The 57671-nt window shown below is 72.1% G+C and carries 50 protein-coding genes, 1 tRNA gene and 2 pseudogenes (2 of these 53 running past the window's edge); 7 read left to right on the top strand and 46 right to left on the bottom strand.

The features are described from left to right. Positions 1-37 carry the 3' portion of a lipopolysaccharide biosynthesis protein gene (locus R2740_RS06730; RefSeq protein WP_371301917.1) on the top strand. 1208 nt of this gene lie to the left of the window's left edge, so only the last 37 of its 1245 coding nucleotides appear in the window; its start codon lies off the left edge, out of view; its stop codon occupies positions 35-37. Here the strand turns inward: R2740_RS06730 and polA are convergent. Continuing rightward, positions 31-2748, bottom strand: coding sequence for a DNA polymerase I (gene polA / locus R2740_RS06725; RefSeq protein ID WP_371301916.1), 2718 nt, complete (start codon positions 2746-2748; stop codon positions 31-33). The genes R2740_RS06730 and polA overlap by 7 nt on opposite strands. A 64-nt stretch (positions 2749-2812) precedes the next feature. Between polA and R2740_RS06720 the strand changes: the two genes are divergently transcribed. Beyond that, positions 2813-3253, top strand: a complete 441-nt coding sequence (locus tag R2740_RS06720; RefSeq protein ID WP_371301915.1) for a hotdog fold thioesterase — start codon at positions 2813-2815, stop codon at positions 3251-3253. Between the two features lie 23 nt (positions 3254-3276). On the opposite strand, the gene R2740_RS06715 is transcribed toward R2740_RS06720, so the two are convergent. Next, entirely contained in the window at positions 3277-3849 is a 573-nt protein-coding gene (locus R2740_RS06715) for a GNAT family N-acetyltransferase (RefSeq protein ID WP_371301914.1), read from the bottom strand. A gap of 328 nt (positions 3850-4177) precedes the next feature. On the opposite strand from R2740_RS06715, the gene R2740_RS06710 reads away from it, so the two are divergent. Next, positions 4178-5542 carry an ABC transporter substrate-binding protein gene (locus tag R2740_RS06710; protein ID WP_371301913.1) on the top strand — a complete coding sequence of 455 codons (1365 nt, stop codon included), beginning with the start codon at positions 4178-4180 and terminating at the stop codon, positions 5540-5542. Positions 5543-5795: 253 nt separating this feature from the next. Here R2740_RS06710 and R2740_RS06705 read toward each other — a convergent pair whose 3' ends face one another. From R2740_RS06705 to R2740_RS06685, 5 genes are all read right to left on the bottom strand, one after another. Beyond that, positions 5796-6548 (bottom strand): ABC transporter ATP-binding protein, encoded by a 753-nt coding sequence (locus R2740_RS06705; RefSeq protein ID WP_371301912.1) that lies wholly within the window; start codon positions 6546-6548, stop codon positions 5796-5798. Further along, a complete protein-coding gene (locus tag R2740_RS06700; protein WP_371301911.1) occupies positions 6545-7483 on the bottom strand; it encodes an ABC transporter ATP-binding protein in 939 nt (312 codons plus the stop codon). The genes R2740_RS06705 and R2740_RS06700 overlap by 4 nt, the downstream gene beginning before the upstream one ends. 1 nt (position 7484) lies before the next feature. Then, complete coding sequence (locus tag R2740_RS06695; protein ID WP_371301910.1) at positions 7485-8609, bottom strand: branched-chain amino acid ABC transporter permease; 1125 nt, start codon at positions 8607-8609, stop codon at positions 7485-7487. A gap of 12 nt (positions 8610-8621) precedes the next feature. After that, positions 8622-9944: a hypothetical protein gene (locus R2740_RS06690; protein ID WP_371301909.1), complete on the bottom strand. Its 1323-nt coding sequence runs from the start codon at positions 9942-9944 to the stop codon at positions 8622-8624. A gap of 131 nt (positions 9945-10075) precedes the next feature. Beyond that, a complete protein-coding gene (locus tag R2740_RS06685; RefSeq protein ID WP_371301990.1) occupies positions 10076-10624 on the bottom strand; it encodes an ANTAR domain-containing response regulator in 549 nt (182 codons plus the stop codon). A 117-nt stretch (positions 10625-10741) separates the two neighbouring features. Between R2740_RS06685 and R2740_RS06680 the strand changes: the two genes are divergently transcribed. Then, positions 10742-10814: transfer RNA gene (locus R2740_RS06680), tRNA-Leu, on the top strand. A 38-nt stretch (positions 10815-10852) separates the two neighbouring features. Here the strand turns inward: R2740_RS06680 and pyk are convergent. The 9 genes and pseudogenes from pyk to trpC form a co-directional block, all read right to left on the bottom strand. Then, positions 10853-12301 (bottom strand): pyruvate kinase, encoded by a 1449-nt coding sequence (gene pyk / locus R2740_RS06675; protein ID WP_371301908.1) that lies wholly within the window; start codon positions 12299-12301, stop codon positions 10853-10855. A gap of 89 nt (positions 12302-12390) precedes the next feature. Continuing rightward, positions 12391-13847: pseudogene (locus R2740_RS06670) on the bottom strand (glutamate synthase subunit beta). 35 nt (positions 13848-13882) lie between these two features. After that, positions 13883-18397 (bottom strand): glutamate synthase large subunit, encoded by a 4515-nt coding sequence (gltB, locus tag R2740_RS06665; RefSeq protein WP_371301907.1) that lies wholly within the window; start codon positions 18395-18397, stop codon positions 13883-13885. Between the two features lie 187 nt (positions 18398-18584). Further along, positions 18585-19535: a metallophosphoesterase gene (locus R2740_RS06660; protein WP_371301906.1), complete on the bottom strand. Its 951-nt coding sequence runs from the start codon at positions 19533-19535 to the stop codon at positions 18585-18587. Beyond that, positions 19532-20497: a prolipoprotein diacylglyceryl transferase gene (gene lgt, locus R2740_RS06655; RefSeq protein ID WP_371301905.1), complete on the bottom strand. Its 966-nt coding sequence runs from the start codon at positions 20495-20497 to the stop codon at positions 19532-19534. Before lgt ends, R2740_RS06660 begins: the two co-directional genes overlap by 4 nt. Continuing rightward, the gene (locus R2740_RS06650) at positions 20497-21159 is read right to left on the bottom strand and encodes an SCO family protein (protein ID WP_371301904.1); all 663 of its coding nucleotides are present in this window, start codon (positions 21157-21159) and stop codon (positions 20497-20499) included. The genes lgt and R2740_RS06650 overlap by 1 nt, the downstream gene beginning before the upstream one ends. Further along, a pseudogene (trpA, locus tag R2740_RS06645) lies at positions 21152-21968 on the bottom strand (tryptophan synthase subunit alpha). Before trpA ends, R2740_RS06650 begins: the two are co-directional and overlap by 8 nt. Further along, positions 21965-23221 carry a tryptophan synthase subunit beta gene (trpB, locus tag R2740_RS06640; protein ID WP_371301903.1) on the bottom strand — a complete coding sequence of 419 codons (1257 nt, stop codon included), beginning with the start codon at positions 23219-23221 and terminating at the stop codon, positions 21965-21967. The pseudogene trpA and the gene trpB overlap by 4 nt, the downstream one beginning before the upstream one ends. A 22-nt stretch (positions 23222-23243) precedes the next feature. Then, a complete protein-coding gene (gene trpC / locus R2740_RS06635) occupies positions 23244-24053 on the bottom strand; it encodes an indole-3-glycerol phosphate synthase TrpC (RefSeq protein ID WP_371301902.1) in 810 nt (269 codons plus the stop codon). Positions 24054-24229: 176 nt separating this feature from the next. Between trpC and R2740_RS06630 the strand changes: the two genes are divergently transcribed. Beyond that, positions 24230-24682, top strand: a complete 453-nt coding sequence (locus R2740_RS06630; protein ID WP_371301901.1) for a DUF4190 domain-containing protein — start codon at positions 24230-24232, stop codon at positions 24680-24682. Between the two features lie 64 nt (positions 24683-24746). On the opposite strand, the gene R2740_RS06625 is transcribed toward R2740_RS06630, so the two are convergent. From R2740_RS06625 to hisD, 12 genes are all read right to left on the bottom strand, one after another. After that, positions 24747-25199, bottom strand: coding sequence for a DUF2752 domain-containing protein (locus R2740_RS06625; RefSeq protein ID WP_371301900.1), 453 nt, complete (start codon positions 25197-25199; stop codon positions 24747-24749). A 4-nt stretch (positions 25200-25203) separates the two neighbouring features. Continuing rightward, positions 25204-25395, bottom strand: coding sequence for an HGxxPAAW family protein (locus tag R2740_RS06620; protein WP_371301899.1), 192 nt, complete (start codon positions 25393-25395; stop codon positions 25204-25206). 64 nt (positions 25396-25459) lie between these two features. Continuing rightward, entirely contained in the window at positions 25460-26065 is a 606-nt protein-coding gene (locus R2740_RS06615) for a Trp biosynthesis-associated membrane protein (RefSeq protein ID WP_371301898.1), read from the bottom strand. Beyond that, the gene (hisI, locus tag R2740_RS06610; protein ID WP_371301897.1) at positions 26055-26435 is read right to left on the bottom strand and encodes a phosphoribosyl-AMP cyclohydrolase; all 381 of its coding nucleotides are present in this window, start codon (positions 26433-26435) and stop codon (positions 26055-26057) included. Before hisI ends, R2740_RS06615 begins: the two co-directional genes overlap by 11 nt. 8 nt (positions 26436-26443) lie before the next feature. Next, entirely contained in the window at positions 26444-28261 is a 1818-nt protein-coding gene (locus R2740_RS06605) for an ABC transporter ATP-binding protein (RefSeq protein ID WP_371301896.1), read from the bottom strand. Further along, positions 28258-30084: an ABC transporter ATP-binding protein gene (locus R2740_RS06600; protein ID WP_371301895.1), complete on the bottom strand. Its 1827-nt coding sequence runs from the start codon at positions 30082-30084 to the stop codon at positions 28258-28260. The genes R2740_RS06605 and R2740_RS06600 overlap by 4 nt, the downstream gene beginning before the upstream one ends. Positions 30085-30205: 121 nt before the next feature. Beyond that, positions 30206-30967, bottom strand: coding sequence for an imidazole glycerol phosphate synthase subunit HisF (hisF, locus tag R2740_RS06595; RefSeq protein ID WP_371301894.1), 762 nt, complete (start codon positions 30965-30967; stop codon positions 30206-30208). Next, positions 30964-31704 (bottom strand): bifunctional 1-(5-phosphoribosyl)-5-((5-phosphoribosylamino)methylideneamino)imidazole-4-carboxamide isomerase/phosphoribosylanthranilate isomerase PriA, encoded by a 741-nt coding sequence (gene priA / locus R2740_RS06590; RefSeq protein ID WP_371301893.1) that lies wholly within the window; start codon positions 31702-31704, stop codon positions 30964-30966. Before priA ends, hisF begins: the two co-directional genes overlap by 4 nt. Before the next feature lie 23 nt (positions 31705-31727). Next, positions 31728-32357 carry an imidazole glycerol phosphate synthase subunit HisH gene (hisH, locus tag R2740_RS06585; protein ID WP_371301892.1) on the bottom strand — a complete coding sequence of 210 codons (630 nt, stop codon included), beginning with the start codon at positions 32355-32357 and terminating at the stop codon, positions 31728-31730. A 19-nt stretch (positions 32358-32376) separates the two neighbouring features. After that, positions 32377-32976 carry an imidazoleglycerol-phosphate dehydratase HisB gene (hisB, locus tag R2740_RS06580; protein ID WP_371301891.1) on the bottom strand — a complete coding sequence of 200 codons (600 nt, stop codon included), beginning with the start codon at positions 32974-32976 and terminating at the stop codon, positions 32377-32379. After that, on the bottom strand, positions 32973-34139 hold the full coding sequence (locus tag R2740_RS06575; protein WP_371301890.1) for a histidinol-phosphate transaminase: 1167 nt from the start codon (positions 34137-34139) through the stop codon (positions 32973-32975). The genes hisB and R2740_RS06575 overlap by 4 nt, the downstream gene beginning before the upstream one ends. A gap of 3 nt (positions 34140-34142) precedes the next feature. After that, complete coding sequence (gene hisD / locus R2740_RS06570; RefSeq protein ID WP_371301889.1) at positions 34143-35441, bottom strand: histidinol dehydrogenase; 1299 nt, start codon at positions 35439-35441, stop codon at positions 34143-34145. 92 nt (positions 35442-35533) lie between these two features. Here hisD and R2740_RS06565 point away from each other — a divergent pair, with 92 nt between their 5' ends. Next, the gene (locus R2740_RS06565) at positions 35534-36199 is read left to right on the top strand and encodes an LON peptidase substrate-binding domain-containing protein (RefSeq protein WP_371301888.1); all 666 of its coding nucleotides are present in this window, start codon (positions 35534-35536) and stop codon (positions 36197-36199) included. A gap of 9 nt (positions 36200-36208) precedes the next feature. Further along, complete coding sequence (gene ybaK, locus R2740_RS06560; RefSeq protein WP_371301887.1) at positions 36209-36700, top strand: Cys-tRNA(Pro) deacylase; 492 nt, start codon at positions 36209-36211, stop codon at positions 36698-36700. A 157-nt stretch (positions 36701-36857) separates the two neighbouring features. On the opposite strand, the gene R2740_RS06555 is transcribed toward ybaK, so the two are convergent. From R2740_RS06555 to mraY, 18 genes are all read right to left on the bottom strand, one after another. Continuing rightward, positions 36858-38498 carry a DUF3352 domain-containing protein gene (locus R2740_RS06555; RefSeq protein WP_371301886.1) on the bottom strand — a complete coding sequence of 547 codons (1641 nt, stop codon included), beginning with the start codon at positions 38496-38498 and terminating at the stop codon, positions 36858-36860. Between the two features lie 49 nt (positions 38499-38547). Continuing rightward, positions 38548-39081: a hypothetical protein gene (locus R2740_RS06550; protein WP_371301885.1), complete on the bottom strand. Its 534-nt coding sequence runs from the start codon at positions 39079-39081 to the stop codon at positions 38548-38550. Further along, positions 39078-42626 (bottom strand): DNA polymerase III subunit alpha, encoded by a 3549-nt coding sequence (gene dnaE / locus R2740_RS06545; protein WP_371301884.1) that lies wholly within the window; start codon positions 42624-42626, stop codon positions 39078-39080. Before dnaE ends, R2740_RS06550 begins: the two co-directional genes overlap by 4 nt. A gap of 199 nt (positions 42627-42825) precedes the next feature. Further along, entirely contained in the window at positions 42826-43557 is a 732-nt protein-coding gene (locus tag R2740_RS06540) for a GNAT family N-acetyltransferase (protein WP_371301883.1), read from the bottom strand. After that, positions 43547-44404 (bottom strand): RluA family pseudouridine synthase, encoded by an 858-nt coding sequence (locus R2740_RS06535; protein WP_371301989.1) that lies wholly within the window; start codon positions 44402-44404, stop codon positions 43547-43549. Before R2740_RS06535 ends, R2740_RS06540 begins: the two co-directional genes overlap by 11 nt. 77 nt (positions 44405-44481) lie before the next feature. Beyond that, the gene (gene lspA / locus R2740_RS06530) at positions 44482-45072 is read right to left on the bottom strand and encodes a signal peptidase II (protein WP_371301882.1); all 591 of its coding nucleotides are present in this window, start codon (positions 45070-45072) and stop codon (positions 44482-44484) included. Beyond that, entirely contained in the window at positions 45045-46031 is a 987-nt protein-coding gene (locus tag R2740_RS06525; protein WP_371301881.1) for a TraR/DksA family transcriptional regulator, read from the bottom strand. The genes lspA and R2740_RS06525 overlap by 28 nt, the downstream gene beginning before the upstream one ends. 199 nt (positions 46032-46230) lie before the next feature. After that, on the bottom strand, positions 46231-47013 hold the full coding sequence (locus R2740_RS06520; RefSeq protein ID WP_371301880.1) for a DivIVA domain-containing protein: 783 nt from the start codon (positions 47011-47013) through the stop codon (positions 46231-46233). 167 nt (positions 47014-47180) lie between these two features. Beyond that, positions 47181-47702 (bottom strand): cell division protein SepF, encoded by a 522-nt coding sequence (locus R2740_RS06515; protein ID WP_371301879.1) that lies wholly within the window; start codon positions 47700-47702, stop codon positions 47181-47183. Positions 47703-47760: 58 nt separating this feature from the next. Further along, positions 47761-48462 carry a YggS family pyridoxal phosphate-dependent enzyme gene (locus R2740_RS06510; protein WP_371301878.1) on the bottom strand — a complete coding sequence of 234 codons (702 nt, stop codon included), beginning with the start codon at positions 48460-48462 and terminating at the stop codon, positions 47761-47763. Beyond that, positions 48459-49157, bottom strand: a complete 699-nt coding sequence (locus tag R2740_RS06505; protein WP_371301877.1) for a polyphenol oxidase family protein — start codon at positions 49155-49157, stop codon at positions 48459-48461. The genes R2740_RS06510 and R2740_RS06505 overlap by 4 nt, the downstream gene beginning before the upstream one ends. Before the next feature lie 41 nt (positions 49158-49198). Further along, positions 49199-50398 (bottom strand): cell division protein FtsZ, encoded by a 1200-nt coding sequence (gene ftsZ / locus R2740_RS06500; RefSeq protein WP_371301876.1) that lies wholly within the window; start codon positions 50396-50398, stop codon positions 49199-49201. 423 nt (positions 50399-50821) lie between these two features. Beyond that, entirely contained in the window at positions 50822-51568 is a 747-nt protein-coding gene (locus tag R2740_RS06495; RefSeq protein ID WP_371301875.1) for a cell division protein FtsQ/DivIB, read from the bottom strand. Then, positions 51565-52980, bottom strand: a complete 1416-nt coding sequence (gene murC / locus R2740_RS06490; RefSeq protein ID WP_371301874.1) for a UDP-N-acetylmuramate--L-alanine ligase — start codon at positions 52978-52980, stop codon at positions 51565-51567. The genes R2740_RS06495 and murC overlap by 4 nt, the downstream gene beginning before the upstream one ends. Continuing rightward, positions 52977-54053 (bottom strand): undecaprenyldiphospho-muramoylpentapeptide beta-N-acetylglucosaminyltransferase, encoded by a 1077-nt coding sequence (murG, locus tag R2740_RS06485; protein WP_371301873.1) that lies wholly within the window; start codon positions 54051-54053, stop codon positions 52977-52979. The genes murC and murG overlap by 4 nt, the downstream gene beginning before the upstream one ends. Positions 54054-54063: 10 nt before the next feature. Beyond that, positions 54064-55338, bottom strand: a complete 1275-nt coding sequence (gene ftsW / locus R2740_RS06480; protein WP_371301872.1) for a putative lipid II flippase FtsW — start codon at positions 55336-55338, stop codon at positions 54064-54066. 116 nt (positions 55339-55454) lie between these two features. Further along, entirely contained in the window at positions 55455-56933 is a 1479-nt protein-coding gene (murD, locus tag R2740_RS06475) for a UDP-N-acetylmuramoyl-L-alanine--D-glutamate ligase (RefSeq protein WP_371301871.1), read from the bottom strand. After that, on the bottom strand, positions 56915-57671 hold the 3' portion of the coding sequence (mraY, locus tag R2740_RS06470; protein WP_371301870.1) for a phospho-N-acetylmuramoyl-pentapeptide-transferase. The gene runs 329 nt beyond the window's last position; the window shows 757 of its 1086 coding nt (coding positions 330-1086); its start codon lies off the right edge, out of view; its stop codon occupies positions 56915-56917. Before mraY ends, murD begins: the two co-directional genes overlap by 19 nt.

Genomic DNA, 57671 nt, shown 5'->3' with positions numbered 1-57671 from the left:
GCGGTCGCCCGAGGATGCCTCCTCGCAGCCTCAGTGAGCCGCCTCGTGCCAGCTGCGGCCGGTGCCGACCGACACGTCGAGGGGCACGGTGAGCTCGGCCGCGCCGCCCATGGCCTCACGCACCAGGGCCTCGAGGGTCTCGCGCTCCCCCGGGGCCACCTCGAACACGAGCTCGTCGTGGACCTGGAGCAGCATCCGTGACGCCAGGCCACGGTCGCGAAGGGCGGCGTCGACGGAGAGCATCGCCACCTTGATCAGGTCGGCGGCCGAGCCCTGGATCGGGGCGTTGAGCGCCATCCGCTCGGCCATCTCCCGGCGCTGCCGGTTGTCGCTGGTCAGGTCGGGGAGGTAGCGGCGCCGGCCCATGATCGTCTCGGTGTAGCCCGAACGGCGCGCCTCGTCGACCACGCCGGCGAGGTAGTCGCGGACGCCTCCGAACGTCTGGAAGTACTCGTCCATCAGCCCGCGCGCCTCCGACGGCTCGATCCGCAGCTGCTGCCCGAGCCCGAAGGCGGACAGGCCGTAGGCGAGGCCGTAGTTCATCGCCTTGATCTTGGCCCGCATCTCCGGCGTGACCTCGTGGGCCTCGACACCGAAGACGCGCGAGGCGGTGATCGAGTGGAAGTCCTGTCCGGAGCGGAACGCCTCGATGAGCCCCTGGTCCTCCGACAGATGAGCCATGATCCGCATCTCGATCTGGCTGTAGTCGGCCGTCATCAGGGTGTCGTAGCCCGGCCCGACCACGAACGCCTCGCGGATCCGCCGGCCCTCCTCGGTGCGGACGGGGATGTTCTGCAGGTTGGGGTCGGTGCTGGAGAGCCGGCCGGTCGCGGCGATCATCTGGTTGAACGTCGTGTGGATCCGGCCGTCGGGCATCACCGTCTTGAGCAGCCCCTCGATGGTCTGCCGCAGCCGGATCACGTCGCGGTGCCGCAGCAGCGCCACCAGGAAAGGATGCTCGGTCTTCTCGAAGAGCTGCTGGAGGGCGTCGGCGTCGGTGGTCCAGCCGGTCTTGGTGCGCTTCGTCTTGGGCATGCCGAGCTCGTCGAACAGCACCGTCTGCAGCTGCTTCGGCGAGCCGAGGTTGATCTCCTTGCCGATCACCGCGAACGCCTCGCTCGCCGCGGCCGCCACCTCGTCGCCGAAGTGGGACTCCAACGACTCCAGGTGGTCGACGTCGACGGCGATGCCGGTCTGCTCCATCGAGGCCAGCAGGTCGACCAGCGGCAGCTCGACCTCGGCCAGCAGCCGGGATCCGCCGGTCTCCTCGACCGCGACGTCGAGCGCCTCGGCGAGGTCGAGCACGGCTCGGGCGTGCAGCATGGCGACCTCCGCGCCGCCGGCATCGTCGTCGAGAGAGTCGAAGCTGAGCTGCCCCTCGTCGGCGACGTCGACCTGCTTGAGCTCGCGCTTGAGGTAGCGCAGGGTGAGGTCGGCGAGGTCGTAGGAGCGCTGGTCGGGGCGCACGAGGTAGGCCGCCAGCGCGGTGTCGCTGACCAGCCCTCGCAGCAGCCAGCCGCGCGCGGCCAGCGCCAGCATCGGCCCCTTGGCGTCGTGGAGCACCTTGGCCGCATCGGGGTCGGCGAGCCAGGCCGCGAGCGCCGCGTCGTCGTCGGGGGTGACCTCCGCGGCATCCAGCCAGCAGGCGGTGCCGTCGGCGGCGGCCAGGGCCAGCGACCAGACCTCGCCCGTGCCGGCGCGCCAGGAGCCGCGCACCTCGACGCCCACCCGTGCGCCGTGACCGTGCGCCGCGAGCCAGGCGGCCACCTCGCCGGGGGCCAGCCGGCTGCCGTCGAGGTCGAACCCCGAGTCGTCGATCTCCTCCTCGGACTCCAGCGTCTCGAACAGCCGGTCCCGGAGGACCCGGAACTCCAGACCGTCGAAGAGGGTGTGCACCTCGTGGCGGTCCCACGCCTGACGGTGCAGGTCGGTCGGCGTCAGCTCGAGCTGGAGGTCGCACACCAGCGCGTTGAGGGTGCGGTTGCGGATCACGTCGCCGAGGTGGGCGCGGAGGTTCTCCCCTCGCTTGCCGGTGATCTTGTCGGCGTGGGCGATGACGTTGTCGAGGCCGTCGTACTCGGTGAGCCACTTGGCCGCCACCCCCGGCCCGACCAGCGGCACGCCGGGCAGGTTGTCGGAGGTCTCACCGACCAGCGCAGCGAGCTCGGGGTAGCGTCCGGGCGAGACGCCGTAGCGCTCCTGGACCGCCTCGGGAGTCATCCGGGCCAGCTCGGAGACGCCCCGCATGGGGTAGAGCACCGTGGTGTCGTCGGAGACCAGCTGCAGGGAGTCGCGGTCGCCGGTGAGGATCAGCACCTGCATGCCGGCGGCCTCGGCCTGGGTGGCGAGCGTGCCGATGATGTCGTCGGCCTCGTAGCCCTGCTTCTCCAGGAACGGGATGCGCAGCGCGGTCAGCACCTCCTGGATGAGCGGCAGCTGGCTGCTGAACTCGGTGGGGGTCTTGTTGCGGCCGGCCTTGTAGTCGGCGTACTGCTCGACGCGGAAGGTCTGGCGTGACTTGTCGAAGGCGACACCGACATGGGTGGGCTCCTCGTCGCGGAGCACGTTGATCAGCATCGAGGTGAAGCCGTAGACCGCGTTGGTGTGCTGACCGGTCGTGGTCGAGAAGTTCTCGACCGGCAGCGCGAAGAACGCGCGGTAGGCCAGCGAGTGGCCGTCGAGGAGCAACAGCCGCGGCCGCTCGAGGGCGGTCTCGTCAGCGGCGGTTGTCGAAGTCGCTGCAGGCACGTCGCGACTCTAGCCGCCGGCACCCCCACCCACCGTCGCGGCCGGGGTAGGCGAGAATGCGCCCATGACCGAGCGACCGACGCCGACGCCGTCCGTGGAGGAGTTCCTCGCCGCGATGCCCGAGGGGATGGGTGGCCTCAACGACAAGATGGGCGTCGAGCTACTCGAGATCGGCCCGGACCGGATCGTGGCCACGATGCCGGTCGCGGGCAACACGCAGCCCTACGGCCTCCTGCACGGTGGCGCCTCGGTGGCGCTGGCGGAGACCCTCGGGTCGATCGGGTCGGCGCTGCACGCCTGGCCGGACCGGGTCGCGGTCGGCGTGGACATCAACGCCACCCATCACCGGGCCGTCCGCGGCGGCATGGTCACCGGCGTCGCGACGCCGGTGCATCGCGGGCGCAGCAGCGCCACGTTCGAGGTTGTCGTGAGCGACGAGCAGGGCCGACGGGTCTGTACGTCGCGGATCACCTGCATGCTGGTCAGCGCCGCGCCCGGCAGCTGAGCCGGGCCGACGCGCGGGGCGGGTCAGCCCTTGGGAGCCGGCGCGGCGTCGCGGTGGCGCTGCGAGCGCCGCACGGCGAGCACCTGGGAGATCTGTCGCGCCCGGCTCTTGGTCGGCTTGAGGGCGTCGAGCCGGCTGCGGACGGTGGCGGTCGGGCCGGCCCGCAGCACCGCCTGCGGGCCGAGGCCGAGGCGGGCCAGGAACCGGTTGGCGTCGCGGGAGGCGCTGAGTGCGCCGGAGCCGACGTGGCCGATCCCCCGCTCCTCTGCGAAGACGACCGCGGCCTCCACGAGTGCCCGGCCCACGCCTCGACGGCGGTAGGCCGGCAGCACGTGCGGCGACACGGCCTGCACGAGCGGCTCGAGGTTCAGCGGGGTGGCGGTCGTCGCCTTGAGCATCACCGCGCCCGCGACCTCGCCGTCGTACTCCGCGACCACGAGGCGCTCCGACTGCGGGTCCAGCCTCCCGATCAGGGTCACCAGGTCGGCCTCCTGCTCCGCCGGGTCCGCGCGGCGCAGCACGTCGTGCCACAGCTCGGCCAAGGCGGGAGCATCCGCGGCGGTGGCGTCGCGCAGCACGACGGATGACCGGCTCACGGTGCGCCTTCCGACGTCGGGGAACGGACGCGGTCGTTCCCCCGAACCTGCCGACCGCTCGCCCCACCCTACGCCCGGCACCGGGCCCGCGGGGGCGGGGTGGAGGAATCGACCGGCCGACGCCTTCGGATCCCGAGGAATCGGGTCATTCGTGCGACGGATGACGTCGGTCACACGGCCGTTGGCCGATGGCATCAATCGGATAACGGTTGACATACCGACGGATCAGGTGTCGTTTCTCGCTGGGGCGTCCACTACGGTATGACGCAGCCCGGACGCCGAACGTGCGTCCTGGCCACGCATCATCACCTCGAGAAAGGTACAGGGCGTGAATCGAGTAACCACGACCTCCTGGTTGAAGGTCACTGCCGCCGCGGCAGTGCTCGTTCTTCCGCTGGCGGCGTGCGGGTCCGACGACAGCGGTTCATCCGCGAGCGAGAGCCCCAGCGCCTCTGACAGCACGTCGGAGAGCAGCGCACCCGCCGAAGAGACGTACACCTCCAACGAGTGCTCGGGCGGACAGACCAGCGCCGACACCTTCCGGGTCGGCGGCATCCTGCCCCTGACCGGCAACCTGGCCTTCCTCGGCCCGCCGGAGGTCGCGGGCGTCGGCCTTGCCGTCAACGACATCCAGGCTGCCGGCGGCGTCGCCGGTGCCGACGCGTGCGTGGACATGCAGGACTCGGGTGACTCCACCGACATGTCGATCTCGACGAACACCGCCGGAGAGCTGGTCGCCAGCAAGCCGTCCGTCGTGATCGGTGCGGCCTCGTCCAGCGTCTCGCTGAACGTCGTCGACACGTTCGCCCAGAACAAGATCGTCGAGATCTCCCCGGCCAACACCGCGGTCGCGCTGAGCGGCTACTCGCCGTGGTACTTCCGCACCGCTCCCCCGGACACCGTCCAGGGTGCGGCGCTCGGCACGCTGATCTCCTCCGACGGCTGGCAGAAGGTCGGCTTCCTGGTGTTCAACGACACCTACGGCACCGGTCTGCGCAACACCGTCGAGAAGACCGTCAAGGCCAACGGCGGCGAGTGCGTCTACGGCTGCAAGGGCGACGGCGACGAGTTCCCCGCCGGCCAGACGACGTTCTCCGCCGAGGTGAGCGCGGTGCTGGCGGCCAAGCCGGACGCCATCGTCGTGCTCGCCTTCGACGAGTCCAAGGCGATCATCCCCGAGCTCAAGTCGCAGGGCTGGGACATGGCGAAGACCTACCTGACGGACGGCAACACCGCCGACTACAGCAAGGACTTCCCGAAGGGCACCATGGAGGGTGCGCAGGGCACCATCCCGGGCGTCGACGCGGCCCAGGACTTCAAGGACCGGATGAGCGGTTGGTACGAGGCCGCTGAGGGCAGCCCCCTGAAGGACTTCGCCTACGGTGCGGAGAGCTACGACGCCACCATCCTGGCCGCCCTCGCGGCCGCCAAGGGCGGGGCGACCGACTCCCAGACCGTGCAGGAGAACCTCGCGGCGGTGTCCGGCGCCAACGGTGGCACCGAGTGCTCCACCTACGCCGACTGCATCGCGGCTCTGGACGGTGGCGGCGACATCCACTACAAGGGCATCTCCGGCATCGGTCCGTTCAACGCTGACAACGACCCGTCGTCCGCGTTCGTCGGCATCTACAAGTACGACAACGCGAACAAGAACGTGTACACCACCAGCGTGGAGGGCACGACCGGCGGCTGATCCCGCACCGCATCACCCAGGCGGGCCCCGGACCTCTCGGTCCGGGGCCCGTCTGCGTGTCGCGGCCCCCTGGCTCCTCGCCCCTGGCTCCTCGCGGGGCCACCGGCCCGTCTGAGGCGCGCAGGACCCCCTCGGGCACTCGCGGGCGCGGGTGAGACACCTCGGGGGGCCGGAGACGCCTCAGGGGGCCGCACGCAGACGCGTGCGGCCCCCTGAGGCGCTACGGGTCGGCCGGTTGGCCGGTCGAAAGGCCTCAGCCGCTCTCGCGCTCGGCGTCGACGTCCGTGGCCAGGGTGCCGAGGTAGAGCTCGATGACCTTGGGGTCGTTGGCCAGCTCGCGGCCGGTGCCGCTGTAGGCGTCGCGGCCCTGGTCGAGGACATAGCCGCGGTCGACGATCTGCAGGCAGCGGCGGGCGTTCTGCTCCACCATCACCACGCACACACCGGTCTTGTTGATCCTGCGGGTGCGGATGAAGGTCTCGTCCTGCCGCACCGGCGACAGGCCGGCCGACGGCTCGTCGAGCAGCAGCACCGACGGCTCCATCATCAGGGCACGGGCCATCGCCAGCGACTGCCGCTCACCACCGGACAAGGAGCCGGCCCGCTGGTTGCGGCGGTCGGAGAGCACCGGGAACAGGTCCCACATCGCGTCGAGCCGCTCCCCGATCTTCTTGGGGCGCATGTAAAGCCCCATCCGGAGGTTCTCCTCGATGGTGAGGCTGGGGAACACGTTGTTGGTCTGCGGCACGAAGCCGACGCCCATCTCGACCAGCCGGTTGGCCTTGAGGTTGGTGATGTCGTCGCCGTTGAGGGTGACCTGGCCGGAGTGCACCTTGACCAGGCCGAACATCGCCTTGAGCAGCGTCGACTTGCCGGCGCCGTTGGGACCGATGATCCCGATCATCTCGCCGGGGTAGGCCACCAGGTTGCAGCCGTTGAGGATGTTGACGCCAGGGAGGTAGCCGGCGACGACATCGGTGGCCTCCACCACGGGCTGCTGGCTCATGCGTTCCCCTCCGCGTCCTCTTGTGCCACCTCGGCGGCCATGTCTTTCACCGCGTCGTCCTCGAGCAGCGAGTCGTCGCCCAGGTCCATGTCGTGGTGAGCACCGAGGTAGGCGTCGATCACGCCCTGGTCGGACATCACCGAGTCGGCCGGTCCTTCGGCGATCACCCGGCCCTCGGCCATCACCACGACCCAGTCGGAGATGTGCCGCACCATGTGCATGTCGTGCTCGACGAAGAGCACCGTGGTGCCCTCGTCGCGCAGGCTCTGGATGTGCCCGAGCAGCGACTGGGTGAGCGCGGGGTTCACGCCCGCCATCGGCTCGTCGAGCATGATCATCTTGGGACTGGTCATCAGGGCGCGGGCCATCTCGAGCAGCTTGCGCTGCCCGCCCGAGAGGCTGCCGGCGTAGTCGTCCTTCTTGGGGAGCAGCTTGAACCGGTCGAGCAGGTCCTTGGCGCGCTCCTCGATCTCGCGCTCCTGCCCGTGCCACAGCGGCTTGAAGATCGACTTGAGGAGGTTCTCCCCCGACTGCTCGGTGGCGCCGAGCATCATGTTGTCCATCACCGTCATCCGGTTGAGGGCCTTGGTCAGCTGGAAGGTGCGCACCATGCCCGCCTGCGCGACGGCCGAGGCCGAGGTCTTGTCGAGCGTCTTGCCGTCGAAGGACCAGTGCGCCCCCTGCGAGGGCCGGTCGAAGCCGGTGACCAGGTTGAAGAACGTCGTCTTGCCCGCACCGTTGGGCCCGATCAGCGCGGTGATGATCCCCCGCTGCACCTCGAGGTGGTCGACGTCGACCGCCGTCATGCCGCCGAAGTGGCGCACGACGCTGTCGACCACCAGGATCGGGTCGGGCTTGCCCGCACCGGGCGTGCGGTCGACACCGGAGACCAACTGGGCGCGGAAGGCCGGGTCGGCGTAGTCGCGGGTGGCCACCTCAGACATTGAACCTCAGCTCCCTCTTGTCGCCGACGAGTCCTTGTGGTCTGAAGATCACGATCAGCATCAGCATCACGCCGATGCAGATCCAGGCGAACTGCTCGGTCTGCTGGGTGTTCATCACGCTGTTGGGCACCACGGCGTTGGTGACGCCCTGCAGGAAGATGCGCACGGAGAAGAACAGGATCGAGCCGAGGACCGGCCCGAACACCGTGGCGGCGCCGCCGAGCAGCAGCGCGGTCCAGGCGAAGAAGGTCAGGTTGCGGCCCATCGCGTCGGGCTGCATCGACGCCGGCAGGATGAAGATGATGCCGCCCAGCGCGCCGAACAGACCGCCGATGACCAGCGCCTGCATCTTCACCGCGAAGACGTTCTTGCCGAGGCTGCGGATCGCGTCCTCGTCCTCGCGGATGCCGCGCAGCAGCCGGCCCCAGGGGCTGCGGGCCAGCAGGAAGACCAGGTAGGAGCAGAGCGCGACCAGGCCCCAGGCCACCAGGCGCGTCCACCAGTCGTCGGTGCCGGTGAGGTAGTAGGTCAGCTTGGTCCCCGGGAACGTCCACTGGCCGTCGCCGAGGAAGGACAGGTTGGAGAACGGACCGCGGTACTGCGACCCGGGGATGCCCTGCGCGGCACCGGTGAAGTCCTCCAGCTTCGCCAGCCGCCCGGTGTAGCGCAGGATCTCGGCGGCCGAGATGGTGACGATCGCGAGGTAGTCACCGCGCAGCTTCAGGGTCGGGATGCCGAGCAGCAGCGCGAAGACGAACGCCGCTGCGAAGCCGGCGAGGACGCCGACCACCATCGGCTGGCCTTTCCAGATGGCGATCGAGAAGCCGTAGGCACCCAACATCATGAAGCCGGCCTGGCCCATGTTGAGCAGTCCGGTGTAGCCGAAGTGGATGTTGAGGCCGATCACGGCGATCACCAGGGCGGCCGTCTGTGGCTGGATCGCCACCCGCAGCATCGAGGCCGAGATCTGCCCCACGGTGCCCGGCAGGTGGGACAGGACCGCGAGGGCGACCAGGAAGGCCACCAGGCCGCCGCCGGCGTAGAGCAGCTTGTTGCGCGACTCCCGCTGGGCCTCGTCCTTCTCGGAGCCGGTGGTCAGGTCTTCTGTGACGCTCATGCTCGTTCCTTCCTAGCCGACCCGGTCCGCGCGTCCGAGCAGGCCCTGGGGCCGCACGAGCAGCAGGAGGATCAGGATGAGTAGCGCCGAGGCGTACTTCAGGTCGCCGGGCGCCCCGAGCACCGGGGTGAGCTCGACGACCATGCCGATGACCAGCGAGCCGATCAGGGCCCCGAACGCGGTGCCGAGACCACCGAGCGTCACCGCGGCGAAGAGCAGCAGCAGGATCTGCATGCCGGAGTCCCAGCGCATGCCGCGCTGGATGACCAGGGAGTAGAGCAGGCCCGAGAGTCCGGCCAGTGTCGTGGCCACGACCCACACCAGGCGGATCACCCGGTCGACGTCGATGCCCGAGGCCGAGGCGAGCGCCGGGTTGTCGGAGACCGCGCGGGTCGCGCGGCCGATCCGGGTCCGCAACAGGGCGTAGCCGACGAGCGCGATCACCACGACCGAGACGCCCATCGCGATCAGGTCGGGACTGGTGTAGGAGATCGGCCCGAGCGAGCGTGGCGTCGGGTTGAACACCAGCACCTTGACGGTGCTCGCGCCGATGAAGAACTGGAAGACGTACTGCAGGGTCAGCGAGAGACCGATGGTCACGATCATCATCTGGGCCAGGCCGAGCCCGCGCCGGCGCAGCGGCTGCCACAGCACGAAGTCCTGGAGCCAGCCCGAGAAGCCCGCGGCGATCAGCACCAGCGGGACACCGACCCACATGCCCAGACCCCACTGGTTGACGAACAGGTAGCCGAGCATCCCGCCCAGGGTCACCTGCTCGGCGTGGGCGAAGTTGGAGAGCCCGGTCGTGCCGTAGATCAGCGAGAGTCCGATCGACGCCAGCGCCAGCAGCAGTCCCAGCCGGAGACCGCTGAAGGTGCCGTTGACCAGCTGGTCGGTGAAGCTGGTCGACGACGAGTAGTCGGCGGTGCGGACGCCGAACACCGGCGCCGCGACCCGGTTGAGCTGCTTGACGCTCAGGGTGACCTTGCCGTTGGTGATCGTCAGCGACTTGTCGAGCGAGTCGGGGACGAGCTCCAGGGTGTAGTCACCGGTGTCGGTCACCGAGAGGCTGAACTTGCCGGCCTCGTCGGTGGTCAGCGTCTCGTCGAAGCCGTTGGGCCCGGTCACGTGGACCTCGGCCCCGGCGATCACCCCGGTGTCGCTGCGCACCGTGGAGCTGATGCAGGAGTTGGTCTTCGAGGGCAGGCACAGGTCGGCGGCATGAGCTCCCGGCGGTGGGAGTGACAAGACGGCCGCGACGGTGATCATCGTCAGGAAGAACGTCGCCAGGATCCGCTGCCCCGGCCTCGTCCTCACCACTGCTCGGAAATCCACGCAGCTCCTCCTCAGGCCCCCATCGGCGACATCGGCACGTGAGTCTAGCCTGACGCGCACCCCGGTTGACCAGCCCCTTCGCCCGGATGGACACCTCGGCGCCATCTGATGGACATGCTCTCGACAACGCCTCAGGAAGGGTTTTCGGCCGTCGGGCCCGGCCCGTGCTTGAGGACGCCCTCGGCGACCTCGAGCATCGACAGGCGCAGGTCCATGGCGGTCTTCTGGATCCAGCGGAAGGCCTCGGGCTCGCTCAGGCCGAGCTGTTCCTGCAGGGCCGCCTTGGCCCGTTCGACGGCCTTGCGGGTCGCCAGCTGCTCGGTCAGGTCGCCGACCTCGGCCTCGAGGGCGGCGATCTCGGCGTAGCGGCTGACCGCCATCTCGATGGCCGGCACCAGGTCGCCGGCGGAGAACGGCTTGACGACGTAGGCCATCGCGCCGGCCTGCCGGGCCCGCTCGACCAGGTCGCGCTGGGAGAACGCGGTCAGGATCACGACCGGCGCGATCCGGGCGGAGGCGATCCGCTCGGCGGCCGCGATGCCGTCGAGCACCGGCATCTTCACGTCGAGCACCACGAGATCGGGCCGCATCTCCTCGGCCAGCCGGACGGCCTCCGCGCCGTCCGCGGCCTGGCCGACGACGGCGTACCCCTCGTCGGTCAGCATCTCGGCGAGGTCCATCCGGATCAGTGCCTCGTCCTCCGCGATCACCACGCGGCGGGCCTCACCCGGGGTCGGCGCAGGAGCGGACTCAGACACAGGCACAGGCTAACGGTCGGGTAGTTTGGGTCCGCGCCGGCCCCGGTAGCCCAATGGCAGAGGCAGTGGTCTCAAACACCATCCAGTGTGGGTTCGAATCCCACCCGGGGTACTCCCCTGCAGTCATCCGGTCTGCACGCACGCCGCGGCTCAGGGGGTACGCCGGTAGGCCGGGGCGACCTCGTTGATGGCGTCGCCCATCCGGTGGATCCGCAGCGCGTTGGTGGAGCCCGGGATGCCCGGCGGGCTGCCCGCGATCAGCACGACCTGCTCACCCTCGGTGATCCGGCCGATCTGCAGCAGCGCCTCGTCGACCTGGCGGACCATCTCGTCGGTGTGCTCCACCTCGTCCATCTTGAACGTCTCGACGCCCCACGTCATCGACAGCTGGCTGCGGGTGGAGTCGAGGGTGGTGAACGCGAGGATCGGGATCGGGCCTCGGTAGCGGGCCAGCCGGCGCGCGGAGTCGCCGGTGGAGGTGAAGGCCACGAGGTAGCGAGCGCCGATCGCCTCGCCGACCTGGGCGGCGGCCTTGGCGATGATCCCGCCCTTGGTGAACGGCTGCCAGCTGAGGGCGGCCATGTGCATCAGGCCGTGCTCCTCGGTGGACGCGACGATCCGCCCCATCGTCTTGACCGCCTCGATGGGGTAGTCACCGACGCTGGTCTCGCCCGAGAGCATCACCGCATCGGCCCCGTCGAGCACGGCGTTGGCGACGTCGGAGGCCTCCGCGCGCGTGGGCGCCGGGGCGCCGATCATCGACTCGAGCATCTGGGTGGCGACGATCACCGGCTTGGCACTCCGGCGGGCCTTGTCGATGAGCCGCTTCTGGTGGACCGGCACGTCCTCGAGCGGGCACTCGACGCCGAGGTCGCCGCGGGCCACCATGATCCCGTCGAAGGCGTCGACGATGGCGTCGATCGCGGCCAGCGCCTGCGGCTTCTCGATCTTGGCGATGACCGGGACGGTCACGCCCTCCTCGGTCATGATGCGGCGCACGTCCTGGGCGTCGGAGCCACTGCGCACGAAGCTCAGCGCAATGAAGTCGACGCCCACCTGGAGGGCCCAACGGAGGTCGGCCTCGTCCTTGTCGGACAGCGCCGGCACCGACACCGCGACGCCCGGGAGGTTGATGCCCTTGTTGTCGCTGACCCTGCCCGCGACCAGGACCTTGGTGCGGACGTCGGTGTCGTCGACGCCGGTGACCTCGAGCCGGACCTTGCCGTCGTCGATCAGGATGGGGTCGCCGACCTCGACGTCGCCGGGCAGCCCGTCGTAGGTCGTGCCGCAGGCCGTGGCGTCACCCGGGACGTCGCGGGTGGTGATGGTCCACTCCTGCCCCTTCTCGAGCAGGACCGGGCCGTCGGCGAACCGCTCGAGGCGGATCTTGGGGCCCTGCAGGTCGGCGAAGATGCCGACTCCCCTGCCGGCGGCGTCGGCGGCCTCGCGGACCATCGCATAGCTGCGCTCGTGGTCGGCGTACGACCCGTGGCTCATGTTCAGCCGGGCGACGTCCATGCCGGCGTCGACCAGCTCGCGGATCCGTTTCGGGGTCGACACCGACGGTCCGAGGGTGCAGACGATCTTGGCTCTACGCACGTTGCCTCACCCTAGCGGAGTCATTGGATCGTTCCAACGGCACGGTGCGGGTGCGACCCACCCAGTTCGCGACCCACGCCCCCGAGGGGTCACACCACCAGCGGACGCGCGGTGGGTGGGATGGGCGCGGGCAACGTCGTCGAGCCGGTGAGGAAGCGGTCGACGGCCGCGGCGGCCGCACGTCCCTCGGCGATCGCCCAGACGATCAGCGACTGCCCACGACCGGCGTCGCCGGCGACGAACACGCCCTCCACGGAGGAGGCGTACGACGCGTCGCGAGCCACGTTGCCGCGCTCGTCGAGGGCCACGCCGAGCTGGTCGAGCAGCCCGGGGCGCTCCGGCCCGACGAAGCCCATCGCGAAGAGCACCAGCTCGGCCGGGATCTCCCGCTCGGTGCCGGCCACCGGCTGGAAGGACGAATCGACGTCGACCAGCCGCAGCGCCCGCACCCGACCCTCGGCGTCGCCGAGGAACTCCTGGGTGGACACGGCATAGACCCGGTCGCCGCCCTCCTCGTGGGCCGAGGAGACCCGGAACACCATCGGGTATGTCGGCCACGGCTGGCCGGCCGGCCGGTCGTCGGTGGGCCGCGGCATGATCTCCAGCTGGGTCACCGACGCCGCCTCCTGGCGCAGGGCGGTGCCCAGGCAGTCGGCGCCGGTGTCGCCGCCGCCGATGATGACGACGTGCTTGCCGGTGGCCAGGACCTGCCCCTCGACCTCCTTGCCGAGCGAGGCCCGGTTGGACTGCGGGAGGTACTCCATCGCCTGGTGGATGCCGGCCAGCTCCCGCCCCGGCACCGGGAGGTCGCGCGCGACGGTCGAGCCGACCGCCAGCACCACCGCGTCGTAGCGCTCCCGCAGCTGGTCGCCGGTGATCTGCTCCCCGACGTTGACGCCGGCCCGGAAGACGGTGCCTTCGCGACGCATCTGGTCCAGCCGCCGGTCGACGTGCTTTTTCTCCATCTTGAACTCGGGGATGCCGAAGCGGAGCAGCCCGCCGATCTCCTCCGCGCGCTCATAGACCGCGACGGTGTGCCCGGCCCGGGTCAGCTGCTGCGCGGCGGCCAGCCCCGCGGGGCCGGAGCCCACGACGGCGACGGTTCGTCCGGACAGCCACTCGGGCGGCTGGGGGCGCACCAGGCCGCTGTCCCAGGCGCGGTCGATGATCGACACCTCGACGTTCTTGATCGTGACCGGGTCCTGGTTGATGCCGAGCACACAGGCGGTCTCGCACGGCGCGGGCACAGCCTCCCGGTGAACTCCGGGAAGTTGTTGGTCGCGTGGAGGCGCTCGATCGCGCCCTCCCAGTCCTCGCGCCACACCAGGTCGTTCCACTCGGGGATCAGGTTGCCCAGCGGGCAGCCCTGGTGGCAGAACGGGATGCCGCAGTCCATGCATCGGCTGGCCTGGCCGTTCACGATCGGCAGCAGCGCCCGGCCGATGCCGTCCGGGTAGACCTCGTTCCAGTCGTGCAGCCGCTCGGCGACCGGCCGCCGGCCGGCGACCTCGCGCCCGTGACGCAGGAACCCCTTGGGGTCAGCCATGGTGGCCTCCGTCCAGGTGGGTGTCCAGGGTGCGGTCAGCCATGGACGACCTCCATGATCCGGGCGGCGGCCTGGTCCTCGTCCAGGCCCTCCGCGAGAGCGGCGGCGCGGGTCTCCATGACCCGGCGGTAGTCGGTCGGCATCACCAGGGTGAAGCGGGGCAGCGAGGCGCCCCAGTCGGCGAGCAGGCGAGCGGCGACGGCGGACTCGGTCTCGAGGCGGTGCCGTTCGAGGATCTCGCGCAGCTCCTCGGCCCGCTCGCCCTCGACCGGGCCGAGCTCCACCAGCTCGTGGTTGACCCGCCCCTCGTCGAGGTCGAGCACGAAGGCGTAGCCACCCGACATGCCGGCCGCGAAGTTGCGCCCGGTGGTGCCGAGGACGACGACCCGGCCACCGGTCATGTACTCGCAGCCGTGGTCGCCCAAGCCCTCGACGACCGCGGTGGCGCCCGAGTTGCGGACGCAGAACCGCTCCCCCACCTGGCCGCGGATCAGGATCTCGCCGCCGGTGGCGCCGTAGCCGATCACGTTGCCCGCGATGATCTGCTCCTCGGCCACGAACCGGGCCGCCCGGTCGGGCCGGAGCACGACGCGTCCACCGGAGAGCCCCTTGGCGAGGTAGTCGTTGGCGTCGCCCCACAGGCGCAGCGTCATGCCCCGCGGTGCGAACGCCCCGAACGACTGCCCGGCCGCCCCGGTGAAGGTGAGGTCGACGGTGTCGTCGGGCAGCCCGGCGCCGGCGTACTTCTTGGTCAGCTCGTGGCCGAGCATGGTGCCGACCGTCCGGTTGACGTTGCGCACCGGGAGCTCGATCCGGACCGGCTCGCCGTTCTCGAGCGCCGGAGCCGCCAGCTCGATCAGCTGCCGGTCGAGTGCTCGGTCGAGCCCGTGGTCCTGGGCGTGGGAGCAGAACGGGGCCTGGTCGGGGAACTGCTCGGAGGCGTCCGGCTGGTGCAGGATCGGCGCCAGGTCGAGGCCGTCGGCCTTCCAGTGGTCGACGGCCTGCGTGACGTCGAGGGTGTCGACCCGGCCGATGGCCTCCTCGAGGGTCCGGAAGCCCAGCTCCGCGAGCAGCTCGCGTACCTCCTCGGCGATGAACTCGAAGAAGTTGACGACGAACTCCGGCTTGCCGCTGAAGCGCTCGCGCAGCACCGGGTTCTGGGTCGCGACGCCGACCGGGCAGGTGTCGAGGTGGCAGACCCGCATCATGATGCAGCCGGACACCACCAACGGCGCGGTCGCGAAGCCGAACTCCTCGGCCCCGAGCAGCGCCGCGATCACCACGTCGCGACCGGTCTTCAGCTGCCCGTCGGTCTGCACCACGATCCGGTCCCGCAGACCGTTGAGCAGCAGCGTCTGCTGGGTCTCGGCCAACCCGAGCTCCCAGGGTCCGCCGGCGTGCTTGAGCGAGGTGAGCGGGCTGGCGCCGGTGCCGCCGTCGTGTCCGGAGATCAGGACCACGTCGGCATGGGCCTTGGAGACGCCGGCGGCGACGGTGCCGACGCCGACCTCGGAGACCAGCTTGACGTGGACCCGGGCCGACGGGTTGGCGTTCTTGAGGTCGTGGATCAGCTGCGCCAGGTCCTCGATGGAGTAGATGTCGTGGTGCGGCGGCGGGCTGATCAGGCCGACCCCCGGAGTGGAGTGCCGGGTCTTGGCCACCCAGGGATAGACCTTGTGACCGGGCAGCTGCCCGCCCTCGCCGGGCTTGGCGCCCTGGGCCATCTTGATCTGGATGTCGTCGGCGTTGGTGAGGTACTCGGCGGTGACGCCGAACCGACCGGACGCGACCTGCTTGATGGCCGAGCGCCGCTCCGGGTCGTGCAGCCGGTCGGGGTCCTCGCCACCCTCACCGGTGTTGGACTTGCCACCGATCCGGTTCATCGCGATCGCGAGCGTCTCGTGGGCCTCGAGGCTGATCGAGCCGTAGGACATCGCACCGGTGGAGAAGCGCTTGACGATCGCGGCGACCGGCTCGACCTCCTCGAGCGGGATCGACGGCCGCCCGGACGCTGCGGCGTCCTTGAAGCGGAACAGCCCGCGCAGCGTCATCAGCCGCTCGGACTGCTCGTCGATGCGCGAGGTGTACTGCTTGAAGATGTCGTAGCGACCGGTACGGGTCGCGTGCTGGAGCCGGAACACCGTCTCGGGGTCGAACAGGTGGGGCTCGCCCTCGCGGCGCCATTGGTACTCGCCGCCGATGGCCAGCTCGCGGTGGGCCGGCAGGATGCCGCCGCGGGGGTACGCCGACGCGTGCCGCCTGGCGACCTCCTCGGCGAGGATGTCGAGGTCGACGCCGCCGAGCTTGGACGTGGTGCCGGTGAAGTAGCGGTCGACCACGGCCTGCGAGAGCCCGACGGCCTCGAAGATCTGCGCGCCGGTGTAGGAGGCGACCGTGGAGACGCCCATCTTGGACATCACCTTGAGCACGCCCTTGCCGAGTGCCTTGACGAGGTTCTTGACGGCGACCTCCGGCTCGGCCTTGACGTAGTAGCCGTCGCGGGCGAGGTCCTCGACGGTCTCCATCGCGAGGTAGGGGTTGACCGCAGCCGCGCCGTAGCCGATCAGCAGCGCGACGTGGTGCACCTCGCGCACGTCGCCGGCCTCGACCAACAGCCCCACCTGGGTGCGGGTCTTCTCGCGGACCAGGTGGTGGTGGACGGCACCGGTGAGCAGCAGCGACGGGATCGGCGCCCGCTCGGCGGTGGAGTGCCGGTCGGAGAGCACGATGATCCGGGCCCCGCCGGCGATCGCGTCGGACACCTCCTGGCAGATCTCGTCGATCCGCGCCGCCATCGCCTCGCCGCCGCCCTCGACGTCGTAGAGGCCCCGGGAGACGTGGGTGATGAACCCGGGCATGTCGCCGTCGCGGTTGACGTGGCGGATCTTGGTCAGGTCGTCGTTGGAGATGACCGGGAAGGGCAGCACCACCTGACGGCACGAGGCCGGGGTGGGGTCGAGCAGGTTGCTCTCCGGGCCGATGGAGCCGTAGAGCGAGGTCACCAGCTCCTCGCGGATCGCGTCGAGCGGCGGGTTGGTCACCTGGGCGAACAGCTGGCTGAAGTAGTCGAAGATCAGCCGCGGCTTGTCCGAGAGCGCCGCGATCGGCGTGTCGGTGCCCATCGAGCCGATCGGCTCGGCACCGGTGTTGGCCATCGGGGTGAGGAGCACCCGCAGCTCCTCCTCGGTGTAGCCGAACACCTGCTGGCGCCGGGTGACCGAGGCGTGGGTGTGCACGACGTGCTCCCGCTCCGGCAGGTCCTCGAGCCGGATCAGCCCGCCGTGCAGCCACTCGTCGTAGGGGTGCTCGGCGGCCAGCTCGCTCTTGATCTCCTCGTCCTCGATGATCCGGTGCTCCTCGGTGTCCACGAGGAACATCCGGCCGGGCTGCAGCCGGCCCTTGCGCACGATCGAGGCGGGGTCGAGGTCGAGCACGCCGGCCTCGGAGGCCAGCACCACCAGGCCGTCGTCGGTGACCCAGTAGCGGGAGGGGCGCAGCCCGTTGCGGTCCAGGACGGCGCCGATCTGGGTGCCGTCGGTGAAGACCACGCTGGCCGGGCCGTCCCACGGCTCCATCAGGCTGGCGTGGAACGCGTAGAACGCCCGCCGCTTCTCGTCCATCTCGGCGTGGTTCTCCCACGCCTCCGGGATCATCATCAAGACGGCGTGCGCGAGGCTCCGGCCACCGAGGTGGAGCAGCTCGAGCACCTCGTCGAAAGACGCCGAGTCGGAGGCGCCGGGCGTGCAGATCGGGTAGAGCCGCTCGAGGTCGCCCGGGATCAGGTCGGAGGCCAGCAGCGCCTCACGGGCCCGCATCCAGTTGCGGTTGCCCATCACCGTGTTGATCTCGCCGTTGTGGGCGATGAAGCGGAACGGGTGGGCCAACGGCCAGCTCGGGAAGGTGTTCGTCGAGAACCGCGAGTGGACCACGGCCAGCGCCGACGCGATCCGCTCGTCGGTCAGGTCGGGGAAGAAGTGGTCGAGCTGGTCGGTCGTCAGCATGCCTTTGTAGACCAGCGTGCGCGACGACAGCGACGGGAAGTAGACGTCGGCCTCGCGCTCGGCGCGCTTGCGCAGGCAGAAGGCGCGTCGCTCCAGCGCCATGTCGGCGATCCGAGACTCCGCACCGACCACGAACAGCTGGCTGAACGTCGGCATCGTCGAGCGGGCCGTGGCGCCCAGGCTCGAGTCGTCGACCGGGACTTCGCGCCAGCCGAGGACCGCGAGGCCCTCCTCGGTCGCCAGCTCCTCGATCCGGTCGCGGGTCTTGGCCGCGCCCTCGGCGTCGGCGGGCAGGAACGCCGTGCCGACGGCGTAGGCGCTGGGCGGCGGCAGCTCGAAGCCCACCACGGCACGCAGGAAGGCGTCGGGGACCTGGATCAGGATGCCGGCGCCGTCACCGGAGTTGACCTCGGCGCCGGCGGCGCCGCGGTGGTCGAGGTTGCGCAGCGCGGTGAGCCCCTGGGCCACGATCTCGTGGCTGGCCTCACCACTGAGGGTGGACACGAACGCGACGCCACAGGCGTCGTGCTCGAACCGGGGGTCGTACAACCCCTGAGCCTCGGCGGGTCGAAGCGGAGGCGGCGGGAAGCCGTTGGAAGCGGGCACAGGGCCCTCCCGTCGTCGTCGGTCGCGCGCCGAAGCAGGCGGCGGCGGGAAGCGACCGTCTCTGGCACGTCAGCAGTCGATGCCGGGGACGACGTTGGCCCTAGCGGAGGTTCAGGCTATCACCGCCGGGTCAGTGGCAGCGTGCGCTGCCTGCGTCGCGGACAGTGCCGCCGAGCGCCTTGAACTTCCAGGCGTACTCGCCCTCGCCCAGGGTCATCTGCAGCACCCCGAACTTGTCCGCCCGGAAGTACTGCGACCCCTTCGCGGTGGTCTGCTTGCGGTAGAGCGACTTGCCACCGGTGCCGACCACGAAGCTGCGCAGGCCGGACTTGCGCAGCTTGCCGTCGGCGTTCATCTTGGCGAACCGCTCGTAGTCGTGGTCGTGCCCCGCGAACGCGAGGTCGGCCCCGTGGGCCTGGGCGATCCGCCAGAAGCGGGTCATCGACTTGTTGGAGCCGTGCTCGCCGCTGGAGTAGCGCGGGAAGTGCATGGCGATGGCGGAGCAGGCGACGGGGTGGGCCGCCATGTCCTGGCGCAGCCAGGTGCGCTCGGCGGCGCAGTCGATCTGGCCGCACATCGAGTTGAGCATGTAGATCCGCCAGGTGCCGACCCTGATCGCCTTGTAGCCGGGCGAGTCGATCCCGAAGTAGGTGTAGTAGCCGGACGCGTCGGTGGTGTTGTACTCGTGGTTGCCGGGGATCGGCCGGGTGATCCGCTTGAGCTTGCCCCAGGTGGGGTCGTAGGACTGCTGGAAGTTGGCCAGCTCGCCCTTCTCGTACTGCAGGTCACCGACCGCGAGCACCCGCTTGGGCTTGATCTTGGCGGCCAGCTTGGCGGTCGCCGCGTGACGACAGGTGGTCTTGGTCGGTTTGGGGCCGGGCCGGCACGCGATGTCTCCCACCACGACCACCTTGGGCCCGGTCACCTTCGCGACCCGGGCGGCCACCGGACCGGCCGCCTCGGCGCTCGCCCCCGCCGAGCCACTCGGCCGCTGCAGGCCCGGCGGTGGCTCCGCAACGGCAGGCGCGGCGGGCAGGGTCAGGGCCAGGGCGACCAGGCCGGCCGTCACGGTCGCTCTCATCGGGTCTCCTCCTCGACCCCGTCGGCGCTCGCGTCCGTCGGGTCGGGTGTCTCGGGTGTCTCGGGAGAAAGCCCGCCGTCCTCGGTCTCGTCCGCAGCGGGTCCGTCACGGTACACCGACTGCTCGCGCCCGGGACGATGGCGGGTGGCCCAGACGAAGTAGGCGGTCGCCAGGCTGAAGGTGAGGATCGAGGTCCAGACATTGAGCCGCAGCCCGAAGACGTCGTTCATCTCGACGGGGTCGATGCGCAGCATCTCGATCCATCCCCGGCCGGCGGTGTAGGCCATCACGTAGAGCGCCAGCACCCGGCCATGGCCGAGCTGGAAGCGGCGGTCCGCCCAGATGACGAACCAGAACGCCCCGAGCGTCCACAGCGCCTCATAGAGGAACGTCGGGTGGAACGTGGCGTACTGCTCGTAGCCGGGCGGGCGGTGGGCGAGGTCGATCTCCAGCGCCCAGGGCAGGTCGGTGGGCTTGCCGAACAGCTCCTGGTTGAACCAGTTGCCGAGGCGCCCCAGCGCGTGGGCGATGAGGACGCCGGGTGCCACGGCGTCCATGAACGGCAGCACCTTGATGCCACGTCGGCGGCAGCCGATCACCGCGCCGACAGCGCCCAGCGCGATGGCCCCCCAGATGCCGAGGCCACCGTGCCAGACGTAGAGCGCCTCCCAGGGGTGCCCGCCGGGCCCGAAGTAGAGGTCGCGGTCGGTGATCACGTGGTAGAGCCGGCCGCCGACGACCCCGAACGGCACCGCCCACAGGGCGACGTCGCTGACCTCCTGCGGCCGGCCGCCGCGCGCGACCCACCGCCGGTCGCCGATCCAGATCGCGGCGATGATGCCGGCGATGATGCACAGGGCGTAGGCCCGGATCGGCACCGGGCCGAGCTGCCAGACCCCCTGGCTGGGGCTGGGGATGTACCACGGGAGCGCGCCGGGCACGAGGGAGGTCATGGTCGTCATCAGCCCTTCGCCTGCCCGAACTCGTCGGGGTGTGCCAGCATCGCCGACACGTCGTCGGCCAGGTCGGCCGGGCTGAACCCCTGGGTCCAGACCACCGGCGATCGATCGTGGGCGTCGACGGCGACCAGCGGGGTGCCGTGGTCGACCTCGTAGCCGCCGCTGGGCAGCTTCTTGCCCTTCTGGATGTAGACCCCCATGTCATCGGCGATCTTGGTGATCTCCGACAACGGGCCGGTGAGCCCGATGAAGTCGGGGTTGAACCGGTCGAGCCAGGCACGCAGGGTGGCGGGGTCGTCGCGCGCCGGGTCGGTGGTGATCACCACGACATCCACCTCGGAGCGCTGCTCGTCGGTGAGCCGGGCCATCGCGGAGGCGACGTTGGCCATCGTCAACGGGCACAGGTCCGGACAGTTGGTGTAGCCGAAGAAGACGAGGGTCAACGGCTTGTCGGTGTCGGTCACCAGGTTGAACGGCTTGCCGGCGGTGTCGGTCAGCGACAGGTCGGGGACGACGTACTGGTCCACGAGGACGGCGCCGTGCAGGCCGTCGTCGTCGCCGTCGCGGACCGTCGCCGCCGGCTCGGGGCCGCCCCCACAGCCGGCCAGCACCGTCAGCGTGAGGCCGGTGGCCAGGAGCAAGGCGAGCGCGCGGAGCCTAGGCACGCGCCGCGTCCCCGCAGCGGACGCCCTCCGCCAGCTCCGCGGTCAGCGCGGCCAGCCGGCGCAGGCCGGCCGCCGGGTCGTCGGCATGGTCGAGCAGCACCCGCACCAGCGCCGAGCCGACGATCACCCCGTCGGCGTACGACGCCAGCTCGGCCGCCTGGGCGCCGTTGGCGACGCCGATGCCCACGCCGATCGGCAGGTCGGTGACGGCGCGGGTGCGGGCGACCAGCGGCGCGGCGAGCTCACTGGTCGTCGCCCGGGCGCCGGTGACCCCCATGACCGCCGCGGCATAGACGAAGCCACGACAGGCGGCGGTGGTCATCGCCAGGCGCTCGTCGGTCGAGGAGGGGGCCACCAGGAAGACCTTGTCGAGGTCGTGGGCGTCGGCCGCGGCGATCCACTCCTCGGCGCTGTCGGGCGTCAGGTCGGGCGTGATCAGGCCCGCTCCCCCGCCGCCAGGTCGGCGGCGAACCGCGGCACGCCGTAGCGCTCGACGGGGTTCCAGTAGGTCATCACGACCGTGGGGGTACCGGTCGCGGCGATCGCCTCGACCGTGTGCAGCAGGTCGGTGGTGCGGACCCCGCGTCGAGCGCCTGCTGGGCGGCCGCCTGGATGGTGGGACCGTCCATCACCGGGTCGCTGTAGGGCAGCCCGACCTCGATCGCGTCGCACCCGGAGTCGACGAGCACCCGGATCGCCTCGATCCCGCCGGCCACGGTCGGGAAGCCGGCGGGCAGGTAGCCGACGAGCGCGGCGCGCCCCTCGGCGCGCGCGGTGGCGAACGCGCTGCTGGTGGAGGTCCCGGTCATCCGACCGGCTCCCCGGGCTCCCCCGGCTCGTCGCCGTGGTCGTCGCCGTGGTCGTTGCCGAGCCCGAACCACTCGATGGCGGTGCCCATGTCCTTGTCTCCGCGTCCGGAGAGGTTGATCAGCACGGTGGCCTCGGGTCCCTTGTCGGCGGCCAGCTTCTCGGCGACCTGGAGTGCGCCGGCCACGGCGTGGGCGGACTCGATGGCCGGGATGATCCCCTCGGTGCGGCTCAGCAGCGCCAGCGCGTCCATCGCCTCGGCGTCGGTCACCGGGAGGTACGACGCCCGGCCGATGGCCGCCAGGTGGGAGTGCTGGGGGCCCACCCCGGGATAGTCGAGGCCGGCGGAGATCGAGTGGGACTCGAGGGTCTGGCCGTCCTCGTCCTGCAGCACGTAGGTGCGGGCCCCGTGGAGCACGCCGGTGTCGCCCGCGTGGATGGTGGCGGCGTGGCGCGGGGTGTCGACGCCCTCTCCCCCGGGCTCGAAGCCGTAGATCGCCACGTCGTCGTCGAGGAACGCGGTGAACAGCCCGATCGCGTTGGAGCCGCCCCCGACGCAGGCCGCGATGGCGTCGGGGAGCACCCCGAACCGGTCGAGGCACTGTTGCCGGGCCTCGTCGCCGATGCCACGGGTGAAGTCGCGGACCATGCTCGGGAAGGGGTGCGGGCCCGCGGCGGTGCCGAACAGGTAGGCGGTGTGGTCGACGGTCGCGACCCAGTCGCGCAGCGCCTCGTTGATGGCGTCCTTGAGGGTGGCCGACCCGGAGTCGACGGGCACGACCTTGGCACCGAGGAGGTTCATCCGGGCGACGTTGAGCGCCTGCCGGCGGGTGTCGACGGTGCCCATGTAGACGGTGCAGTCGAGGCCGAAGTAGGCCGCCGCCGTGGCGCTCGCCACGCCGTGCTGGCCGGCACCGGTCTCGGCGATCACCCGGTGCTTGCCCATCCGCTTGGTGAGCAGTGCCTGGCCGAGCACGTTGCGGATCTTGTGGGCGCCGGTGTGGTTGAGGTCCTCGCGCTTGAGCAGGATGCGGGCGCCGACCCGCTCGCTGAGCCGCTCGGCGTGGTAGAGCATGCTCGGCGCGCCGGCGTAGTCGCGCAGGATGGTCTCGAAGTCGGCCACGAAGGCCGGATCGGCCATCGCCTCCTGCCAGGCCGCCGTCAGCTCGTCGAGCGCAGCCACCAGCGCCTCCGGCATGAAGCGGCCGCCGAAGTCGCCGAACCAGCCACGCTCGTCGGCGTCGTAGCGGCTCATCGGGTCAGTCCCGTCGCACGTCTCACTGGTTCTCCTGTGGTTCTGTCAGGACGCGGGCGCGCAGGCCCGTCATCGAGGCCACCGCGGCGGTCGGGTCGCCGTCGCGCACCAGCGCCTCCCCGACCAGCACCGCCCGGGCCCCCTCGTCGACATAGCGCTGCACGTCGTCGGGTCCGGTGATCCCCGACTCCGCCACCAGCACCCGGTCGGGCAGCAGCCGGGCGAGCCGTCCGAAGACGTCAGGGTCGACGGCCAGCGTCTTGAGGTTGCGGGCGTTGACGCCCAGCAGCTCCGGGTCGAGCGCCGCGGCCCGCTCGGCCTCCGGCTCGTCGTGGATCTCGACCAGCGCCCGCATGCCGAGCTCGCCCACCTGGTCGTGGAGCCGACGCAGCGTGTCGTCGTCGAGGGCGGCCACGATCAGCAGCACCAGGTCGGCGCCGGCGGCGCGAGCCTCGAGCACCTGGTAGGGGTCGACCACGAAGTCCTTGCGCAGCAGGGGGACGTCGACCGCGGCGCGGACGGCACGGAGGTCGGCGAGGCTGCCGCCGAAGCGGCGCTCCTCGGTGAGCACGCTGATGGCCGCGGCTCCGCCGGCGGCGTAGGCCGTCGCGAGTGCGGCCGGGTCGGGGATGGCGGCGAGGTCGCCCTTGCTGGGGCTGCGCCGCTTGACCTCGGCGATGACGCTCGAGCCCGGCTCGGCCAACCTCGGCATCGGGTCACGGGGCGGGTCGACGTCGGCGAGCGCGGCGCGCAGGTCGGCCGCCGACCGGGCGGCCTGACGGTCGGCGAGGTCGGCGCGCACCCCGGCGATGATCTCGTCGAGCACGGACACGGCGGGATCCTCCGGGAGGGCGAGCGGAAACGTCCCGGTCGGCGCCGCCGGGAGCAGGGCAGTCCCAGCATCCCACGCGACGCCAACGCCGAGACACGTGACCCGAGGCCCGGGCGTGTGTACCCTCCCCGCAACGGGGGCCGAACCGCTCGGCCCGGAATCGGAAGGCACCGTCGATGAGCGACCAGGCACCACCTCCTCCTCCGCCGCCGGAGGGTGAGCCGCCCCAGAACCCGGCCTACGGCCAGCAGCCGCCCGCCGAACCGCCGGCGTACGGCCCACCTCCGACCGACCCGCCGGCCTACGGCCAGCAGCCCGGCTACGGTCAGCAGCCCGCCTATGGCCAGCCGGCCTACGGCGCCCCCTACGGAGCCGCCGCACCCGTGAACACCCAGAAGGCCACCTGGGCGCTGGTGCTGGGCATCCTCAGCCTGCTGTGCTGCGGCCTGTTCACCGGCATCCCGGCGATCATCATGGGCAAGAGCGCCAAGGAGGAGCTGGAGGCGGCCGGCCAGTCCGGCTCGACCGCCAACATCGGTTTCATCCTCGGCATCATCGGCACCGCGCTGAGCGTGCTCGGCCTCGTGTTCGCCCTCGCGACCGGCTCGTTCAGCGCCTCGGTCAACTAGGCGACACCGACGCACCGCGGCCGAGAGCCCGGACCCCGTGGGTCCGGGCTCTCGTCGTGTCCGCTCAGGAGTGCAGCCAGGCGCCCTGGGGGGTGTTGCGCACGATCATGAAGACGATCGCCACCCCGAAGAGGAGGTACGACGGCCACGGCAGGCGGACGAACGCGGGCTGGTAGCGCTCGCCCCGCCATGCGCTGCGCAGCCAGCGCACGAAGGTCCAGGCGATCAGCGGCAGCAGCAGGATGAACAGCAGGTTGGACGACGCGGCAGCCCCGAGGTCGAGATGGGTCAGGTCGTTGACCGCCCGCAGGCCGCCGCAGCCCGGGCAGTCGATGCCGAACAACACCTTCGACGGGCAGTAGCCCCAGCTGCCCGACGCGTGCGGGTCGCGGACATGGAGCGCCAGCGTGGCCGCCCCGATGACCGCCAGGCTCTGCAGCGGTGACCGCAGCAGCTGCCAGCGGGTCGCCGCCGGCGGCGGAGCCGGCGCGGTGAGGGCGGGGTCGGTGGCGGTCACCGGCTCAGGAGTTGAGACCCATCTTGGCCATGATCGCGGCCACCGGAAGCGCAGCCACGGCGAGGGCCGCGCCGACCCAGAAGAGCACCATGCTCACCGGTGTCAGCATCAACCCGATGCCGCCGACCAGGAACCCGAGCGTGGCCAGGACCGCGCCCGTCCAGCCGGCGGGGGTGTTGCCGTGGTGTGCGCTCATGGGCGGGATCTCCTCCTCGCAAGGGCCGGACGGTCGGGCGCCGCCGGGACTGTGGTCAGTGTATTCACTCGGGGTCCGCCGTGGGGTCACGACCCTCGTCCAGGGCGCGCCACAGGTCTCGGCCCGAGGTCTCCTCGCCGCTCTCCCCCTCCCCGGCGGTGGCCGCGGCGCCGCCCGGGGCGTCGTACCGCCGGCCCATCTCGGGCCACCGGGGTGCCAGCCGGACGGCGACCGCCGCGGCCGCGAGAGCCACGGCGGCGCCGAGCCCCGAGAGGAAGTACCACGGCGTCGGGTGCGTGTCGCCCCCGGCGATGCCCTGCGCGGCCGCGTCGGCGACCAGCGAGTCGGGGACCGATCCCCACGCGGCCACCCAGGCGGCCAGCACCGCGGCAGCGGCGAGCGCGGCCAGCACCGCCATCGCCACCCGCACCCGACCACGGGTCACCAGCAGCGCTCCCCAGGCGGCCAGGCAGACCAGCCCCAGCGAGACGGCGGCGGGAGCCTGACCGCCCTCGGCCAGGCCGACGGCCTGTGGCGACCCGCTCGGCGGGTCGAAGCCGAACCAGAGTCTGGCGGCGGCCGCCGTGGCCAGGCCACCGCCGCCGAGCCCGGCGAGCACGACCGGCCCGAACAGCCGTCGTTGCGGCCCACGGCCGGTCTCAGCGGGCACCGGGCTCCTCGGCGGCGTCGGCCGCACCCTCGCCGCGCAGCACATCGGCGTCGAAGCAGGTCCGGGCCCCGGTGTGACAGGCCGGTCCCTCCTGGTCGACCCGCACCAGCAGGGTGTCGCCGTCGCAGTCGAGCCGGACCTCCCTGACCCACTGCCGATGACCGGAGGTGTCGCCCTTGCGCCAGTACTCCTGCCGGCTGCGGCTCCAGAAGGTCACCCGGTCCGAGCCGAGCGTGCGAGCCAGTGCCTCGTCGTCCATCCAGCCGAGCATCAGCACCTCGCCGGTGTCATGCTGCTGCACCACCGCAGGCACCAGCCCGTCGGCGGTGCGGGTCAGCCGCGCGGCGATCGCGGGGTCGAGGTCGGTCACGCCGGCCATTATCGCGGGTCGTCCCGCTGCGCCGTCCACGAGGCGTGCAGGCCGGCGTAGACCCCGCCCTGGGCCACCAGCTCGGCGTGCGGCCCGCGCTGGACGATCCGGCCGGCATCGACCACCACCACCTCGTCGGCCTTCTCCGCCGTCGAGAGGCGATGGGCGATGGTCACGGACGTGCGGCCGCTCATCAGCCGGTCGAGGGCGCGGCCGATGCGCATCTCGAGGGCCGGGTCGACGGCGCTGGTCGCCTCGTCGAGCACCAGCAGGTCGGGGTCGGCGAGCTGCGCGCGCAGCAGCGCCACCAGCTGCCGCTCCCCCGCCGAGAGCGACTCGCCACGCTGCCCGACCCGGGTGTCGAGGCCACGTGGCAGCCCCGCGAGCCAGTCGCCCAGGCCGAGCTGCTCGGCGGCCGCGGCCACCTCCGCGTCGCTGGCGTCGAGCCGGCCGTAGTGGACGTTGGCCCGCAGCGTGTCGTCGAACAGGAAGCCCTCCTGGGGCACCAGCACCACCGAGCGGCGCAGCGAGGAGCCTGCGACCTCACGCACGTCGACCCCGTCGAGCCGGACGGTGCCCGCGGTCGGGTCCATCAGCCGGGTGAGCAGCTTGGCGAACGTGGACTTGCCCGAGCCGGTCTCTCCCACGATGGCGACCCGGGTGCCGGCGTCGAGACGAAGTGAGACGTCGTGGAGCACCGGCGGGCCGTCGGGGTAGGCGAAGGTGACGGCGTCGAAGGCGACGTCGATCGGGCCGCTGGGCAGCTGCCGCCCCGAGGGGCCCGGGTCGACGAGGTCGGCGGGCGTCTCGAGGATGCCGATCACCCGGCGCCAGCCGGCCAGCGCGTTCTGGGCGTCGGTGAGGATCTGGGTGCCCATCTGGACCGGCCCGACGAAGAGGGTCACCAGGAAGGCGAACGCGAGGATGCGGCCCGCGGTGAGCTCGCCGGCGAGGCCGAGTCGGATGCCGATGACGATCACCCCGGCGTTGGCCAGGCCGGCCGAGACGCCCCCCAGGGAGAACGAGAAGGCCGTGAACCCCTGGGCGCGGGTGCTGGCCGTCTGGAACGACGTCACGGCCTCGTCGATGCGCTGCTGGGTGCGCTCCTCGACGGCGTAGGCCCGCACGACCGCGGCCCCGACGACCGGCTCGGAGATCGCGGACAGCATGGCGCCGACCTGTCGGCGTACGACGGCGTAGGCGGCGGTCAACCGGCGCTGGAAGTAGCGCAGCGACGCGAACAGGGGGGCGAAGCAGAGCCAGACGACCAGCGTCAGCTGCCAGCTGTAGACCGCCATCACCACGGTCGCCACGAGCATCTGCCCGAGGCTGACGATGAACAGCAGCCCGCCGAAGACCAGGAACTGGCTGACCTGGTCGACATCGCTGGTCACCCGGGCCACCAGCGCGCCGCGGCGCTCGGTGTTCTGGGTCAGCATCGGCAGGTCGTGGACGTGTCGGAACGCCTTGATCCGCAGCGTCGCGAGCCCTCGCTCGGACGTGGTGAACAGCCGGCTGGTCATGAGGTAGGACGCACCGCTGGTGACGACGACCGCGGCCGCGGCGACCAGACCCATCAGCACGGTGAACCGGACGTCGGGCCCTCCGGCGGCGCCCAGGCCACGGTCGAGGGTCTGCTGCACCGCGACCGGCACGACCACCTGGCCGACCGCCGCGAGCAGCGCGAGCAGGAGCGTCACCGCGAACCCCTCGGTCAGCTCCGGCGAGAGGCGGACACCCCGCCGGATGGTCTCCAGCGCCGGGATGTCCTCGCCGGTGTCGAACCGGGTGCCCGTGCGGGTGCCGGTGGCGGAGGTCGCGCTCATCGGGCGGCCTCCTCGGCCGGCTCGCCGGAGGGCTCGTCGGACCCGACGCCGGTGGCCGCCGGGTGCTCGAGCTCGTAGGCGTTGACCAGGTGGGCGTAGTCGGGGTTGCGGGCGAGCAGGTCGACGTGGCGGCCGCGGTCGGCCACCCGCCCCTCGTCGAGGAAGACCACCTCGTCGGCGAGGCCGATGGTGGCCTTGCGATAGGCGACCACGACCAGCGTGGTGTCGCTGCCGTCGCGGCGCAGCGCAGCGAGGATCCGGGCCTCCACCTCGGGGTCGACCGCCGAGGTGGCGTCGTCGAGCACCAGCAGACGCGGCCGCCGGACGAGCGCGCGGGCCAGCGCGATGCGCTGCCGCTGCCCGCCGGACAGCGAGGCGCCGCGCTCACCGAGGCGCGTGTCGAGGCCCTCGGCCAGCGCCGCGACGAAGCCGTCGGCCTGGGCGGTGCGCAGCGCCTGCCAGACCTGCTCGTCGGACAGGTCGGCGCCCAGCGTGACGTTGCCGCGGACGGTGTCGTCGAAGAGGAAGGCGGTCTGCGGGACCACCGCCATCGCCGCGCCGAGTGCTCCGTGCCGCAAGGTGCGCAGGTCGACGCCGTCGACGGTGATGCTGCCGGCATCGGGGTCGACCAGCCGGCTGAGCAGCGAGGTCAGCGTGGACTTGCCGGAGGCGGTCGCGCCCACGACCGCCACGGTGTGGCCGGGCTCGACGGTGAAGGTCAGGTCGCGCAGCAGCGGCTGGTCCTGGTCATAGGCATAGCCGAGGTGGGCCACCTCCAGCCTGGCCCCTGCCGGGCCGGCGGCCAGCGCGCGGTCGCCGTACTCCATCTCGCCGGAGGCGGCGAGCACCGCCCGGACCCGGTCGAAGCCCACCACGCTGCGCGGGAACTCTCCCAGCAGCCAGCCCAGCGACCGGATCGGGAAGGCGACGATGGTGAGGAGATAGGCGACCGTGACGACGTCGCCCGGCGCCGTGGCGCCGGAGAGCACCCGGCTGACGCCGACGGCCAGCACCACGAGGACACCCAGGCTGGGCAACGCGGCCAGTGCCGGGTCGAACGCGGCACGGATCCGGCCGGCGCGGGTGTTGACGTCGCGGAGCTCGCGGGCCTTGGCGGCGAACCGGTCGGTCTCCTCGGACTCGCGGCCCAGCGTCTTGACCACCAGGGCGCCGTCGAACGACTCGTGCGCGATCTCGCTGAGCTCGCCGCGCAGGGCCTGGGCGCGGGTCATCAGCGGCGAGGCGAGCCGTTGGTAGGCGAGGTTGGTGACCACGACGGCGGGGAACACCAGGAGGCCGACGAGCGCCATCACCACGTCGGCGGCCAGCATCTGGGCGACCGCGATCACCATCATCACCACGGTGCCGAGGGCCATCGGCAGCGGTGCGATCGGCCCCCACGCGGCCTCGACGTCGGAGCTCGCGTTGGAGAGGAGCTGGCCGGTGGGGTGCCGCTGGTGCCACTCCATGGGCAGCGAGAGGTACTGACGGGTCACGGCCCGCCGGTCGTGGGCCTGCATGCGGTACTGCATCACGCCGGCACCCAGCCGACGCGCGACGATGCCGACGGCGCGCAGCACGGCCACGCCGAGGAAGAGGCCGAACACCGCCCACAGCACGCCGGCGCCGATCCGTCCGTCGCGGAACGCCGGCACGATCGCATGGTCGGTCGCCCAGCCGAGCACCCACGCGTCGGCCACGGTCAGCGCCCCGAACAGGGCACTGCCCAGCGTCGAGGCGGCGAAGATCCACGGCTCGCGCCGGATCGCGACCCCGAGCACGCCGAAGCCCCGGAGCGTCGTCGACCGGCTGCCCCCGCCCACCCGCTCCCTCGCTCCCTGTCTCGTCCCGCCCCCGGTGCAACCCCGCGGACTCGCCAGGCTATTCCGCCCCGCCGACATCCCCGTCATCGCCGAGGCGTCTCGCCACCCCGTTTGCGACGCGTCAGCGGGTGGGGTGGCCGGCGGCGGCGAGGGCGGCCTTCGCCTCGCGGATGGTGAGGGTGCCGAAGTGGAAGACGCTGGCCGCAAGGACCGCGTCGGCGCCGGCGTCGACAGCGGGTGGGAAGTCCGCGGCCCGGCCGGCACCACCGGAGGCGATGACGGGGACGCTGACCTCACGGCGTACGGCGCGGATCAGCTCCACGTCGAAGCCGTCCTGGGTGCCGTCGGCGTCCATGGAGTTGAGCAGCACCTCGCCGACCCCGAGCTCGGCCGCCCGGGCGACCCACTCGAGGGCGTCCAGCCCGGCGGACTTCCGGCCCCCGTGGGTGGTCACCTCGAAACCCGACGGCATGCCGCCGGCCCGACGGGCGTCCAACGACAGCACCAGCACCTGGCTGCCGAACCGGTCGGCGATCTCGGCCACCAGTTGGGGGCGGTTGATCGCCGCGGTGTTGACCGACACCTTGTCGGCGCCGGCACGCAGCAGCCGGTCGACGTCGTCGACCGAGCCCACGCCGCCGCCGACGGTGAGCGGGATGAACACCTGCTCGGCGGTCCGCGAGACGATCTCCATCGTGGTGGCCCGCCCCTGGTGGGACGCCGAGATGTCGAGGAAGGTCAGCTCGTCGGCGCCCTCGGCGTCGTAGCGCCGAGCCAGCTCCACCGGGTCGCCGGCGTCGCGGAGGTTCTCGAAGTTGACGCCCTTGACGACGCGCCCGGCGTCGACGTCGAGGCACGGGATCACCCGTACGGCGAGGCTCACGACGACCGCTCCGCGGGCAGCGTCAGCGCCAACGCCTCGGTCAGCGTGAACCGGCCCTCGTAGAGCGCGGTGCCGATGATCGCGCCCTCGACGCCCTGGTCGACGAGCCCCTGCAGCGCCTCCAGGTCGGCCAGCTCGGTGATGCCGCCCGAGGCCACCACCGGTCGGTCGGTCGCCGCGCACACCGAGCGCAGCAGCTCCAGGTTGGGCCCTTGGAGCATGCCGTCCTTGTTGACGTCGGTGACGACGTAGCGCGCGCACCCCTCGTCGTCGAGCCGGCTCAGCACCTCGAACAGGTCGCCACCCTCACGGGTCCACCCGCGCGCCGCGAGCGTCCGCCCGCGCACGTCGAGCCCGACCGCGACCCGGTCGCCGTAGGTCGCGATCGCCCGCGCGCACCACTCCGGCTGCTCCAGCGCGGCGGTCCCGATGTTGACCCGTCGGCAGCCGGTGGCCATCGCGGCCTCCAGCGACGCGTCGTCACGGATCCCGCCGCTCATCTCGACGTCGATGTCGAGCCGGCCGACGATCTCGGCCTGCAGCTCACGGTTGTGTCCGCGACCGAACGCCGCGTCCAGGTCGACCAGGTGGATCCACTCGGACCCGGCCCGCTGCCAGCGCAGCGCCGCCTCGACCGGGTCGCCGAAACGCTTCTCCGACCCCGCCACCCCCTGCACCAGCTGCACGGCCTGGCCTCCCGCGATGTCGACGGCGGGCAGCAGCTCGAGATAGCTCACGTCTCTCCTCTCCGGGGCCGGACTCACAGCGACAGGACCCAGCTGCGCAGCAGGGCCGCCCCCGCGTCCCCGGACTTCTCGGGGTGGAACTGGGTCGCGCTCAACGGGCCGTTCTCGACGGCCGCGACGAACCGGTCGCCGCCGTGCTCGGCCCAGGTCACCAGCGGGGGCCGGGTGCGATCGTTGGTGACCAGGGTCCAGTCGCGGACGGCGTAGGAGTGCACGAAGTAGAACCGCTCCCCCTCGACGCCGGCGAACAGTTGCGAGCCCTCGGCAGCCGACACGGTGTTCCACCCCATGTGGGGTACGACGGCCGCGTGCAGCCGCTCGACGACCCCGGGCCACTCGTCGCACCCCGTGGTCTCGACGCCGTGCTCGACGCCTCGGGAGAAGAGCACCTGCATGCCCACGCAGATGCCCAGCACCGGGCGGCCGCCGGCCAGCCGCCGGCCGATGATCTCGGGCCCGTGCACCGACCGGAGCCCGGCCATGCAGGCGGCATAGGCGCCGACCCCCGGGACCACCAGCCCGTCGGCGTCCTCGGCGACGGCCCGCTCGGCGGTCAGCGTGACCTCGGCACCGGCGCGCTCGAGGGCGCGCACGGCGGAGCGGAGGTTCCCCGACCCGTAGTCGAGGACGGCGACGCGTTTCATGACCGGGTCGTCACGCCTCTCAGAGGGTGCCCTTGGTCGAGGGCACGCCCGTCTCCCGCGGGTCCAGGGCGATGGCGTCGCGGAAGGCCCGCGCGAACGCCTTGAACTGGGCCTCCACCAGGTGGTGGGGGTCGCGGCTGGCAAGCACCCGGACGTGCAGCGCGATCTGGGCGTGGAAGGCGAGCGTCTCGAACACGTGGCGGGTCAGCGAGCCGAGGTAGTCGCCGCCGATCGTGACGTACTCCTGGCCCTCGGGCTCGCCGACGTGCACGCAGTAGGGCCGGCCCGACACGTCGACGGCGCACTGCACCAGCGCCTCGTCGAGCGGCACCAGCGCGTCGCCGAAGCGCCGGATGCCGGCCTTGTCGCCGAGCGCCTCGCGCAGCGCCTGGCCGAGCACGATCGCGGTGTCCTCGACGGTGTGGTGGGCGTCGATGTGGGTGTCGCCCTCGGTCTCGACGACCAGGTCGACCAGCGCGTGCCGCGCGAAGGAGCCCAGCATGTGGTCGTAGAACCCGACGCCGGTCGACACCGAGGCGGTGCCGGTGCCGTCGAGGTCGACCTCGACGTGGACCTTCGACTCCTTGGTCGCACGGTCCACCGTGGCGGTTCGGCTCATCGTCGTCCCTCTCCCTCGGCCCCGGTCGGGACCGATGACCTGTCGAGCACCTCGGTGAGTGCCTGTCTGAATGCTGCCATCTCCTCCGGGGTTCCGACGGAGACTCGGAGCCACCCGTCGGGTCCGGTCTCCCGGATCAGCACGCCCCGGTCGAGCAGTCCCTGCCAGACCGCATGCCGGTCGACGAACGTCCCGAACAGCACGAAGTTGGCGTCGCTGTCGGCCACGTCGAGCCCCTCGCCGCGCAGCCAGCCGACCAGGGCGTCGCGCTCGACTCGCAGCCGATCGACGTTGCCGAGGAGCTCCTGGGCGAACCCCAGCGCCGCGACCGCGGTCGCCTGGGTGACCGCGGACAGGTGGTAGGGCAGCCGGACCACCCGCAGCGCAGCGGTGATCTCCGGGGCGGCGGCGAGGTAGCCCAGCCGGGCGCCGGCGGCCGCGAACGCCTTGCTGAGCGTGCGGGTCACCACCAGGTTGCGGTGGTCGGGCAGCAGCTCCAGCGCGCTCGGCGTGCCGGCCCGGCGGAACTCGGCGTAGGCCTCGTCGACGACGAGCAGTCCCGACCCGTCCAGCGCCTCGGCGAGCCGCACCACCGCTGCCTGCGGGAGCGCGGTGCCGGTGGGGTTGTTGGGCGACGGCACGATCACCACGCTCGGGCGGTGTTCGGCCACGACCGCGACCGCGTGGTCGAGGTCGAGCGCGAAGTCGCTCTCACGCCGGCCGACGACCCAGGTGGTGTGGGTGTCGCGGGCGTACTCGGGATACATCGAGTACGTCGGCGCGAAGGACACCGCGGTCCGGCCCGGGCCACCGAAGGCCTGGAGCAGGTGGAGCATCGCCTCGTTGGAGCCGTTGGCCGCCCAGACGTGTGCCGCGGTGAGCCCGCGTCCGCCGTCGGTCGCGAGGTAGCCGGCCAGCGCTTCGCGGAGCCCGACGAACTCACGGTCGGGATAGCGGTTGAGCCGGGTCGCCGCCGCGCGTGCCGCCTCCCCGATCGCTGCCGCGCAGGCGGCCGACGGGGGGTACGGGTTCTCGTTGACGTTGAGCTGGACGGGCACGTCGAGCTGCGGGGCGCCGTAGGGCTCGATGCCGCGCAGCTCGGGTCGGAGCGGCGGCCAGCCGTCGACGGGCTCACCGGCGGAGCCGGTGGTCACGGGAGTCATGGCTCAGCCCTCGAAGCGGACCCGCACCGCGGCGGCGTGGCCCGGCAGGTCCTCGGCCTCGGCGAGCGCCGTCACGTGGCCGGCCACCTCGGCGAGCGCGTCGCGGCTGTAGTCGACGACGTGCACCGCCTTGAGGAAGGAGCGCACCGACAGCCCGGAGGAGTGGCAGGCGCAGCCGGCCGTCGGCAGCACGTGGTTGGACCCCGCGGCGTAGTCGCCGAGCGACACCGGTGCGTGCGAGCCGACGAAGATGGCGCCGGCGTTGCGGATCCGCGGCACCAGGTCGCGGGCGTCGGCGGTCTGCAGCTCGAGGTGCTCGGCGGCGTAGGCGTTGACGACCGCGAGGCCCTGCTCGACGTCGTCGACCAGCACGATGGCCGACTGCGGGCCGGAGAGTGCGGTGCGCACCCGCTCGACGTGGCGGGTCACCGAGACCTGCTTGTCGAGCTCGGCCTCCACCTCATCGGCCAGCGCCTCGCTGGGCGTGACCAGGACGGAGGCGGCCATCGGGTCGTGCTCGGCCTGGCTGAGCAGGTCGGCCGCGACATAGGCAGGGTCGGCGGTGTCGTCGGCGAGCACGGCGATCTCGGTCGGGCCGGCCTCGGAGTCGATGCCCACGACGCCCTTGAGCAGCCGCTTGGCGGAGACGACGTAGATGTTGCCCGGTCCGGTGACCAGGTCGACCGGTCGGCACGGGCCGGCGCCGTAGGCGAACATCGCGACCGCTTGGGCGCCGCCCACGGCATAGACCTCCTCGACGCCCAGCAGCGCGCAGGCGGCCAGGATCGTGGGGTGCGGGAGCCCGCCGTGCTCGGCCTGCGGCGGAGAGGCCAGTGCGATCGCACCGACCCCCGCGACCTGGGCGGGGACGACGTTCATGACCACGCTGGAGACCAGCGGGGCGAGCCCGCCGGGGACGTAGAGCCCGACCCGCTCGACCGGCACCTTGCGGTGGGTCACCCGGGCGCCCGGACCGAGGTCGGTGACCACGTCGGTCTCGAGCTCGGCCGCGCAGGTGGTGCGCAGCCGACGGATCGACTCCTCGAGCCCCGCCCGGACGGCCGGGTCGAGCCGCTCCAGGGCCTCGGCGAGGGCAGCGGCGGGAACGGCGATCTCGGTCTGCTCGACGCCGTCGAAGCGCGCGGACAGCTCCAGGATCGCCGGGACCCCGCGGTCCCGAACCGCCTCGCAGATCGGCCGCACCGCATGCAGGGCGCCCTCGACGTCGAGCTCGGCCCGCGGCACCGCGGACCGGTAGTCGACGGGCGCGGCCGCGCCCCGGAGGTCGATACGGCGGATCATGGCCATGATTCTAGGTGTGCGGGGCGCGCCGCGACGCGCGGTGACCACCTGGGGAGAAGGGTTCGGGCCGAGGAGTGCCCTAGGGTCGCTTCGTGAGCACGACGCTCCCGATGTTCCCGCTCAACACCGTGCTGTTCCCCGGTGTGGTGGTGCCGCTGCACGTCTTCGAGGAGCGCTACCGCGCGTTGGTCCACCGGCTGCTGCGGGTCCCCGAGCCCGCGGACCGGCTGTTCGGGTCGGTGGCGATCCGCGAGGGCTACGAGGTCGGAGACCACGGCGCGCAGTCGCTGTTCCGGGTCGGCTGCCGGATGCAGCTCACCGAGGTCAGCTCCCACGCCGACGGGTCCTTCGACATCGTCGCGGTCGGCCGCGACCGGCTGCGGCTCGAGGAGCTGCACACCTCGGGGGACTTCCCGGAGGGCGTGGTGACCACGCTCGACGGCGGCGCCGAGGACGCCTCCGAGGAGACCGTGGAGCGGGCGCTCGCCACCTTCGAGGCCTACCGCGCCGCGGTGACCGACCTGCGCGGCGACCCGCTGCCCGGGCCGCTGCCCCGCGACTCGACGTACCTCTCCTGGACGCTGGCCGCGGCAGCCCCGCTCGCGCTGCCGGAGCGGCAGTCGCTGCTGGAGTGCGACGGCGCCGAGGAGCGGCTGCTGCTGGTGACCGACCTGCTCAGCCACGAGCTGCGGGCGATCCGGGTGATCCCGTCGCTGCCGGCCACCGAGGTCGCCCGCACCCGCTGGTCGCCCAACTAGGCGGCCCGGATGGCGAAGAAGAAGCCCGCCCGGGGCGGTACGCCGGCCACGGTGGCGCTCACCCGGGCGGGGGTCGACCACGTGCTGCACCCCTACGACCACGACCCCCGCAGCGAGTCCTACGGCCTGGAGGCGGCCGAGGCGCTCGGGGTCGACCCTGGCCGGGTGTTCAAGACGCTGGTCGCCTCCCTCGACGGCCGGCTGGCCGTGGGGATCGTCCCGGTGGCAGGCCGGCTCGACCTCAAGGCGCTGGCCCGCGCGCTGGGTGGCAGCCGGGCGACGATGGCCGAGATCGCCGACGCCGAGCGCGCGACCGGCTATGTCGCCGGCGGCATCTCGCCGCTGGGCCAGAAGCGACAACTGCCGACCGTCGTCGACGCCTCGGCGCTGGCCCATCCGACCGTCTTCGTGTCGGGTGGCCGCCGGGGTCTCGACGTCGAGCTGGCGCCGGCCGACCTGGTGCGCCTCACCGGCGCCCGCACCGCCGACCTCAGCCGCTGAGTGCGGGTCGTGTGTCCCAGCCGTCGTCGTCCCCACGGACGCAGACACACGACCCACCCCGCCCACCGGTCGTGTGTCCCAGCCGTCGTCGTCCCCGCGGACGCAGACACACGACCCACCCCGGGCACGGGGTGGGTCGTGGTGGCGACGCTGTGGATCAGTCGGTCGTGAGCTTGACGATCACGTGCGAGGTGTCGCCGTCGACCCAGCCGGAGATGCCGAGTGAGTCGAGGGGCTTGACGTCGTCGGCGATCGACGGGTCGCTCTCCGCGAGCTGGTCGAGCCAGCCGTTGCCGGCGTCGAAGTTGACGTAGACCACCACGGTGGAGTCATTGCCGTGCGGGACCGCCGCCTTGAACGACGCGGAGTCGCCCAGCCCACCGCCGTCGAGCAGTGACCCGCGGTAGTCGCCGTTGGGCCCGACCACCAGGAAGTCGCCCTTGCTGTCGGTCCCGAGGAGGTCCGACTCGGGGCCGAGCTGCGGGGTGAGCTTGTCGAGCACGCCCTGGATGGCCTCGGGGTCGCCCTTGATCTTGACGCCCAGCGGCAGCGAGCTCGGGTCGCTGGAGTTGCTCAGCGCGTCGATGTCGAGATCGGAGCTGACCGACACCGCGATCGCGTCGCCGGTGAGGGTGTTGAAGTCGTCGGGCAGGTCGAGACCGGTCTCGGCGGACATCTGGTCGAGCAGGTCTGCGCCGCTGGAGCCGTCGCCCTGCATGTCGGCGAACCGGTCGGCCACCTGCTCCAGCCAGTTGTCCGGGACGCTGAACGAGAACGCCGCGGCGGTGTCTGCCGGGAGGCTCGCAGCGAGGGCGCCGGCGGCGTTGTCGCTGGCGGCTCCGTCGACGGCCGTGCTGGCCGCCTCGAACTCCACGGCGCCGTCGTTGAAGCGCAGCGTGCCGGCCATGCCGTCGAAGTCGGCGAGGGAGCTGCCGAAGTCGAGCGCCGAGAGCTCGGCCCCCTGGTCGCCCATCGCGTCGGCGATCGCCTGGGCGGCCTCGGGGGCGGCGTACATCGTCACGACGCCGGCGTCGCCGATCTCACCCATCCACTTCCGGTAGGTCGCGTCGTCCTCGAGGCTGCCCTTCGCGGTGTCGTCGACCACGGTCTGGGCGGTCGCCTGGTCCTCGGCGATGGTGGCCCAGCCGTTGGCCACGACGAAGGCCGTCGGGTCGGACTCGGAGGCACAGTCGCTCAGCGCCGACAGGCCCTTCTCGGCCTTGGCGTCGTCGGAGACCTGCAGGACGACCACCGGGGCGGGCTTGCCGTCGGCGTCGTTGACGGCGGCCACGGCGGCGCGGTCACCGATCCACGGCGCCACGTCGTCGTCATAGCTCATGCCCTCACAGGGACCGTTCTTGAACGCCTCGTCGAAGATCGCCTTGCGGATGTCGTCGCTCGGGTCGAGGCCCATCTGCTCCTTGAAGGACGGGAACTTGTTGAGCATCTTCATCGCCTCGATCTTCTGACCCGCGGACGGGTCGAGGTCGATGCTGACGAAGGCCAGGGTGTCGTCGGGGAGTGCCTCGGTCGGCTGGGGTCCGCCACCGGCGAGCGTCAACGCCGCCCAGGCACCGGCGCCGGCCAGTGCGACGGCACCGACCACGGCACCACCGATCAGGACGGCCTTGCGGGCGGACCCGCCGCCCTGCGCGGGCGCGGGCGGCAGCGGCGTGCCGTCACCCTGCTGGAGGTACTCCGGCTGCCCGGACTGCTGGTAGCCGGACTCCTGGTAGGCGGGCTGCTGAGGGTCAGGGACCGGACCGTCGTGGGGCGGCGGCGGGTACTGGTCGGACATGAAACTCCCCCGTGCGGGGCCCGCGACGAATGCGGGCGATGGACAACGTTCAGTGCGTCACCAGGGTAGCCGGGCGCGGTGCCGGCGGCTGCCGAACACCACGAAACGCAACCTCCGTGAGATAGGCCACCGCCAGCCCCAACAGGGCGCCTGCGGGCAGGGCGAGCAGGGGCGCTACACCGTGGACGCGGAGGTCGGCGGTCATCGGGGTGAAGTCGTCGAGAGTCTTGGCCAGGGCGGCGGGATCGGGGGGGCCGAGTGCCTGGCCGACCTGGACCATCAGCCAGCCCCCGACGCCGGCGGAGACCAGCAGCACCACCAGCGTCGTCAGCTCACGGCCGCGGGTCACCACCCCGGCGAGCAGCCCCGCCAGCAGTCCGAAGACCAGAGCCCAGACGACATAGCTGCCGGTGGCGGTGAAGTCGGCCGGGGCGCCCTGCTGGTCGAGGACGAACTCGTGGTGCAGCGCGACCCCGGTGACCGGTGTCCATCGGCTCTCCCAGACCCAGGCTCCGGCCAACCCGGCCCCGAGGGCCAGCAGGACGACCAGCGAGATCTGCAGGAGGGTACGTCGCGCGGTCACCCGGCCAGGCACCCCGGGCCGAGCAGCTGCTTGAGGTCGGCGAACAGGGCCGGGCTCGGCGCCACCCGAAGTCCGTCGTCGAGACGCAGCACCGTGGTGCCGTTGCGGGCCAACAGCCTGAGTCGCACCTCGGTCATCCCGGGATGGGTCCCGAGGACCTCGCGCAGCTGCTCCACCACGGGCGGCGTGCAGCGGGTCGAGGGCAGGCTGATCACCACCGGACCGGTCGGGCCCTCCTGGAGGTCCGGGACGGTGACCTCCATGGCGTGCAGCTCGGGTTGGTCCTTGCTGCGGGACAGCCGGCCCTTCACGGTGATGATGGCGTCCTCGACCAGGTGCGGTCCGGCCAGCTGGTAGGCGCTGGGGAACAGCAGCACGTCGATGGCGCCGTCGAGGTCCTCCAGCGTCACCATCGCCCACGCGTCGCCGCGCTTGGTGATCTTGCGCTGCACCGTGGTGACCAGACCGCTGATGGTGAGCACCGAGCCGTCGGCCCGCTCCTCGTCGAGCATCAGCTGCCCGATCGTGCAGTCGGTGCCCTGGGACAGCACGTGCTCGAGGCCCATCAGCGGGTGGTCGGAGACATACAGCCCGAGCATGTCGCGCTCGTGACCGAGGAGGGTCATCTTGTCCCACTCCTCGATGTCGGGCACCGTCACGGTGATGCCGAAGCCGCCCAGGTCGTCGTCGAGGCCGCCGAACAGGGAGTCCTGGCCGATCGCCTCGTTGCGCTTGATGTCGACGTACTGGTCCACGGCCGTCTCGTGGATCGCCACCAGCGCCCGGCGACGGTGCTTCATGTCGTCGAAGGCGCCGGCCTTGACCAGCGACTCGATCACCCGCTTGTTGCACACCAAGGCAGGCACCTTGCTCATGAAGTCGGTGAAGTCGACGTAGCGGCCCTGCTCCTGCCGGGCGGTGACGATCGCGTCGACGACGTTGTGGCCGACGTTGCGGATCGCGGTCAGCCCGAAGCGGATGTCGTTGCCGACGGGGGTGAACGTGGCGTCGGACTCGTTGACGTCGGGCGGGAGCACCTGGATCTTCATCCGACGGCACTCGTTGAGGTAGATCGCGGACTTGTCCTTGTCGTCCTTGACCGAGGTCAGCAGGGCCGCCATGTACTCGGCCGGGTAGTTGGCCTTGAGGTAGGCGGTCCAGTAGGAGACCACGCCGTAGGCCGCCGAGTGGGCCTTGTTGAAGGCGTAGTCGGAGAACGGGACCAGGATCTCCCACAGCGTGTCGATGGCCCGCTGGGAGAAGCCGCGCTCCAGCATCCCGGCCTGGAAGCCGGCGTACTGCTTGTCGAGCTCCTCCTTCTTCTTCTTGCCCATCGCCCGCCGCAGGTTGTCCGCCTGTCCGAGGGTGAACCCGGCCAGGACCTGGGCGATCTCCATCACCTGCTCCTGGTAGACGATGAGGCCGTAGGTCTCCCCCAGCACCGGGTCGAGCGCCTCGGCGAGCTCGGGGTGGATCGGCTCGATCGGCTCGCGGCCGTTCTTGCGGCGGGCGTACTTGTTGTGGGAGTCGGCGCCCATCGGGCCGGGGCGGTAGAGCGCACCGACGGCCGAGATGTCCTCGAACGTGTCGGGGCGCATGCTGCGCAGCAGGGCGCGCATCGGGCCGCCGTCGAGCTGGAAGACGCCGAGGGTGTCCCCGCGCGACATCAGCTCGTAGGTCGCCGGGTCGTCGAACGTCAGCTCCTCGAGGACGACCTCCTCGCCACGGTTGGAGCGGATGTTGTCGAGCGCGTCGTCGAGCACCGTGAGGTTGCGCAGCCCCAGGAAGTCCATCTTGACCAGCCCCAGCGACTCGCACATGGGGTAGTCGAACTGGGTGATGATCGCGCCGTCCTGCTCGCGCTTCATGATCGGCACGATGTCGATCAGCGGGTCGCTGGACATGATCACGCCCGCCGCGTGCACGCCCCACTGCCGGATCTGGCCCTCGAGACCGACGGCGGTGTCGTAGATGGTGCGGACGTCGGTCTCGTTCTCGTAGAGCGACCGGAACTCCCCGCCGTCGGCGTAGCGCTTGTGGCTGCTGTCGAACAGGTCCTTGAGCGGGACGCCCTTGCCCATGATGTCGGGAGGCAGGGCCTTGGTGATCCGGTCGCCGACCGCGAAGCCGTGGTCGAGCACCCGCGCCGCATCCTTGATGGCCTGCTTGGCCTTGATCCGGCCGAAGGTGGCGATCTGGGCGACCCGGTCGGTGCCGTACTTGGCGGAGACGTACTGGATCACCTCGCCCCGCCGACGCTCGTCGAAGTCGATGTCGAAGTCGGGCATCGACGGTCGCTCGGGGTTGAGGAAGCGCTCGAAGATCAGCCCGTGCTCGAGGGGGCAGAGGTCGGTGATGCGCAGTGCGTAGGCCGCGATGGAGCCGGCGCCGGAGCCGCGACCCGGGCCGACCCGGATGCCGTTCTCCTTGGCCCAGTTGATGAAGTCGGCGACCACGAGGTAGTAGCCGCAGTAGCCCTTGGTCGAGATGACGCCCAGCTCCATGTCGACCCGGTCGCGGACCTCCTGGTTGAGCCGGTCGCCGGGGTAGCGCGCCTCGATGCCGCGCCAGACCTCCTTCTTGAACCAGGACTCCTCGGTCTCACCGGCGGGCACGTCGGCGCGGGCCATGTAGCCGCCGGTGGACTCGGTGAACTCCACCGAGCACCGCTCGGCGATCTCGAGGGTGTTGTCGCAGGCCTCGGGCATGCCGTGCTTGTCGGCCCACAGCGCCCGCATCTCGGCGGCGGACTTGATGTAGTAGCCGCCGCCGTCGAACTTCAGCCGGTTGGTGTCGGAGAGCCGCTTGCCGGAGGCCACACAGATCAGCGCGTCGTGGGCCTGGGCGTCGTCGGGGTTGTTGTAGTGGGAGTCGTTGGTGGCGACCGGGCGCAGGCCCAGCTCCTTGCCGAGCCGCAGCAGGTCGTCGCGGACCCGCCGCTCGATGGCGATGTCGTGGTCCATCAGCTCGAGGAAGAAGTTGTCGCGGCCGAAGATCTCCTGGAACTCCGCGGCGGACTTGCGCGCCTCGTCGTACTGGCCCAGGCGCAGCCAGGTCTGGATCTCCCCGGAGGGGCAGCCGGTGGTGGCGATCAGGCCCTGGGAGTACTCCTGCAGGAGCTCGCGGTCGGCGCGGGGCTTGTAGTAGTAGCCCTCGAGGCTGGAGCGCGAGGAGAGGCGGAACAGGTTGTGCATGCCCTCGGTCGACTGCGACCAGATGGTCATGTGGGTGTAGGCACCGCCGCCGGCGACGTCGTCGCCGCCCTCCTCGGCGATGTCGCCCTTGCCCCAGCGCACCCGCTTGCGCTCGCTGCGGTGCACCTGGGGGGCGAGGTAGGCCTCGATGCCGATGATCGGGTTGATCCCGTGGGCGCGGGCCTTGGCCCAGAAGTCGTAGGCCCCGTGGAGGTTGCCGTGGTCGGTCATCGCGATCGCCGGCATGCCCAGCTCGCTGACGCGGGAGAACAACCCGTCGAGCAGGGAGGCACCGTCGAGCATGGAGTACTCGGTGTGCACGTGCAGGTGGACGAAGTCGCCGGACGACATCGGTGCGAGCCACTCCCAACGCTCGAGGCGGACCAACGGACACCGGCCGTCGGCCGGGCGAGGGGAAGGACGTCAGCCTATCCCGCCCACACCGCCAGGGTGGCACGCCCCGCCGACATCGGACCCAGCCTCGGTCGTTTGCTGCGAATGACCCCGCGACACGCCGATCCCAGGGGGAGAACGCAGCAAACGATGGGGGTCAGCGGGGTGCCTCGTCGGCGGCGTCCAGGCTCTCGGTGATGATGACGTGCACGATCCGGCGCAGCCGCTCCTCACCCAGCGCCGGTGCCCGGCTGGCGAGCCTGGCGGCGATCTCGGCCTCCCGATCGGGGTCGCGCTGGGGTGCGGAACCACCGGCCGCCTTGTGGCGCTGCACCGCCGTCGTCAGGGCGGTACGCCGGGCCAGCAGGTCGCCCAGCTGGGCGTCGGCCTCGTCGATCAGCCCGCGAAAGAAGGTCAGCGGCGCGGACCCGGGCCAGGCCATCCGCACGTCGGGGGCACCCTCCTCGTTGCCGCTGCCGTCGGTGCGCTCCAGCGCCACCAGCCCGTGCCGCTCGTAGAACGCCCGGGCCGGAGTGTTGGACTCGAACACCCACAGGCAGAACCCGTCGGGCCGCTGCGCCTTCACCAGCTCGAGCAGCGCCGTGCCGACGCCGCGGCCCTGGTGGTCGGGGTGCACGTAGAGGTCGTCGAGCCAGGCTCCGGGGAAGCGGGCGTAGCCGACCACCGCGCCGCCGGCCTCGGCCACCCAGACCGGGTCCTCAGCCCGGAGCCGGCCGGCGAGCCACCGACGGATCGAGGCCTCGGCGTGGACGGGTGCCGGCATCGGCGCCTGCCGCCGGGCCGCGAGGTGGACGTCAGCGACCTGGTCGTCGTCGACGCCCTGGACGACCGGCCGCAGGGTCAGCTCGGCGGCGTCCTCAGTGGGCATCGCGGATGACCTCCAGCGCGTGGGCGAGGTCGTCGGGGTAGGGCGAGTCGTACTCGACGTACTCCCCCGAGTCGGGATGCTCGAAGCCGAGCCGGACGGCGTGCAGCCACTGCCGCTCCAGGCCGACCCGCTTGGCCAGCACCGGGTCGGCGCCGTAGTGGAAGTCGCCCACGCAGGGGTGCTTCAACGCCGCCATGTGCACCCTGATCTGATGGGTGCGCCCCGTCTCCAGGTGCACCTCGAGCAGGCTCGCGAACCGGTGCGCCTCGAGGGTCTCGTAGTGGGTCACGCTGTGCCGTCCGCCGGCCATCACGGCGAACTTGTGGTCGTGCTTGGGGTGCCGGGCGATCGGCGCGTCGATGGTGCCCTCGAGCGGGTCGGGGTGGCCCTGGACCAGCGCGTGGTAGGTCTTGTCGACGGTACGCCGGCGGAAGGCGTTCTTGAGCACGGAGTAGGCGTGCTCGCTCTTGCACACCACCATCACCCCCGACGTGCCCACGTCGAGGCGCTGCACGATGCCCTGCCGCTCGGACGCCCCGCTGGTGGAGATCCGGAAGCCCGCAGCCGCGAGGTGCCCGACGACGGTGGGACCGCTCCATCCCGGCGACGGGTGCACCGCCACGCCGACCGGCTTGTCGATGACCACGATCGAGTCGTCGTCGTGGATGATGCCGATGCCCTCGACCTCCTCGGGCACCACCTCCAGCGGGTCGGCAACGGCGGGGATGGCCACGTCGAGCATCGCGCCCGGGGTCACCCGCTCGCTCTTCGCGACCACCGCGCCGTCGACCTGGACCAGCCCCTCGGCGGCGAGCTCGGCGGCGCGGGTCCGGGACAGCCCGAACATCCGCGCGATCGCCGTGTCGACCCGCTCGCCCGCCAGCCCGTCGGGCACGAGCACCGTGCGGTGCTCGGCGCGCTGGGTCACTCCTCGCCCTCGGTCTCGGCGACCGCGGACCTGGACTTGCGGGCGGCCCGACTGCCGTCGACCGAGATCCCGCGCAGCGCCTGCAGCACGATCAGCCCGGCAGCCACGTCGATGCACACGTCGGCGAGGTTGAAGATCGGCCAGTGCGGCAGCTGCAGGAAGTCGACGACGTGACCGCGGAGCACCCCGGGCTCCCGGAACACCCGGTCGGTGAGGTTGCCCGAGACACCGGCGAGCAGCAGGCCGAGCGCCACCGCCCACACGGCGGAGCGGACCCGCCGGGCCACCGTCAGCACCACGACCACGGCCACGACGGCCAGCAGGCTGAACACGACGGTGTACTCGAGGCCGGTGCTGAACGCCGCCCCGGGGTTGCGGATGAGGTAGAGCTGCAGCGCCTCGCCCAGCAGCGGCACCGGCTCCCGGTCCGTGAGGTGGTGCACCGCCCAGATCTTGCTCAGCACGTCGGCGGCGTACGCCGACAGCGCGACGGCCGCGAACAGCAGAAGCCGGCGACGGGGGGCCGGGCGGTCCGGTGGGCCGGCTGCCTCCTCCGAGGTCAGCGACGTTCCTCGCGCTGCTTGCATGACATGCACAGTGTGGCACGCGGGAATGCCATCACCCGCATCTTGCCGATCGGCTGGCCGCACGACTCGCAGACGCCGTAGCTGCCGTCGTCGATGCGCTCCAGCGCCCGGTCGATCTGGGCCAGCATCTCGCGCTCGTTGTTGAGCACGGTGAGCTCCTGGTCCCGCTCGAAGCTGGTCGCACCCATGTCGGCCTGGTCGTGCCCGGCACCGTCGCCGGCGTCGCGCATCAGGCCGGCCAGCTCGGCCTCCTGGTCGTGCAGCAGGCGCAGGATCCGCTCCCGGTGCTCGTGGAGATCGGCGAGCACCTCGTTGAGCTCGGCCTTGGTCCAGGCCGACTCGTCGTGCTTGACCGCGAGGCTGGAGTGCCGGGCCCTGGTGGCCTTCTTGGCCGGAGCCTTCTTGGCCGGCGCGGCCTTCTTGGCGCTGGCGCGGCCTTCTTGACCGGCGCGGCCTTCTTGACCGGCGCGGCCTTCTTGGCCGGCGCGGCCTTCTTGGCCGGAGCCTTCTTGGCCGGGGCGGCCTTCTTGGCAGCGGCCTTCTTGGCCGGGCGGCCTTCTTGGCGCGGCGGCGGTCTTCTTGGCGGGCGGCCTTCTTGGCTGGAGCCTTCTTGGCCGGGCGGCCTTCTTCGCCGGCGCCGCCTTCTTCGCCGGCGCCGCCTTCTTCGCCGGCGCCGCCTTCTTCGCCGGAGCCTTCTTCGCCGACGCCGCCTTCTTCGCCGGCGCCGCCTTCTTCGCGGGGGCCGCCTTCTTCGCCGGCGCCGCCTTCTTCGCCGGCGCCGCCTTCTTCGCGGGCGCCGCCTTCTTCGCGGGCGCCGCCTTCTTGGCCGCCGCCTTCTTGGCAGGAGCCTTCGTCGCCGACGCCGCCTTCGTCGTACCGGCGGACGACCCGCGGCCGATCACCTTCTTGGCGACGGCGGCAGCAGAGCTGGCCAGCGACTTGCGGGTGCTGCGGCTCATGGGGCGTCAGTCTCCTCCGAGGGCGGACCGGGGCGACTGCCCCGGCGTGTCGGGAGGGTAGCCAATGCACGGGGGCGACTCAAACAGGCTCGCCACGGACCGGGCAGGCGCGCGACGACGGCCGGCCCCTGTCGGGACCGGCCGTCGTCGTGGGTGCGGGACTACCGAGGTGAGAACGTGCCCGGTGAGGGAAGGAGGGTCAGCCCTCCTCCTCCCCGAGGATCGAGCGGAGCCGCTTCGGCGCGGCCGGGCTCTCCGAGGCCATCGGGGCCCCCTCCGGCGTGTTGTCGAGGGCCTCCAGCTGCTGGCTGAAGTAGGACTTCAGCCGCGAGCGGTACTCCCGCTCGAACTGGCGGAGGTTCTCGACCTCGCCGTTGAGCTTGTCGCGCTCGCGCTCGAGCTCGCCGAACAGCTGCTTGCGGCGGTCGGCGGTCTCGGAGTCGAGCATCTGGGAGCGGGTGCGGGCGTCGGCCTCGAGGCGGTCGGCCTTGCCCTTCGCCTCGTTCTCCAGGCGCTCGGCCTTGGTGCGCGCCTCGCCGACGATCCGGTCGGCCTCGTCCTTGGCGCTCTCGACGAGCTCGTCGGCGTTGCGGGTCGCGATCTCCAGCAGCCGGGCGGCGGCGTTGCTGGCGTCGGGGACCGTCTCCACGCGCAGCGTCTCGATGCCGGCCGCGGCGACCGGGGCCGCGACCGGAGCGGCCGCCTGCACCTCGGGGGCCGGCGGTGCCGGGGGCTCCTCCACCGGCGGCGGCTCGGGGGCCGCGACGGGCGGCGCCTCGGCCTGCGGCGCGGGGGCCTGGAACCCGCCCCCGGACTGCGCCGCGACCAGCTTGGCGCGCAGCTCTTCGTTCTCCTTGGTCAGCCGTGCGAGCTCGGCCTCCACCTCGTCGAGGAACTGGTCCACCTCGCCCATGTCGTAGCCTTCGCGCAGGCGTACGGGCGTAAAGCGCTTGTTGCTCACGTCCTCAGGCGTCAGCGGCATGACCTCACCCATTCGTTAGCTCGGGAAGTTGTTCTCACGCGAACAATAGCGTCTGACCCCCGCCGGAGTACGCGTCCCACCAGCATCTCACATCCGCACCGTTGTTCCCATCAGTCACAGACGGACGGGCCGGGGGCCGGAGCCGCCCCGGGTGGGGCGGAGATTGCTCAGCTCTGGTTGAAGAAACCGCCCTCGGCGATGCGCTGCTTGTCCTCCGCGGCGACGCTCACGTTGGGCGGCGACAGCAGGAACACCTTGTTGGTGATCCGCTCGATCGTGCCGCGGGTGGCGAACACCAGGCCGGCGGCGAAGTCGACCAGTCGCTTCGCGTCGTTGTCGTCCATGTCCGAGAGGTTCATGATCACCGGGGTGCCGTCGCGGTACTGCTCGCCGACGGTGCGCGCCTCGTTGTAGGTGCGCGGGTGCACCGTGGTGATCCGGGACAGCTCGGCGACGACGGACTCGGCCGGCCGGGGCCGCCGCTCGGAGAGGTCGGACACGGGGGCGGGACGGCGCTCGGCGGGGCGGCGCTCGGCGGGGCGCTGGTCGCCCTGGCGCTTCTCGGCCTGGGCCCGGGCGGCGCGGTCGTAGTCGGAGTCGTAGTCGGCGTCGTCGACGTCGTAGTCGTCGTACCTGCCGGTGTCCTCGAGCAGGCCGAGGTACTCGCCGATCTTGCGCATGGCGCTCATGACTGTCGTCCTCCGCAACTGACGGCACGCCGGGGCGCGTGCCTTGGTGCTCGCGACGTTACTTCATCGAAGGCCTGGGACCGAGGACCGCGGACCCGACACGCACGTGTGTCGCGCCGGCCCCGATCGCGGCCTCGAAGTCGCCGCTCATCCCGGCGGAGAGCCAGCCGGCCTCGGGGTGCTCGGCCAGCAGCCCGGAGCGGATCGCGGCGAGCCGGGCGAAGGCCGTCGCGGGCGCCTCGCCGAGCGGGGCGACGGCCATCAGGCCGCGCAGGCGCAGACCCTCGGCCTCGGCGACGCGTCCGGCGAGGTCGGTCAGCTCGCGCGGGTCGGCACCCGCCCGGTGGCCCGCCGCGTCCGGCGGGTCGAGGCTGACCTGCAACAGCACGTCGAGGGAGCGGCCGCGCTCGACGGCTCCCCTGGAGAGCGGGGCCACCAGCTTGGGACGGTCGACGGACTCGACCACGTCGGCGTAGGACGCGACGGCGGCGGCCTTGTTGGACTGCAGCCCGCCGATGAAGTGCCAGCGCAGGTCGAGGTCCGCGCACTCGGCGGCCTTGGCGGCCGCCTCCTGATGACGGTTCTCCCCCACGTCGCCGACGCCGAGGTCGGCGAGGAGACGGACGTCGGCGGCGGGGAAGAACTTGGTCACCACGACCAACGTGACCTCGTCGGGGTCGCGGCCCGATGCGGTGGCCGCCGTCGCGACCCGCCGACGTACGTCGGCCAGGCGGCGCTCGACGTCGTCGCGACGGCTCACGACGACCTCCAGACGACTCCGGCGAACCGGGTGGCGGCTGCGCCGTCGCGGCGGCACGACGGCCACCGGGCGTCCTCGCGGGTGCAGCCCGCCACCACCCGGACCGCGCACCCGGCGGCGTCCAGCTGGGCGATGACGCCGGCGCCGAGATCGAGCGCGGGTGTGCCCCACGACGTGGTCGACCAGGTCTCGGGGACCACCTCGGCCACCTCCGCTCGCATCCGTTCGGGCACTTCGTAGCAGCGGCCGCACACGTGCGGGCCGACCCAGGCGGTCAGCGCTCGGGCCCCACCGGCGCGCATCGCCGCCACCACGGCGGGCACCACGCCGAGGGCCACCCCCGGCCGACCGGCATGGGCGGCGCCGATCCACCCGGTCTCGGCGTCGGCGAGCAGCACCGGCACGCAGTCGGCCGCGCGGGCCAGCAACGCCACCCGCGGAGCGCGGGACACCAGGCCGTCGGCCTCGGGAGGGGCGCCCGGCTCGTCGGCGCGCACCTCGTGCACGGCCCGCCCGTGCACCTGGCACATCAGTCGGGGCGCCGCGCCCGTGACGGTCGCGACCGCCGCGAGACCGCCTTCCCGCACCGCCTCCGGGGCCGCGTCGCCGAGGTCGAGCCCGCGGTCGGTGAAGCCCACCTCGACGGCGTACCGACCCTCGAGCCGGTCCCGTTGGCCGAGCACGCTGCTGTCCACGCGCCCACGCTAGCCGGGCCGTGCCGGCCGAGCCTCGCGGCTCACTTGAGGAAGTCGGGCACGTCCAGGTCGTCGTCCTCGTCGAAGCCCGGCGCCGGCGGCACCCGGGGCGGCGCCGGCTCGCGGAGCTCGCTCTCGGCGGCCTCCGTGACCTCGGACCGCGCGCCGACCAGGGCGGGCTCCGGCTCGGGCTCCTTGGTCAGCTTCTCGACGGCGGCCCGGGTCTCCGCCTGCGTCTGGGCCACCACGGTCGGCTTGCGCCGCAGGCCGCCGCCCTCCTCGAGCCGCTTGGGCATGCCTCCGTCGAAGCCGGCCGCGATCACCGTGACCCGCACCTCGTCGCCGAGCGCGTCGTCGATCGTCGCGCCGAAGATGATGTTGGCGTCGGGGTGGGCCGCCTGCGACACCAGCGCCGCGGCCTCGTTGATCTCGAACAGGCCGAGATCGGAGCCACCGGCGATCGAGAGCAGCACGCCGTGGGCGCCGTCGATCGAGGCCTCGAGCAGCGGGCTGGACACCGCCATCTCGGCGGCCGCGACCGCGCGGTCCTCGCCGCGCGCGGACCCGATCCCCATCAGCGCCGACCCGGCGTTGGCCATCACCGACTTCACGTCGGCGAAGTCGAGGTTGATCAGGCCGGGCGTGGTGATCAGGTCGGTGATGCCCGAGACGCCCTGCAGCAGCACCTGGTCGGCCTGCTTGAAGGCGTCGAGCACCGACACGTTGCGGTCGCTGATCGACAGCAGCCGGTCGTTGGGGATCACGATCAGCGTGTCGACCTCCTCGCGGAGCGCCTCGATGCCCTCGTCGGCGGAGCTGGCACGGCGCCGGCCCTCGAACGCGAACGGCCGGGTCACCACACCGATGGTCAGCGCGCCGAGCGAGCGGGCGATCCGGGCCACCACGGGCGCGCCGCCGGTGCCGGTGCCGCCACCCTCGCCGGCGGTCACGAAGACCATGTCGGCCCCCTTGAGGACCTCCTCGATCTCCTCGGCGTGGTCCTCGGCCGCCTTGGTGCCGACCTCGGGGTTGGCGCCGGCGCCGAGACCGCGGGTGAGCTCGCGGCCGATGTCGAGCTTGACGTCGGCGTCGCTCATCAGGAGCGCCTGGGCGTCGGTGTTGATCGCGATGAACTCCACGCCCTTGAGTCCGACCTCGATCATCCGGTTGACGGCGTTGACGCCACCGCCACCGATACCCACGACCTTGATGATCGCCAGGTAGTTCTGGGCTGCTGCCATGGCTGTTGCCTCCAGGGTGTGGGTCCGGCCCGGGGGCCGGACTCTCGTGTCTAGGTCTTCGTCTGCGTCGGTGAGGTGCGGCTCGAGGTCGGTGGAGCGGGTACGACACGGGGCCGTGGCAGCGGTGGTGCCGGGTGCTGCCCTGCGGGGAAGTCGCGAGGCCGTCCGGCTGCTGCCGGAACCGTAACCCTGAGCCTGAGGGTTATAGTTATGTCAACCTCGCGATGTCGACGACAGTAGGCAGCCGAGCCGCCCCCGCCGTGGAGACACGCGGGAGACGCGACGAGATTCTTGTGTCGGGCGGTGCTGGTGGTGTCCGGTCACCCATGTCTACTGGTGCGTACGGCGCAGCCGGTGCGTCGTACGCACCAGTAGACGTCTCCCGGCCCCGCTCCCCCGTCACCGGCGCTCCCCGGTCGTCCCTCAGGAGCGGATCGTCGGCTGAGCCGGCACGCTGACGTCGTAGACCTGGCCCTTGCGCTGCAGCAGGACAGCGAGCACCTTCGCCTTGGTGGCGGACTCGTCGGCGCTGCCCCACAGCACCGAGCGCCCGTCCCGCAGCGCCAGGGTGATCTGGTCGATCGAGGACACCTCGAGGTGGTCGACCTGCCGGGCGACGGCGTCCGGCAGCGCCGCGATCACGGAGGCCGCCTCCTGCCGGACCCGCCGGTCGGTGGCGCCGGTGGTGCGGATGTCGGGGAGGTCGGCGGGTGCCCGGGCGTACTCGCGGAACAGCACGCCCTCGGCGTCCATGCCCATGATCGTGCCGTCGACGGTGAGCACGGCGACCGGCGTGCGCTCGGTGACCACGATGTCCACGGCATGCGGCCACGACCGGGTCACGGTGGCGCCGGCGACGGCCGGCAGCGCCTCGACGCGGCGCTCCACCAGGCCGAGGTCGACTCTGGCCAGCGGGGTGCCGAGCGGGACCTGCGCCGCGTCCCGCACCTCGCCTTCGGTGAGGTAGGAGGTGCCGGTGACGGTCACCTCGTCGGCGGCCAGCACGCTGCTGACGAACACCAGCCAGCCGGCGCCGACCAGGAGGCCGACCGCGAGCACGGTGGTGACCCCCCATCGCCAGGCGCCCCAGCGACGCGCCCACTGACGCCGTGCGAACCGCCGGCGGGTGCGCTGGTCGGCGGCGGGCCTGGTGCGGACCTCCTCGCTCATCGGCGCTGCTCCAGCAGGGCGAGGATGCGCGGCGCCAGCTGGGTGACGCTCCCGGCCCCGAGGGTGAGCACCAGGTCACCCGGCCGGGCCCGGCGAACGACGGCCTCGGGCACGGCGTCGAAGTCGGGCACGAACTCCACCCGGTCGGCGGCCAGCGGCACGGCGTCGGCGACCAGCGCGCCGGTCACCTCGGGATCGGCGTCCTCGCGGGCGAGGTAGACGTCGAGCACGACCACGTCGTCGGCCGCGCCGAGTGCCTGCCCCATCGCTGCGCCGAACAGCCGGGTGCGCGACACCAGGTGCGGCTGGAAGGCCACGACCACCCGGCCCTCCCCCGCGACCGCTCGGGCGGCGGTCAGGTCGCCGGCGATCTCCTGGGGGTGGTGGGCATAGCTGTCGTAGACCCGGACGCCGGCCGCCTCGCCCTTGCGCTCCATGCGCCGGCGGGTGCCGGTGAACGCGCCGAGTCCGGCGGCCAGGTCGCCGTACGCGAAGCCGAGGCGCAGCCCCATCGCCAGCGCGGCCAGCGCGTCGAGGGCGTAGTGGCGGCCGGGGATCTGCAGCCGGAGCTCGCCGAGGTCGGCACCGGCGTCGACGACCCGGCACGTCGAGCCGCCGCCGTCGAGGGTGAGCCCGACCGCACGCACGTCGGCGGTCTCCGCCTCTCCCGCGGTCACCGCCGCGAGCCCGCGCGCACGCGCGAGGTCGGCCAGCCGGGCCGCGCCCGGGTCGTCGGCGCAGACGACCAGCAGCCCGTCGGCGTCGATGGTGTCGACGAACTCGTCGAAGGCCGCGCGATAGGCCTCCTCGGTGCCGAAGTGGTCGAGGTGGTCGGCCTCCACGTTGGTCACGATCGCCGCGTGCGGGTGATAGACGAGGAACGCGCCGTCGCTCTCGTCGGCCTCGGCGACGAAGAGGTCGCCCGCTCCTGCGTGGGCGTTGGTGCCGAGCTGGGCGAGGTCGCCCCCGACGGCGTACGACGGGTCGGCGCCGGCCTGCAGCAGCGCCATCGCCAGCAGCGACGTGGTCGTCGTCTTCCCGTGGGTCCCCGCCACCGCGAGCACCCGACGGTCCTGCATCGCCGCGGCCAGCCCGGCCGACCGGGGCCACACCCGCAGCCCCCGCTCCTGGGCCGCGACGACTTCCGGGTTGGTGTCCCGGACCGCCGTCGAGACCACGACGGTCTCGGCGTCGCCGAGCTGCTCGGCCGCATGGCCGACGTACACCCGCGCACCCAGCTCGCGCAGCGCCTCCAGCGCCGGACCGTCCTGGGCGTCGCTGCCGGAAACCCGCACGCCCCGCGCCAGCATGATCTTGGCGATCGCCGACAGGCCGGCGCCGCCGATGCCGATGAAGTGCACCGGCCCCAGCGCGGCGAGCGGCGGGACCACCTCTGGGACCGGAACCTTCACCGCGCCGCCCCGGTCTCGTGCACGATCGCGGCCAGGGCGTCATCGGCGTCGCGCGGGATCAGCGCGGCGGCGACCCGGCCCATCTCGGCCAGCCGCTCGCCGTCGGTCGCGAGGGCCGGGACCGTGGCGGCGACCCACTCGGAGGTGAGCGCGCCGTCGTCGACCAGCAGGCCACCACCGGCATCGACCACCGGCTTGGCGTTGTGCTCCTGCTCACCGTTGCCGATCGGGAGCGGCACGAACACGGCCGGCAGCCCGACGGCGGCCGCCTCGGTGACCGAGCTCGCCCCCGCCCGGCAGACGACCAGGTCGGCGGCGGCATAGGCGAGGTCCATGCGGTCCACGAAGGGCACCACGACATAGGGGACGTCGGTCGGTGCGGGACTGGCCTCGCCCTGCGGGCCGACGACGTGGAGCACCTGCACACCCCGCTCGGCGAGCGCCGCGGCGGCGCCGCTCACCGCCTGGTTGAGCCGGCGCGCACCCTGCGAGCCGCCGGTCACCAGGAGGGTGGGCCGGTCGGCGTCGAGGCCGAAGGTCTCGCGGGCCTCGGCGCGCAGCGCGGCCCGGTCGAGCGTCGAGATCATCCGCCGGATCGGCAGACCGACGTACTCCGCCCGCGGCAGCGGGGTGTCGGGGAAGCTGACGGCCACGCGTCCGGCGAGCCGCGCACCGACCCGGTTGGCCAGCCCGGGCAGGGCGTTCTGCTCGTGCACGACCAGCGGGACGCGTCGCCTCCGGGCGGCGAGGTACGCCGGCATCGAGACGTAGCCGCCGTAGCCCACGACGACGTCGGGGCGGACCCGGTCGAAGACCGCGAGCGTCTCCTTGACCGCGGCCCGCAGGCGCAGCGGGACCTTCGCGAGGTCGAGGCTCGGCCGGCGCGGCAGCGGCACCGGCGGGATCAGCTCGAGGGGGTAGCCCGCGGCCGGGACCACGGTGTTCTCGAGGCCGCGCGGCGTGCCCAGGCAGGTGATCTCGACCTCGGGGTCGAGCCGACGCAGCGCGTCGGCGGTCGCGAGCAGGGGCGAGGTGTGTCCGGCGGTTCCGCCGCCGGCGAGCAGGATGCGCATCGGACCCAGCCTAGGGTTCTCGCCGGCTCCGGGCGCGCCTGGCCGACACCCCCGAGGAGCGCTGTCTGCGGCGCAGCGCCAGGGCGCGGGCCGCCTCGGGCTCACGCCGCGCGAACCCGACCAGCAGCGCGAGGGCGACCAGCGACGGCAGCAACGCGGAGCCGCCGTAGGACACCAGCGGGAGCGGGATGCCGATCACCGGCAGCAGGGCCAGCACCATGCCGACGTTGATCATCATCTGGCCGAGCAGCCACACCACGATGCCGAAGGAGGCGTAGCGGACGAAGGCGTCCTCGGTGGAGGTGGCGACCCGGATGGCGGCATAGGCGATGGTGAGGAACAGCAGCACCACCAGCACGGTGCCGAGCAGGCCGAGCTCCTCGCCGAGCACCGCGAAGATGAAGTCGGTGTGCGCCTCGGGCAGGTCGCCCCACTTCTGCCGGCTGGCGCCGAGGCCCTCGCCGAACCACCCGCCGGAGGACAGGGCGTAGAGGCCGTGGGCGGGCTGCCAGCCGGCGTCGTGGTAGTCCTTGAACGGGTCGGTGAAGCTCAGCAGCCGCTGTCGTCGTTCGGAGTCGGTGGTCGCGAGGTACAGCGCACCGACGCCGGCGATCGAGGCCGCCAGGGCGAAGAGCCGACCGGGTGCGCCCACGGCCCAGAGCATCGCGAGCATGATCGCCAGGAGCACCAGCGCGGTGCCGAGGTCGCGCTGCCAGAGCACCATCCCGACGACCACGAGCATGCCGGGCACGACCGGCACCAGGATGTGGTGCAGCTGGTCGAGGCGCCGCTCCTTGTTGGCATAGACGTGTGCCGCCCAGAGCACCAGGCCGAGCTTGGCGAACTCCGACGGCTGCAGCTGGAGCGGCCCGACGCCGATCCAGTTGGTGTTGCCGTTGACGGTGATGCCGAGGGGGGTCTGGGTGAGCGCCAGCAGCCCGATGCCGACGAACAGCCCGGGCAGTGCCAGCCGGCGCAGCCACCTGATCGGCAGCCGGATCGCGATCCACACCAGGGGCAGGCCGATCGCCACCGCGATCAGCTGGCGGCGCACCCAGTAGTAGCTGTCTCCGTGGTACTTGTAGGCCTCCACGCTCGAGGCGCTGAGCACCATCACCAGACCGATCGCGAGCAGCAGCGCCGGGGCGACCAGCAGCAGGTAGTACGGCGTCAGGGGTCGGTCGAGCAGCTGGCGGACCGGCTCGAGGTGGCGGCGTACGGTCGCGGTCAGCGAGCGCGGCTCGGCGGCAACGGACCCGGAGGCCTCCGGCCGCACCGTCGTCATCCCGCTCCCGTCGTCAGACCCGTCACGAGGCGTGGCCCGTCCGCCACGTCCGTCCCACCAGTCTCGCTGGCCACGCGGCTTGAGGGGGTCAGGCGCGGGGGTGTGTCGCGAGGCGGTCAGGAGGGGAGGCGACGGACGGCATCGGCGAAGGCGTCGCCGCGGGCGGCGTAGTTGCGGAACTGGTCCATCGACGCGCAGCCGGGGGCGAGCAGCACCGTGTCGCCGGAGCCGGCGAGCGCGGCCGCCTCGCGCACGGCGGCGTCCATCGGGTCCGGCGCGTCGTCGGGGACCGACACCACGGGCACGTCGGGGGCGTGCCGAGCCAGCGCCTCGGCGATCACGTGCCGGTCGCGCCCCAGCAGCACCACGCCGCGCAGCCGGTCGCGCACCGCCTCGACCAGCTCGTCGAAGCGGGCGCCCTTGGCGAGCCCGCCGGCCACCCACACCACCGAGTCGTAGGCGCGCAGCGAGGAGAGCGCGGCGTGCGGGTTGGTGGCCTTGGAGTCGTCGACGTAGGTGACGCCCTCGACCTCGCCGACCGTGGCGATGCGGTGACCGTCGGGCCGGAAGCCACGCAGCCCGTCGCGCACCGCCGCCTGACTGACGCCGTGGCCGCGCGCCAGTGCGGCCGCGGCCAGCGCGTTGGCCACCATGTGCGGGGCCGGCGAGGCGAGGTCGGCCAGGGTGCCGAGCTCGGCCGCGCTGGTGGCTCGCTCGGGGATGAACGCTCGGTCGACCAGGATGTCGTCGACCAGCCCCAGCATCCCCACGGCCGGCATCCCCAGCGTGAACCCGACCGCCCTGGCCCCCTCGACGACGTCGGCCTCGCGCACCAGCCGCTCGGTCTCGGGGTCCTCGACGTTGTAGACGCACGCCCGCTCGACACCGTGGTAGATCCGCCCCTTGTCGGCGGCGTAGGCCGCGAGGGAGGGGTACCAGTCCAGGTGGTCCTCGGCCACGTTGAGCACCGCAGCGGACTCGACCCCGAGCGAGGAGGTGTAGTGGAGCTGGAAGCTCGAGAGCTCCACCGCGAAGACGTCGTACGGCGCGGGGTCCATGACCGCCTCGACCACGGGCCGTCCGACGTTGCCGACGGCAGCGCTGCGCAGGCCGGACTCCCGCAGGATCGCGTCGAGCATCTGCACCGTGGTGGTCTTGCCGTTGGTGCCCGTGACAGCAAGCCACGGCACCGGCCGCGCCGGGTCGCGCAGCCGCCAGGCCAGCTCGACCTCCCCCCAGACCGGGATGCCCCGCGCCGCGGCCTGGGCCAGCAGGGGCGCGTCGGGTCGCCACCCGGGAGAGGTGACCACCAGGTCCACGTCGTCGGGCAGGGTGGCGGTGCTGCCGGGTCCGAGCCGGACGGTCGCGCCCAGCACCTCGAGCAGCGCGGCCTGCTCGGCCTGCACGTCGCTGGTCGCCTCGTCGAGGGCGGTCACGGCGGCGCCCAGGTGGGTCAGGTTGTCGGCCGCGGCGAAGCCCGAGACGCCGAAGCCTGCCACCACCGCCCGCACCGACTCCCAGGAGTCGTCGCGCCCGAGGGAGTCGAGGGCGGCGGGACCGGTCGGACCGCCGTCGGTCACGACCCGGCCACCCACTCGGCGTAGAAGATGCCGAGCCCCGCGGCCACGCACAGACCGGTGATGATCCAGAAGCGGATCACCACGGTGACCTGCTCCCAGCCGAGCATCTCGAAGTGGTGGTGGATCGGTGTCATCCGGAAGACGCGTCGCCCGGTCCCGGTCAGTCTCTTGCTGGCCTTGAACCAGGTGACCTGGACCATGACCGACAGGGTCTCGAGCACGAACAGCCCGCCCAGGACCACCAGCAGCAGCTCGGTGCGGGTCAGCACCGCCAGCCCGGCCAGACCGCCACCCAGCGCGAGCGAGCCGGTGTCGCCCATGAAGATCGCCGCCGGGGGCGCGTTCCACCACAGGAAGCCGAAGCAGGCGCCCGTGATCGCCGCCGAGACGATCGCCAGGTCCAGCGGGTCACGGACGTCGTAGCAGTTGGCGGTGGGCAGGTCCTGGCAGAACTGGTTGCGCTGCCAGATGTTCACGATCGTGTAGGCGCCGAACACCATCATCGAGGCTCCGGTGGCGAGCCCGTCGAGGCCGTCGGTGAGGTTCACGCCGTTCGCGAAGCCGGCGACGATCCCCCAGATGAACAGGATGATCACGATGGAAGGCAGCGCCAGGGCAGGGATGTCGCGGAGGAACGAGATGCTGTCGGAGGCCGGGGTCCGGCCGTTCTCGTCCTCCAGCATCGGTGACAGGGCCAAGCCGCCGAAGACGATCGCCACCACCGTCTGCCCGACCATCTTGGCCTTGCTGCGC

The organism is Nocardioides sp. (assembly GCF_041393715.1).
Taxonomy (GTDB): Bacteria; Actinomycetota; Actinomycetes; order Propionibacteriales; family Nocardioidaceae; genus Nocardioides.
The sequence above is the reverse complement of the archived record's forward strand: the minus strand, read 5'-3'. Positions and strand labels throughout refer to the sequence as shown.

What these genes read in the sequence shown, in the direction of transcription:
- R2740_RS06720 (WP_371301915.1), top strand. Translation starts at nt 2,813, where the DNA reads ATGACCGAGCGACCGACGCCGACGCCGTCCGTGGAGGAGTTCCTCGCC.
- R2740_RS06705 (WP_371301912.1), bottom strand. Translation starts at nt 6,548, where the DNA reads ATGAGCCAGCAGCCCGTGGTGGAGGCCACCGATGTCGTCGCCGGCTAC.
- R2740_RS06695 (WP_371301910.1), bottom strand. Translation starts at nt 8,609, where the DNA reads ATGAGCGTCACAGAAGACCTGACCACCGGCTCCGAGAAGGACGAGGCC.
- R2740_RS06685 (WP_371301990.1), bottom strand. Translation starts at nt 10,624, where the DNA reads ATGGACCTCGCCGAGATGCTGACCGACGAGGGGTACGCCGTCGTCGGC.
- R2740_RS06660 (WP_371301906.1), bottom strand. Translation starts at nt 19,535, where the DNA reads ATGAGAGCGACCGTGACGGCCGGCCTGGTCGCCCTGGCCCTGACCCTG.
- lgt (WP_371301905.1), bottom strand. Translation starts at nt 20,497, where the DNA reads ATGACGACCATGACCTCCCTCGTGCCCGGCGCGCTCCCGTGGTACATC.
- trpB (WP_371301903.1), bottom strand. Translation starts at nt 23,221, where the DNA reads ATGAGCCGCTACGACGCCGACGAGCGTGGCTGGTTCGGCGACTTCGGC.
- R2740_RS06630 (WP_371301901.1), top strand. Translation starts at nt 24,230, where the DNA reads ATGAGCGACCAGGCACCACCTCCTCCTCCGCCGCCGGAGGGTGAGCCG.
- R2740_RS06620 (WP_371301899.1), bottom strand. Translation starts at nt 25,395, where the DNA reads ATGAGCGCACACCACGGCAACACCCCCGCCGGCTGGACGGGCGCGGTC.
- R2740_RS06605 (WP_371301896.1), bottom strand. Translation starts at nt 28,261, where the DNA reads ATGAGCGCGACCTCCGCCACCGGCACCCGCACGGGCACCCGGTTCGAC.
- hisH (WP_371301892.1), bottom strand. Translation starts at nt 32,357, where the DNA reads ATGAAACGCGTCGCCGTCCTCGACTACGGGTCGGGGAACCTCCGCTCC.
- hisB (WP_371301891.1), bottom strand. Translation starts at nt 32,976, where the DNA reads ATGAGCCGAACCGCCACGGTGGACCGTGCGACCAAGGAGTCGAAGGTC.
- R2740_RS06575 (WP_371301890.1), bottom strand. Translation starts at nt 34,139, where the DNA reads ATGACTCCCGTGACCACCGGCTCCGCCGGTGAGCCCGTCGACGGCTGG.
- hisD (WP_371301889.1), bottom strand. Translation starts at nt 35,441, where the DNA reads ATGATCCGCCGTATCGACCTCCGGGGCGCGGCCGCGCCCGTCGACTAC.
- ybaK (WP_371301887.1), top strand. Translation starts at nt 36,209, where the DNA reads ATGGCGAAGAAGAAGCCCGCCCGGGGCGGTACGCCGGCCACGGTGGCG.
- R2740_RS06555 (WP_371301886.1), bottom strand. Translation starts at nt 38,498, where the DNA reads ATGTCCGACCAGTACCCGCCGCCGCCCCACGACGGTCCGGTCCCTGAC.
- dnaE (WP_371301884.1), bottom strand. Translation starts at nt 42,626, where the DNA reads ATGTCGTCCGGCGACTTCGTCCACCTGCACGTGCACACCGAGTACTCC.
- R2740_RS06540 (WP_371301883.1), bottom strand. Translation starts at nt 43,557, where the DNA reads ATGCCCACTGAGGACGCCGCCGAGCTGACCCTGCGGCCGGTCGTCCAG.
- R2740_RS06535 (WP_371301989.1), bottom strand. Translation starts at nt 44,404, where the DNA reads ATGTTCGGGCTGTCCCGGACCCGCGCCGCCGAGCTCGCCGCCGAGGGG.
- lspA (WP_371301882.1), bottom strand. Translation starts at nt 45,072, where the DNA reads ATGCAAGCAGCGCGAGGAACGTCGCTGACCTCGGAGGAGGCAGCCGGC.
- R2740_RS06525 (WP_371301881.1), bottom strand. Translation starts at nt 46,031, where the DNA reads ATGAGCCGCAGCACCCGCAAGTCGCTGGCCAGCTCTGCTGCCGCCGTC.
- R2740_RS06520 (WP_371301880.1), bottom strand. Translation starts at nt 47,013, where the DNA reads ATGCCGCTGACGCCTGAGGACGTGAGCAACAAGCGCTTTACGCCCGTA.
- R2740_RS06515 (WP_371301879.1), bottom strand. Translation starts at nt 47,702, where the DNA reads ATGAGCGCCATGCGCAAGATCGGCGAGTACCTCGGCCTGCTCGAGGAC.
- ftsZ (WP_371301876.1), bottom strand. Translation starts at nt 50,398, where the DNA reads ATGGCAGCAGCCCAGAACTACCTGGCGATCATCAAGGTCGTGGGTATC.
- R2740_RS06495 (WP_371301875.1), bottom strand. Translation starts at nt 51,568, where the DNA reads ATGAGCGAGGAGGTCCGCACCAGGCCCGCCGCCGACCAGCGCACCCGC.
- murG (WP_371301873.1), bottom strand. Translation starts at nt 54,053, where the DNA reads ATGCGCATCCTGCTCGCCGGCGGCGGAACCGCCGGACACACCTCGCCC.
- ftsW (WP_371301872.1), bottom strand. Translation starts at nt 55,338, where the DNA reads ATGACGACGGTGCGGCCGGAGGCCTCCGGGTCCGTTGCCGCCGAGCCG.